Genomic DNA, 57,671 nt, shown 5'->3' with positions numbered 1-57,671 from the left:
TTGATGAAAATTTTTTAAAGGAAAAGATGTTTTATTGGTTGTCTCTTTGGCATCAAAGTCAATATAATGGCCTTGATAAACGCCATTATAATCGGTTGTTGATGCCTTTCGAAAGTAAGCCTCCTTAATTCTTGCAGCACTTCGTTTAGGATAATCGACCGAGACAATTTGAATTGGGGTCGGTTTCTTGTGAATCACTGCAATTTCTTGTTTTAAATAATAATTGTTGCTTTTGTTCAATTCAGCTTCGAGTGTCATCCCACGATTTGAAAAATTAACCGCATCATTATGGTGACTGACAAAGCCGGATTGACGATGAAATTGATGACCATCTGGGTATTTAATCGTCATATAAACAAATTCCCCCTAACATCAATATGTACATTGTACTGCAATTTTGTTTAAAATAGTTTTAATAATGATATTATAGCAAGTGAGTATGTGGATGAAAAATGTTTTATCAATTAGCTAAAGCTAAGTCAAAATGGGTTGATCATAGTTGATTGGCTGACAGTGACAAAGGGGAACTTTAGGAATGTTTAACTAATTTTAATCATTCTTAACACTAACCGATTGATCTTAAAACAAAACATAAGCCAATTAAGAAAGGGGCGATAATCACGTGAGTCGCTTATGGATAACTGGCTATCGGAGCTACGAACTTGGCGTGTTTAAAGATGACGATCCCAAACGGAAAGTGATTGATTATGTATTGACAAATGAACTCAGACAGGCGATCATTAACGGGACGGACTGGATCATTTCAGGCGGCCAACTTGGCGTTGAACAGTGGTCATTGACGGTTGCAAATCATTTGAAGACTGAGTATCCTGGTGAGTTTGAAACGGCCATGATGCTACCGTTTGCCGAATTTGGTGATAATTGGAATGACTCAAATCAGATAAAATTGGCAAAGCTGAAGCAAGCGGTTGATTTTTACGCTTCAGTTAGTCAGCAGCCATATCAATCACCGCAACAATTAAGAAATTATCAAGAATTCATGCTTTCGCATACGGATCAGGTAATCATGATATATGATTTAGATAATCCGGGAAAATCACAATATGATTTTGATAAAATTAAAAAATTTGCCGATAATCATCCGTACCCATACCGCTTAATTACGTTTGACGATCTTCAGAATGCGGCGGATGAATATCAGGAAAACCTAAATAACAGTTTTCAAGATGATTAATATATGGTATCATCTTAATGGTTTGTTGCAAATTAAGACGAGGTGTAACCAATAAAATGGAAAATATTAACTATACGCCAAAAGATATCCTCCAAAAAGAGTTTCGACAAAAGATGCGTGGGTATGATCCAAACGACGTTGACAGCTTTTTAGATAACATTATTAAGGATTATGAAACCTTTAATAAACAGTTCCAAGAGCTGAGTGACGAAAACGAGCGATTAAAAGTTCAGGTTGACGAACTCAATAAACAGTTAGCCGTTGCTGGCAATCAACAAATGCCATCTGCTGGTACGGGAAATTCAACGGTTAGTCGCCCGACTGCCAGTCAACCAATGTCCAGTGCAACGAATATGGATATTCTCAAGCGGCTATCAAACTTGGAAAGAAGAGTATTTGGGTCGCAATTGGATAGTGGTTCAAATGAATCACATCGATTGTAAGTAGTTAACTTTTGCATATTTTCCGTGCAAATCTCAGGTAATCGCGGTCGCCTTTATGGTGGCTGAGGAAAGTCCATTCTCGCACAGACTGAGATGTCTGTAGTGTTCGTGCTCGGTGAAAAAATAAGCCGGGGAACTCTGAATAAGAGTGACGGCGGACTCGATGCTAAGGCGTTGCTATGCGGATGAGTCCTTAAGGTGCCACAGTGACGAATGTTGTGAGAAATCATGACAGTGGAACGCGGTAAACCCCTCGAGCGGGAAACCCAAACTTTGGTAGGGGAGCTTCACAGACGGTAAATGAACCAACTGTGGGGGAGAGACAGCATTGGCTGTTTCCCAGATAGATGATTACTACCTGCTGGTTCGTTCCTGGGAACAAGCAGGCACAAAACATGGCTTATCGGGATTTGCACGAAACAGGGAAAAGATGGGAGCTTGCTCCCATCTTTTTTAATATTCTGTATAAAATTAAATTTGGCAAAGGATTCAGATTGAAAATAAGGTATGATAAGATTGTATCTTATAAAGATTAATCACCAGTATCGTCTATTGAATTAATTTAGAAATATCAATAATAAGTGAGTGTGAGAGTAGTTGGAATTTCATTTAATTGCAACGTGTGCTGCGGGAATCGAAGCACTTGTTGGCAAAGAACTAAGAGCGTTGGGTTATAAAACCCAAGTTGAAAATGGTCGGGTTCGGTTTTCCGGTAATGAACAAGATATTATCAAAACCAATCTTTGGCTGAGAACAGCTGATCGAATCAAAATTATCATTGATGAATTTGATACCAAAACGTTTGACGATTTGTTTGAAAAAACAGCGGCCAACCAGTGGGACCAGCTATTACCGATGGATGCAGAATTTCCAGTGGAAGGTCGTTCCAGAAATTCCCAACTCCATAGCGTCCCCGATGTTCAAGCAATTGTTAAAAAAGCGATCGTCAAATCTTTAAGTGCAGCTTACCATCGGCGCACAAGATTACCCGAAACCGGCGCCAAGTTTCCATTAGAAATTGCATTGAATAAGAATCATGCAATGTTAACGCTGGATACAACCGGTGCCAGCCTGTTTAAGCGCGGGTATCGAATTGAAAAGGGCCCGGCACCATTAAAGGAAAATATGGCAGCTGCCCTTATTCTACTTACCAGTTGGCATCCGAATATGCCATTTGTTGACCCAATGTGTGGGTCAGGCACCCTGCCGATTGAGGCAGCGTTAATTGGTAGAAATATTGCACCCGGTTTTAACCGAGATTTTCTTTGCGAACAGTGGCCTTGGATAGATGATCAAATGGTTCAACAAGTTCGAGACCACGCAGATGCTCAAGCAGATTATGATCGACCATTGGATATTTCGGCTAGTGATATTGATGGCAACATGGTTGAAATTTCCAAGCGAAATGCTGAAGAAGTTGGCCTTTTAGACGACATTCAGTTCAAACAGTTGGCAGTGGCTGATTTTAAAACCGACAAGGTTAACGGCGTCCTCGTTGCCAATCCGCCCTATGGTGAACGTATGAGTGATAAACAGCGTGTCCATGACTTATATCGACAGATGGGTCGGGCTTTTCAACCTCTAACTAGTTGGTCAAAATATTTCTTGACAGCTGATTTGGAATTTGAAAAATTTTATGGTCAGAAAGCAACTAAACGACGTAAATTATATAACGGCGCTCTAAGAACGGACTATTTCCAATACTGGGGTAAGAAAGTTCGTGATATGAGTAGTTTATCGAATTATTAACGGTTTTTTAATCGCTTTTTATGTTAAAATGTGAATTATCAGTAAAAGGGGAGTGAATCAATGCGGAAACGGGTTGCAGTGATTGGTGGTGGCATCATTGGTGCAACGGCGGCGTTTTACTTAAGCTATCTGGATCGATCGCAGTCACTGACCATTAAATTATTTGATGATGATCTGGGCCAGGCAACAAAGGCGGCTTCTGGAATTATTTCTCCTTGGTTGTCAAAAAGGCGCAATAAGCGTTGGTATGCATTAGCTAAATTAGGAGCGGCTTTTTATCCCAAATTAGTGATGGATGCACAGTTAAATCAGCGAGTGTATCAACAAACCGGAACGATTGTAACGCGCCGAAACCCTGATGATCTAAAACAGCTTTTCCAAGAAGCAACGATTAAGCTTGAACGAACACCTGCGATGAAAAGTGTTCAACTTTTGTCTGCCAGTGAAGTGGGGCAACGCCTGCCATTCTTAACAAACCCGCCAGCCGGAGTCTTTGTGACAGGGGGCGCCAAGGTCGATGGCCGTCAACTGATTCAAACATTGCTGAAGCAGGCAAAACGACGGCGGGTGATTGTTAATCATCAACGAGTTTTTTTTGATAACAGCGGTCAAATCAGAACTGCCAATGGCTTGGAACAATTCGATGTTGTCATTGTAGCAACAGGAGCTTGGATGAAAGATACGCTGAGACCACTTGATTATTTGGTAAAAATTCGACCACAAAAGGGGCAGTTGATTGATTTAGCCGTTAACAGCTGGCATTATGGTCGCCAGTTACCAGTTTTAATGCCAGAAAGTCGTTCTGACATCATCCCATTTGATCAACATAAATTAGTAGTAGGCGCAACTCACGAAAATGAAGGTGGATTTGATCTGAGCCCTACCAATGAAGCTCGGCTAATGCTTTTAAAAAATGCCCAACTTTTTGATCATCGTTTGAAAGAAAATCAGATTAAGCGGGTGCGGGTAGGTACTCGTGGTTATACTGAAGATTTTGCTCCGTTTTTTGGGCATCTACCTGATCATCCAAATATTTTGCTGGGTGGTGGACTGGGGTCTTCAGGGTTAACCACTGGGCCCATTATCGGCTATTTGCTAGCCAAGGCAATTGCTGAGCAACGGTTTGAAAATTGGGATACTTATACCAAACCGGTTAGTCACTACATCATTTAGCGTGAAGTGCCTGATTGGCCAAATTGTGAGCACCGTGATTTTGGGCATCCGGAATCCAGGTGTTAATAACCGTTGTAAAATGTGATTGAAGGGACAATAGCTGGTTTGTTAATTCTTCAAAGTGTTTCGCGTAAGCTTTATTGATACTGTCAATCACGATTTGGCTGTCAGTGTAGTAAAAAACAAATTCTGTCGTCGCAACTTTTAAATTAATTAAAGTTTGAAAACCAATGATTGCCGCAGTAAATTCCGCCCGATGATTGTTCATGGATGGAATTCGTTGCTTAATTTGTGTTTGATGACCATTTTGAATTATTAAGATGCCAATTGCTGCTTGGCCAGTTCGCTGGTTAACGGCCGCATCCGTGTACAATTTAATCATGCTTACGCACCACTTTCTATTTGATGAAGGAGCCTTTTTAATGATAACGCAAAAGCGACATTTTTTTTACCAACCTAGTCCATTGAGCAGTATTATTTGCTGGAGTTGGACATTGGTTATTTTCTTTATTGGTGTCATTATCTGGTTGGAGATTACTCATTTTCAGTGGATAACTTTGTTTTTCTTTGTGCTGTTTGCCTTTTTGACATGGGCAGAGATTCATTTTCGGAGTATTAAAGTTTATGATGATCAATTGATTGTTAGTCGGATTACTAATCCCCACTGGTTGGTTGTTAGACTTGACCAGATCACGCATGTCACCACTGCAAAGTATCAGCTGGGCTTTGTCGCCAACACTAAAATTTATAGTTTTATTTTGCCGGCAAATTCGGTAATCGAAATTAATGAACTGATTTCAAAAAAATAAGTTAACTTGAAATAGTCAGTTACGTACGATTGAGGAGGATTTTAAATAATGAAAAGCGATGTTGAAATTTCTCAAGAAGCCAAAATGGCACCAATTACGACCATCACTGAGCGGCTTGGAATCAGCGATGATGATCTCGAACAATATGGTAAATATAAAGCCAAAGTTAATTTTAAATCAGAGAATGCTCACAACAAAGGTAAATTAATTTTAGTCACTTCAATTAATCCAACCGCTGCTGGCGAAGGGAAAACGACTGTGACAATTGGCTTAGGTGATGCTTTAACAGCACTACATAAAAAAGTTGCACTTGCATTAAGGGAACCTTCACTTGGACCTGTCATGGGAATGAAGGGTGGCGCGACGGGGGGCGGCTATGCTCAAGTAGTCCCGATGGAGGACATTAACCTTCACTTTACCGGGGATTTTGACGCATTGACCGAGGCGCACAACACCCTTTCAGCACTTATTGATAACCATATTCAGCATGGTAATCAATTAAACATTGATCCCCGCCAAATTACATGGAAGCGAGTTTTGGATGTCAATGACCGAGAACTACGGCAAGTTGTCGTTGGCTTAGGCGGCCGAACTTCCGGTGTACCCCGTCAAGACGGCTTTGACATTACAGTTGCCAGTGAATTGATGGCGATTCTTTGTCTTTCAACCAGTCTTCAAGATCTTAAAAAACGGATTAGTAAAATTTTAATTGGCTATACTTACGATCGAAAACCCGTTTATGTTTCAGACCTTCACGTTGAGGGCGCGTTGACATTGTTGTTGAAAGATGCCATTAAGCCTAATCTGGTTCAGACCTTAGAACAAACCCCCGCCTTTATTCACGGCGGGCCATTTGCCAACATTGCCCATGGTTGTAATAGTATTTTGGCCACTCAGGCAGCCTTAACATACGGTGACTATGCAATTACAGAAGCGGGATTTGGTTCAGATCTTGGGGCGGAAAAATTTATGGATATCGTCACACCGCGATTGGATAAAGTTCCCGATTGTGTGGTAGTAGTTGCCACAGTCCGGGCGCTTAAACTAAATGGTGGTGCTGATAAACATCACCTGGATACTGAAGATTTAACAGCCCTTAAAAAGGGTGTGGTGAACCTGAAACGGCACGTCGAGGGTATGCAACAGTACGGGAAACCGGTAATTGTTGCCATTAACAAGTTTGCCAGTGATTCAGAATCTGAGTTGAGTTATTTATCGAATTATGTGTCGACTCAATTAGGTGTTACCGGTGAAATGATTAATAGTTGGGCAGAAGGCGGCAAAGGTGGGATTGAACTTGCCAAAAAAGTAATTGCTGCCAGCGAAAATACTGATGAGTTTCATGAACTTTACGATCATCAGAATTCGACTATTATGGAAAAAATGCACGCTATTGTTACCAAGATTTATGGGGGCGCCAATGTTGAACTGTCAACGAAAGCTAAGAACCAATTGAAACGTATCGAAAAACTTGGCTACGGAAATTTGCCAGTTTGCATGGCTAAGACACAATATTCATTTACTGATAATGTTAAAGAATTAGGCGCACCAGAAAACTTTACCATTCACGTTTCGGATCTTCAGCTCAAATTGGGGGCTGGCTTTGTGGTCGCACTTACTGGTAAAATATTAACGATGCCTGGATTGCCAAGCCATCCAGCAGCTTTGAATATGGATATTGATGAGAACGGTCGAATTACCGGCTTGTTTTAAAAGGAGAATTTTAGTTGCCAGTTGTATATATTATCGGCATTTTATTGCTGATCGGGCTTGATCAATTTGTTAAACATTGGGTTGTCAATGCATTAACGCTTGGTCAATCATTTACGTTGATTCCGAGTTTTTTATCGATAACCCGAATTAATAATACGGGTGCTGCGTGGAGCATCTTATCAGGGCACCAATTTGTGTTTGTATTAATTGCAATTGTTGCCACTGTTTTAATTAGTTATTTTTTGATTCATTATTGGCCAAATCATTGGTATCGAGTTGGCTTGTGCTTATTATTGGCCGGAACGGTTGGCAATGTTCTTGACCGGATTTTTAGCAATCACGTTGTAGATATGTTTCAACTTGATTTTATTAATTTCCCGATTTTTAACTGTGCGGATATTTATTTGACGGTTGGAATTTTGATTATTGGTTTCGCAATCATCCGCGAAAAATAAGGTGGGGACAACAAATCAATGAAAAAAATTAGAATTACAACTGTTTTGGGCCGTCTAGACAAGGTGGTCAGTCAATTAGACCCTCAAATCAGCCGATCAATGGCAAAAAAGATGATTGAGGACGGCCATATTACCGTTAACGGTGAAAATAAGAAGCCAAAGTATGAGACCAAGCCGGCCGATATAGTCACAATTATGGAGGTAAAACCCCAACCGACGGAAATCATCCCTGAAAAAATACCACTCGATATTGTGTATGAAGATCAAGACGTAATTGTGGTTAATAAGCCACAGGGAATGGTTGTGCATCCGTCAGTGGGGCATCCAGACCACACCTTGGTGAATGCTTTATTAGACCATAGTCCACTTTCGTCAATTAACGGAGAATATCGACCGGGAATTGTTCATCGAATTGATAAAGATACTTCCGGTTTACTGATGGTTGCTAAAAATGATGCTGCCCATCAGGCGCTATCTGAACAATTAAAGGCCAAAAAAAATCTGCGAAAATACATTGCATTGGTTCATGGTCGAATTAAAGAAGAAGCTGGCACCATTAACGCTCCGATCGGTCGCTGTCCAAAGGATCGAAAGAAACAAGCTGTCGTTGTGGGTGGTCGACCGGCCATCACTCACTTTAAGGTGTTGGAACGGTTTCAAAATTATACATTAATTGAGTGCCGATTGGAAACAGGGCGAACTCACCAGATTCGAGTCCACTTACAGTACATTGGTCATCCGCTGGTTGGTGATCCCCTATATGGCCCTAAGAAAACAATTCGTGGGCATGGTCAATTTCTACATGCCCAGGAATTGGGCTTTGAGCATCCCCGGACACACGAATTAATGCTCTTTTCAGCGCCATTACCGGAAATCTTCAAGAAAACTTTGAGGACCTTACGAACCGATACCAAATAAAATCTTGACAATGGCGGATGACTTCCATATTCTGGAGTGGATAAGCTATCTTCCGATTTTTCTGTATTAAATCAACAACCAAATCATTTATGAGGAGATTTAGTGATGGGCAAAATAATTTTAGACAAAATGGCAATGCAACGGGCATTAACCCGAATTACTTATGAAATTGTCGAAAAAAACAAAGGTGTTGAAGATCTGGTTTTGATTGGCATTAAAACCAGAGGAATTTTCTTAGCAAATCGAATTGCTGATCGGCTTCAGCAACTGGAAAACGTTACCATTCCGGTTGGTGAGCTTGATATTACGAATTATCGTGACGATATTGAACACGATTCACTTAGTACCGACGTTAAAATGTCCAATAACAAAATTGATTTTTCCGTTGAAGGTAAACGAGTCATTCTGGTAGACGATGTTTTGTACACAGGTCGAACTGTGAGAGCTGCTTTATCAGCTGTAATGGATTTAGGTCGCCCAAAAAGCATTAATTTGGCTGTATTAGTTGATCGCGGCCACCGTGAATTGCCAATCCGAGCAGATTTTGTTGGCAAAAATATTCCAAGTTCTCAAAAAGAAAAAATTAAGGTTTATGTTTCAGAAATTGATGATAAAGATGCAGTCGAATTGATTAAGTAATCTTTATCATGGTAGTAAGGAGTCATTATGACGCAAAGATATTTGATATTAGAAGATGGTTCCGCTTATGCAGGTAAGGCTTTTGGGTCTCTTGCAACAACGACGGGTGAATTGGTTGCCAACTCCACCATGAATGGGTATCAGGAAATCATTTCCAATCAAATTTATCACAACCAAATTATTGTTTTTACCCAAACTTCAATCGGCAATACAGGACTCGCGCAGAATGCGTACGAGTCCGTTTTGCCGTCTGCAAAGGGTGTCATTGTCCGGGAATACGAAAATTTGGCAACTGACCATTTCAAACGCATTTCCCTGGATCGATATTTAAAGCGGCATAGGATTCCCGGAATTTACGATGTGGATACTCGGCAAATTAGACGGCATCTTCAACAAAAGGGTAATATGATGGCAAGTATCGTTGACGTTGCCGATGAACATGCTTTTGATCAGTTGCATGCTACCGTGTTAACCAATCAACAAGTTGCTCAAGTAGCCACTCCTAAGCCGTACCCTAATCCAGACGAAGGTGCTAATGTGATTGTTGTTGATTTTGGTCTGAAAAGCGGGATTCTTCGAGAACTTTCCAAGCGGGATTGTAATGTCACGGTAGTCCCGTGGAATTCGACAAGTGAAACAATTCTGGATTTAGATCCGGATGGCGTTGTTTTATCTACCGGTCCCGGGGCACCAGGAAATTTACCGGAGTCTGTTTTGCAAATGATTCGTGAAGTTCAAACTCAGGTCCCATTACTGGGAATTGGGTTGGGACACGAATTATTTGCAATGGCCAATGGGGCTAAAGTCAGCCAATTACGAGTTGAACATCATGGCAGCAATCACCCGATTCGTGAAATCATTACAAATGAAATCTTCTTTTCTGGTCAGGAACAGGGTTACGCTGTGGATTCAAAGTCAATTGACCATGCTAAGATGTTTATCACCCATATTGATTTAGTTAATGGAACGGTTCAAGGACTTCGCCATCGAGATTATCCGGCATTCTCAGTTCAATTTTCTCCGGATGGGGCTCCCGGCCCTAAAGATAGTGTCGGTTTGTTTGATGACTTTACAGAATTTATGGCAAGAAGAAGGGATTATAATGACGATGACTATTAAAAAACTTCTTTTGCTCGGCGGTGGCCCAACGAACATCGGTCATGAAAATGAATTGGATGCGGCCGCCTATGAACGATTGATGGCAATTAAAAAAACCGGTACACGTGTGATATATGTCGATAATAATCCGTTCTCTTTTGCTAGTGAAGAGGTCCAACCAGCTGACGTTTATGTTCAAGAAGTTAATTTTCAAAACGTTGTTAATATCATTGAAAAAGAAAAACCTGATGCAATTATGCCTAAAATTGGCGGGTTAAATGCCATGCAAGTGGCTTGGCAATTAGAAGAAAGTGACGTCTTAACCAATAACCACATTAAACTATTGGGAATTCGCCCGATTGATCTGAGAAAAGTGCTGGATAATCAAAAATTAAGAGAACTTTTGCTCGAAACTGATGAACCGATTATTGCATCCAAAATTGTCGCTGATGAGGATGAAGCCATGGATTTCGTGCGAGATGTCGGCTTTCCAGTAATCGTTAAACCACTATCAGCTAGCCACGATACCAGTCGGTTTATCTGCAATAATACGGATGAGCTGGAAGATGCTCTGGAGATTAGTTTTAAGCGAACTTATATTAAACGGGTGTCAATTGAACAAAGTATCGTTGGTTATAAAGAAATTGAAATGGTGGCTGTTCGAGATGAAAATGGTAATAAATTATTGATATCCGGTTTAGAAGACATGGATCCAATCGGTATTCACTCTGGAGATTCAATTATTTTTGCACCTACCCAAACATTAATTAATCAAGAATATCAAACGTTGAGAACAGCTACTTTTCGAATTATGGATGCTATTAATATAACGGGAACTTGTCATATACAATTTGCACAAAGTCGAACTGATTCCAGTTATTTTATTACTAAAGTCAGCCCATTTTTCACAAGAAATTCTCTTTTAGCTGCAAAATCAACGGGGTATCCTCTATCATATGTCTCGACTCTGCTCGAAATGGGCTACGCATTGCCAGAGGTCAGATTACCCGAAAAGTACAGTAAGTATTTACCATTTATGGAACCAACGATGGATCACGTTGTCGTGAGAATCCCATTGTGGCCATTCAGAGATATTCCGGATGTTGATCAGCATCTCAATACATTGATGAAATCGGTTGGTTCTACAATTGGTGTTGGCAGAACTGTTGAGGAAGCCATTATGAAAGCCATGCACAGTTCGCAGTTTTCGCCTCGCGATATTTTACCCAGCGTTTCAAAGGTGAATGACGATGATGTCATCAACCAGCTGATTCATCCTTTAGCAAGTCGAATTCTTATTTTAATGGAAGCACTACGTCGAGGATTTTCCATTGATGAACTTTCTGAGTTAACTAAAATTGATCGCTTTTATTTTTATAAAATGAATCAGTTGTTAAGGGCACAGGATTTTGTTATTAACAACCCACTCTCGCCGACTGCCGTTGAGGTTGGCCATAAGTACGGCTTTGGTGACGGCATGCTGGCTGAACTTTGGAATGTCAACATCTCAACGATTGAACGAATGAACAGGAATGCGAAACAAAGGGTGACCTTTAAGGAAATCGAGCCAAGCGCTGGTGAATTCATTGAAGCAACCAACGTTTTCTATAGCAGTTATGAGTTAGAAAACGAGAGTCAACCGTGTTCTGGGAAAACAGCGTTGGTGATTGGCCGAGGGGGTAATCAACTTGGGCCGAATGCCGCTGCAGATTACTATACGGCTCAAATTCTTAACACAACTAAAAAAGCCGGTTACCAAACCATTATTATGAATACCAATCCAAATGCGATTTCATTGGCACCGGCATTAAGCGATAAGCAATACATCGAGCCGATTCAGTTGGGAAATATTTTAAACATTATTAATTTGGAAAATCCGGATATTATTTTTCTGCCTGGAAATCGACATTATCTTTCAAAAAAATTAAAAGAATTTGCGGATTTAAATATCGTGGTATTGCCGCCAGATCAAAAAGTTGCTGAATACAAGCAACGGGAAGCCACAGAAGCTGTTGATTTGTTTATTGATAACGATCGGATCTTGCCTATTACAACTATTTCATTTTATACCCGAAGTCATCGGACTGATTTGCGTTATATTAATGACTATCAGCAACCAATGTCGAATTGGGAAAAGTATGAAGATGGGTTAATTCAAACGGCTATCCAACAAATCGACACGCGTTATTGGCAGGGCTTGGTTCAAGTTTTATTTAAAAAGACCGATCATAATGGTTATCAGTTTGCCGGTATTCGACCAATTCGAATTACTGAATCGGCTTTCTTGAATAAAACGACAGGCGTTAATTGGATTGATGCTTTAGTCAAGAAATACTTGGGTGTGCTGGATGTTGATCAGCTTTCTGAATACTACCAACTAGGGCAGCATCAGCGATACGCTGTTATGGAGGCAGTCTTTCCATTTAGAGAACTTCAGTCCAATCGAAAGGATGGGACATCTACTCAAGAGGTAGGTGCGTCACTTTCTTTTAAAAATGTTGAAAACGCCCTTGATTTAGCTGAAAAGAATAATGTTTAAACTAAAAACCAACTTTGCCTTATTACGAGTAAAGTTGGTTTTTAATTTTATTTAGTTTTAGTGGCTTCTGATAATTGGTTAATTAATTTTGGATCCGGTGTTACCAACAAAGTTTGTTGACTATCATAAATCACATAACCAGGTTTGGTCCCGTTAGGTTTACGAATGTTTTTAACCTTTGTATAATCAACCGGTACTTTAGTGGCGTGCTGAGCCTTCGAAAAGTAAGCGGCAAGGTTGGCAGCTTCTTCGATCGTTGTTTGTGATGGATCAAAGCTTCGGATGATAACATGAGAGCCGGGAATGTTTTTTGTGTGAAGCCACGTTTCTCGTTTATCCGCAGTATGCATTGTTAACCGTTCATTTTGCAGATTGTTTTTACCGACCAAGATTTCAGTACCGTCAGTTGATGTGAATTTTTCTGGTCGATTAATTTTTCGACGTTTATGCTTTTTCTTTTTATGCTGTTCATGATCTTTTAAATAGTGTCCTTGCTCCAATTCATACCGAATATCAACCAAGTCTTCGGGCTTAGCCAACTCAATTTGAGATTGAATATTTTCAAAATAATCAATCTCCTGGGCTGTCAGTTGAATTTGTTCATTCAAAAATTTAACCGCACTCTTTAACTTCTGATAGCGTTTGAAGTATTTTTGAGCATTTTCAGAGGGAGATTGTTGATTGGAAAGCTTGATTTTAATTGGCGCATTGTTTTCATAATAGTTTGGCAGCTCAATGGACGTCATTCCTCTGTTAACCCGATTAAGGTAAGTTGTTAAGATTTCACCCTTAATACGATATTCATCCGCGTTCTCGGTTGCTTGGAGATCTTTTTTCAGCCGTTTGAGCTTGGTACGATTTTTCTTTAACTGTTTTTTAACCACTTGGATTAAAACGGCACCTTGCTCACGAACTCGATCACGTTGGGCTCGATTGGCAAAGTAGGCGTCCAAAAGATCACTTAAGCTCGAATATTCCTCATTTTTATCTGTATCTGGATACGGAAATGCGGTAAAATTAATCTTGTTAGTACCAATATGGCTCAACGTTGGCTTTGGTGCATTAAATTGTTGAAAGAAAGTTTTGAAGTTTTTTTCAACATTTGAATCCTTGTGAAGGGTCTTTGCCAAAGCCATTGCAGTGTCTTTGCCAAGTCCTTGAATAGTTTTTTGAAGTGCACCTGCTAACACATCGACATTCGGGTAATCAATCAATAATTGACTAATGTCGTCGAATGAGCTTTTGGTAAATGGATTTTGCAATGTTTGTTTAGGCGGATTAATATAAATGGCACCGGGCAATAGTAATCGATAACGATTAACATCTGAGCCAACGTGTTTGATCGCGTCAATAATTTTATTGTCGGCCTGGTTAACTAATGTAATGTTACTGTGTCGTGCCATAATTTCGACAATTAGTAGTAACTTTGTCTGGTCACCCAATTCATTGCGTCCCGTAAAGCCAAAATGTAAAACCCGGTCATTTTCCAGTTGCTTGATTTCGGTTAGGATCGCCCCATTAAGATGCTTTCTCATAATCATTGCGAAATTAGTTGGAACCGCAGGATTTACATAGGGAATTTGGGTGATTTGCACTCTGGCGTAAGTTGGATTAGCCGATAAGAGCAATTGATGATTTTTCCCGTGAGCTCTGATGGTTAAAATCAGTTCATTTGGATAAGGTTGATTAATCCGGCTAACCCGTCCGGTTTGAAGCAAGGCCGCCAGTTCTTGTCTCATTGAATGGATAAAAGATCCGTCGAATGACATTGTATCACTCTCTTTCGTATATATAGCAGTTACTAGTATACCGCACTTTAAGACTTGATGCTAAGGGTAGAGGCAAGCAATAGGTGCTGAGAAGAAATGATGCTTTTTGTATCTCATTACCAAATAGCGTATACTATTTTTTCGGAGGTCTTTTCAGAATGAAAGATATTCTTGTTGCTTTAAGCTCTGCCGCAAAAAATCATCGCGCAAAGCTGATGAAGATTACCAAAGCACAAAATTTAACAATTTCAGAATGGAAACTTCTTAACTACGTGATTAATGGTCAGACAACTCAAGAAGCGTTGTCTGAAGTTACTAAATTAGACATTTCAACATTATCAAGACAGTTAAAACGGTTACTTGTTAAAGAAATGTTGGCTAAAACTGCTGTTGGCAAAGATAAACGTCAGTTAATTTACAGCGTAACGGATAAGGGAACCGAATCAAGCCAACGAGTCCAACAGGAAGTTGAAGGCTTTCAGGAACAAGTATTTAGTCACTGGACTAATGAAGAAAAGAATTTATTAAAAATTTTGATTAATCGGTTGGAACAAAGTCTTGATAGAATTTAATTGAGCAGGTGAAATTAATGAAAATTGCGATAGTCACTGACAGTACAGCTTATCTGACTAAAGATGAAGTTGAAAAATATCACATAACGGTCGTTCCAATGCCAGTGATAATCGATGGCCATGAATATCGAGAGGGCGTCGATCTTAATACGGAAGAGTTTTATGACAAATTAAAAAATTCGAATTCATTTCCAAGTACCTCCCAAGCACCCATTGGCGAAATGGTTGACCTATACAACTCGCTTGCTGACAAGGGATATGATACTGTTATCAGCATTCATTTAGCAAGTACAATTTCCGGTTTTTATCAATCCATTGCTAATTTGGCTCCTCAAATTGATCGAATTAAAGTAATTCCCTATGACTCGAAAATTACCGTCAAACTCATGGGTTATTTGGCAATTCAGGCCAGTAAAATGGCTCGACTGGGTCGGGATCCTGAAACAATTATTCAATACTTAGATGGGCTAAGGGCAACAATTGACGAACTTTTTGTTGTAGATGATTTACAAAATTTGGTTCGTGGCGGCCGCTTATCCAATGCTTCAGCGTTTATTGGTGGCATCCTTAAGATTAAGCCGTTACTTACTTTTGATGATAAAAGTAATGAAATTGTTGCTTTTGATAAGGTTCGTTCAAGAAAAAAGGCGCTGAAGCGGGTAGAAGAACTATTTGCAGCAGCCCAGCAAAAAGCAACTTACCCATTACGGGCATTAGTCATTAATGGTCATGATCCTAAAGCAGGAGCTGAATGGACCGAAAAGATTCATGGGCTGTATCCTCAAATGCCTATTGAGCAAAGTTATTTCGGGCCGGTCATTGGCACTCACTTAGGCGATAAGGCTTTGGCATTAGCCTGGCTTCGGGATTTTGAGCAGGATCAACTTTAAAGTAAAACGTAAAACTTAACGATTTCAAAAATAATCACTAAATTGTTCGGAAAAAGTCGGACGAAGTGATTGTTTTTTTTACTTAATATGATACACTTTAATAGTTATCAAAAATTATGGGGTAGGAAGCAATGCGTTAAGTGTCGAAGGGACGGAATGTGAACTTCGAACGAAAGCCAATCAACTTCGACTTGTCGATTGGTTGCGGTATTGTTTTCGCATTCGCCATTTTATTTAGTTCGTTTTTCTCTAAATATTGGTGAGCTCCTTCTAGGAGATGTCATGATCATGAAGTCATTATCTTTAGGCTTTCATAAGCTTCGGACGTTAGATGTTGCGGTGCTTTCGTTACTGCTAGCACTGGGTTTAATTGTTGATCGATTTACTGTTGGGACAAAGTCAATTCAAATCGGCTTTGGATTCATCATTATCGCAGCCGCCAGCTATTTGTATGGGCCACTGTGGTCATCGGTGATTGCGGCATTATCAGATATTATCGGCACATTAACTTCCGGCGGCGTTTATAATCCCGGCTTTACGATTTCAGCCATTTTGGGAGCCACCATTTACGGTCTCTTCTTTTATCGTCAGGAATTTACCTTGACAAAAGTTATTTTTTCGCAACTAATTATCGCAATTTTTGTGAATACAATTTTGAATACCCTTTGGTTAAGTATGATGTGGCATACACCATTTATGGGTTATTTACCGATTCGTCTGTTAAAAGAAATTGTCATCACGCCGATCCAAATTGCGATTATTTATCTTGCCTTCATTTCGCCTCAATTTGAGCGAATTAAAGATAAATTATTAGGCTAATTTGAGAAACGGCACGTCAGACAATCAATTATTGTGGCGAGCCGTTTTGTTGTCTTTTAAAAGGTGAGCTGTCCCAACAACTAGAAGAGGTTAATATGAGTTATAAAATTAGAATCCAAAATATGCAGTTCCATGGACATATTGGTGTTTATTCGGAAGAAAAGAAAATTGGTCAAACAATTCAAATCGATTTGGAAGTAGCTGTAGATGCAACACCAATGGATGACCAACTATCAAGTACAGTGAGTTATGGTGAATTTTATCCAATGATTCAAAAAATTATTGAACAAAATCACGTTAATTTAATCGAAACACTAGCCCAAAAAATTATTAACGCGATTAAGCAATTAGATCAACGAATTCAAACAGTCACAGTGCGTGTTCGTAAACTTAATTTGCCGGTTGACGGTGTTTTTGACAATGTAGAAATCGAGATGAAACAATCATAATGGAAAATATCATTTTAAGTTTAGGAAGTAATATTGGTAATCGAGAAGCCTATATCAACCGAGCAGTTGAACTCTTAGGAAATGACGCGCACATTTTAATTAATAAGCGATCAAGCTTTTATGAAACTTCGCCGGTTGGTAACGTCAAGCAACGTCAATTTATTAATATCGCACTGAAAATCACAACGACTCATTCACCTGAAGCCTTGCTGACAGTCATTCATCAAATTGAGTTAACGCTTCATCGAACAAGAGATATTCATTGGGGGCCCAGAACCCTTGACATTGATATAATCTTTTGGGGAGATCAAAAAATTTCAACAAGCGATTTAAAAGTACCTCATCCTGAAGCCTTTAATCGGCTGTTTGTCTTAGTCCCAACGCTTGAAATTATTGATGATGGTTTCCCTAACTATGCAAAGATTAAATCTCAAATTAAATCACTCCAAGAAAAGGACCAAACTATTAAATTAGTAAAGAAAGAATCGCAATCTGATCAATCAATTGAAAATTCAGTTAGAGCGATTCTAACAGGAATTGGTGAAGATCCCGATCGGCCGGGATTAGTTGAAACCCCTAATCGAGTTTCACGGATGTACCATGAAATCTTCTCATCGGAAGGCTTGGAAAATTTTGAAGATTATAAGCTGTTCAAAAATCAAACGTCAAATGATCCAAAAATGGTCTTAATGCGGGATATCCCATTTTATTCCATGTGTGAACATCACATGATGCCTTTTTGGGGTAAAGTGCATATTGCTTATATTCCAGATCATGAAACAATCATTGGCTTAAGCAAACTTCCCCGATTAGTAGATTTTGTATCACGCAAATTAAGCCTTCAGGAAAAGCTGACTGACGACATTGTGGCGCAACTAACTCGAATTCTAGCGCCTAAAGGAATTGCCGTCGTCGTCGATGCCCGTCATATGTGTGTTGAAATGCGTGGCGTTAAGAAAGCCGATTCATCTACTCGAACCATTCGTTTTTCAGGAGTCTTTGATACAAATCATAACTTGCAAACAGCATTTTTGAACTCAATAGGTGACATTAATGATAAAAAACTCTGAAACTAAAATAAGCGAATTCCCATCATTTCTTTACGATCAAGGTGATCGAATTAGCTTATTGAAAGAAATTCTCAAGGTATTAGGAAATCCAGATAAGCAATTTAAAATCATTCATGTGTGTGGGACAAATGGCAAGGGATCAACAGCTACAATGATCGCATCGATTTTACGCAGTTTGGGAGAGCGGGTTGGTCTGTTTACCAGCCCATACATTGGAACAATTTTAAACGGGATCCAAGTTGATTTTAAAGATATTTCGCAAGATGAGTTTGATGCTCAACTTACTTTGATCGAGCAAACCTTAACAAGACAACAATTTAGGAATAATCAAGTTTCAGAGTTTGAAGCCCAGTTTTTAGCAGCGATGCTTTATTTTGCCAATCAAAAGGTCACATACGTTGTTTTAGAATGTGGCTTAGGTGGGGAATTAGATGCAACCAACGCAGTTTTTACCACCATGTATTCTATCTTTACAAAGATTGGCTTGGATCATGTGGGGATTCTGGGTCGTAATCTTACTGAAATTGCAACTACCAAGTCAAAAATCATTCGTCCTCATAACACAACGATCGTTGCACCTAATCAGCCGACACCAGCATTTAATGTGTTGCAGTCAGAAGCTCATTTAAAGCAGGCAACGTTTTTAACGACTAAGCATGTTAGATTAAATGCCAATCGAAAGAAAAATGTTATACAAATCAACTATAAATTGCCGAATTTAAACAAAAGCGATCATTTTAATTTTAACCTGGTCGGTGTTTACCAACTTGAAAATTTAGCAACTGTCTTAACTTGGTTTTTCGATTTTATTACGAAAGTAGCGAATCAAAAATCGCCTGACCAAATTCTTAATCAAGCTTTGTCAACGCTAACAATTCCAGGCCGCTTTGAAACTGTTCAACAGAAACCACAAATTATTTTAGATGGTGCGCATAATCCGGATGGGATTCAAGCATTTACAAAAACGGTTAATCAACTGTATAGCGAAACGCCAAAGATCATTGTTAACGGTTTTTTAAAAGATAAGTCATATGAAGCTGCTGTTAAACACTTGATTTCTTTAAAAAACACATCATTCATCATTACTGAACCAGTTAATCAAAAGCGTGAACTATCACCAGATAAATTATCTGATGTATACTTTCGCTTGACAGGTAAACACTATCCAAACTTTCTTTCACCGATTGATGCGCTAAATGCAGCTATTGAACGTGCCGGCAGCAATACCATTATTTTTATCGTTGGGTCATTTTATTTACTTAATCCCATTCGAACTTATTTATTGACTAGGAGTGAGCCCGTTGAAAATTAAAAAGATTGTTAATCCAAGCGAAACTTTATCAAATAAATTAACATTGTTATTTGAAGTTACCAGTACTTCTGAACGGACCAAACTGATTCAATTGTTAACCAAAAAGACGCGTCATCTGGTAATCGAGCCAACTTTCGTTATGACGACATTAACCATCAATGAAATTAACCAGGTGATTAAAGCTTGGCCAACTATTTTTGAAGCTAATGATGGTCAACACCAATTAGAACAAATCATCGCGACAGCCGGGATTCATTTCAAAGGTCCAGGATTTGATTTTGATATTACAACCAATCCGTTGATTTATTCGATCTTAAATCTAACACCAGATTCATTTTATGATGGTGGGCGAAATGCGTCGATTGACGGTGTTCTTGCAAGAATTGAAACTGAAATGGCCGCTGGTGCTTCGATTTTTGAAGTTGGCGGTAAGTCTTCGAAACCACATTTTGACGATATTAGTGCAAAAGAAGAGTGGGGCCGAATTAAACCATTCCTTGACGCAATTCATCAACGATTTCCAAACATTATTTTAGCAATTGACTCTAATACCGATGAGGTTGTGGAAGAGGCCCTTAAGAACGGCATTCAAATTATCAATGATATCGATGGTTTTAAATCGAAAACTAAATTAGACTTAATTGCAAAATACAAGCCGGCGGTAGTTAGCATGTTCAATGGCCGACTCTTTAATGAGCAACCGGAAACTTTACCAGAAACAATGGCCAATTTCTTTACACATACAATAAGTAATCTAACGGCTTCGGGACTTGAAAAGGAAAATATTGTTCTGGATCCAGGTGTTGGCTTTTCAAACCACAGTACTTTAACTTTGGATGTGATCAAAATGCAATTCACAAAGTTCATGGCAAAGTATCAAGTTCCAATCATGATTGCCATTTCACGTAAAAGCTTCTCGAAGCAGCTATTTGATTTAGATTCGGCAGATGATCGATTGATTCCGACGTTACTTTTTGAATCATTGATGACCGTTTTAGGCGGTCGGATCATCCGTGTTCATGATGTTAAGGAAACCGAATGGCTCATTAAAACGTTTAATTTGTTAAAGGCATCGTTGTTAGCTTAATTTGAACTTGAGTCTTTAGTTAAAGAGGTGTTGGTATGGCGCCATCAGAAATTTTTCTTAATGTCATCCTATCAGAACTGACAAGATTAAATCATTCAAATTTTCCTTGGATTAGAACTAACAAAATAACAGAATTGAAGCGCCTTATTCAACTGAACAAAACTGGGTTGCGAAATCGACGATCGCCTTTACATTTATCCGCTAGTGCGGTCGTCTTTTTAAGGCAGTCAATCTTTTTTATTCGCCATCCATATTTAAAGGCCACGCTTTTACCTGCTGGACATGTGGAACCGGGCGAAATGCCATTGGCTTGTGCAGTGAGAGAATTTCGTGAAGAAACTGGCTATCAGGTACAAGATCAAAGCGGTCAATTAATTGACATTAATCTAATTTCCATTCCTGCCAACCCAATTAAGGATGAAGCGGCCCATCAACATATCGATTTTCGGTTTACTTTCAGATTAGCTAGCGGGTCAAAAAGTGATGCTGAATTACCGGTGCCATTACTGACTTTGTCCCAGGCACCGGCTGAATTCACCAAGTACTTTTCCTTAATAACGGCAGGTGGTTAAATGGCTAATTTTCGAGTTTATAATGCAAATCTGAATCGATTTCCTGTAGTGGTTGACTTGCCTCACAGTGGCACTAAAATCACAAGTTCAATGGCACAACAGCTTTTACCGACCGCCATTTTAGCAAACACAGACTGGTTTTTAAGAGAATTATATGACTTTTTGCCCAAATTAGGTTTTACAGTTTTGGAAAACAATCTCAATCGATACCTAATTGATCCAAACCGTGATCCAAAAGAAAAACTTAGTGGCACCTATTACCATTTAATCTATGCCCAAAATACTTTTGGTCATCCGTTATATAAATGGCCATTAAGCCCGTTAGAGATTGATTCGCGAATTAATCAATATTATAAGCCTTATCATCAGCAACTTGATGCGTTGTTAAAAAACAAACTAGCTGTTTTTGGTAAAGTGCTACTGCTCGACTTGCATAGTTTTGCCGAATACACTCATTCAACTACTAAGCCAACCGCTGATGTTGTTTTGGGAAATGATTTTAACCAAACAGCGTCACAAGCCACTTTAGCGGAATTCAAACAGCTTTTTAAAGCCCAAAACTATACAGTCGAAGAGAATTTCCCATTTCGTGGCGGGTACATTACACGACATTATGGTAGTCAAACTGGTGTTCAAGCACTTCAAATTGAATTACGATATAATCAATATATTGGAAAACGATTTTTTGACGAAGAAGTATTGAATGGTTGGGATCCGAGTACTTTTAATTGTACAAAACAACGACTTCAAAAGATCTTTGAAACATTAACAATTGGTTTAAATGAATCAAACTGAAAGGGGCGGGAAGTATGGCAGAATCTCCTGATGAATTGGTTGGCATTCGTAAAATGGCGGTAGAAGATTACCCGGATGCATATGCTTTGTGGGAAAAAACGCCTGGTATGAATTTACGTGATTTTGATGATAGTTTTGAAGAAATCAGTCGTTTAATTCAATTCAACCCAGATTTTTGTTTTGTAGCTGAAAAAGAACATCAATTGGTAGGAACTATTTTAGGTGCTACGGATGGTCGACGAGGGCGAATTTACCATTTGGCAGTTGATAAGGACTTTCGGCGTGAAGGCATTGCAACCAAACTGGTTAATTTAGTTATCAAACAACTTCATGATGTCGGAATTCGCAAAATTTCGGTGGTTGTGATGAAGCACAATCAGGTTGGCGAACGTTTTTGGCAAAAATTAAAGTTCAGTAAACGCTTGGAAATTGAAACATTTGATAAAATTATTTGAGAAAATGAACAATCGTTTGCTTTTAGTTGAGTCATCACGTAATTTAGTTGATGACTTTTTTAATTCAACAACAACATAGAGGGAAGTGCCTTGAAATTGAGAAGTGTTTTTAATATAAACTCTACTTTACATAATATACATTATCAGAAGTAAGTGCTTAAATGAAAAGAAACGTCAAATTAGTCATTAAACTAGTTGGCGTTTCTTAATCACAGATAAACAGATAAATTGATTTTATTTATTTTTTAAAGATTGTTCTTAACCAGCTTCAGCCTCAAATTGATTTGGTCGAATTTGTCTTTGGTTGTCCGGATCGTCTTCGGACAAAACTTGTGGATTATCAACCGATGCTTTTAAAATATGACGCTGAATGCGTTTCTCAACCGGCGGTAGTTTCATATAATCGCCATACAATCTTGTCAAGTATGAATCATATGCAGCCAAGACCGGTACCGACATGTCTTCAAATGGCATCTTAATGAATCGATTCATTTCATTTGGCAAAATTCGTTCTTTACCATATTCATACGGCGATGATAAGTTGATATACGGTAAACGAGCATGATGATCATATTTTGTCATCATTCTGAATCGTAAGTCATAAAGTTGTTCTAATGTCATTGACGTATATTGGGCATCCAACGGTAAATTTGGGAACAGATCTGGATAAAACCGTCGCCGAATCTCTGTCAAGATTGCTTGAAGAACGTGTTTTTGCTGACGCTGTTGACGCTTATTAATTGGCATTTTGTCAAACGGAAAAACATCAATAAAAATACCATTTTTTGACTTGGCTTCTTCACGACCACGTTCCAAAATTCTGGTTCCTTTAAACATCACTTTGGCAAAATCGTATTCATAAGCCGGATTTAGCCGATTTTCTTCAACAAAATAGTCTGTAGACTCAAATTCCGTTGGTGCTACTTGAAGAAACTTTTCAAAATCATGTCGAGTTAATCCAATATCAATATCATCATCCCATGGAATGAATCCGTGGTGACGCACAGCACCGATTGCGGAGCCTCCAGTCATAAAATATTTGATATGGTGTTTGGCACTCAGCCTCGCTACTTTCCGTAGAATGTCCAACTGAATACCATGAATTTGCTTCATATCAACCATCATATGAAAGCCCCCCTTTATTTACTTATTAATCCAGTTTCATCTGAAAACCTCTTTTGACTAATTTTGTTCGTCTATTTCATACTAATGAATTTTTAATTTTTGGTCAAATATTTACACCGAAAATCACCTAATTTTATGATATAATATAACTTAATAAAACCAGTATTTTATTAAGTTATATCTGTGAAAAGTCCGAAAGCCCCCGTAAATTCAATTTTACCATACAATTATTTAAAATAAATTTGGTGATTTTAATGAAAAAAGAAGCTTACATTGCTAATAATGATGCACTAGTTCAACAAATGCCCGATTATGTCCAAGATTACTATTTGGAAAAATCAACGGTGCCCCTGTCACCAGCAACCCTTTATCAATATCTGAGTGAGTTTCACCGCTTTTTCAACTGGCTGATTGCAACTAACATCACTTCTGCCAGTGATATTAAAGACATTCCACTTGCTGAGCTGGAACATTTAAAAAAACAGGACATGGAATTGTATAAGGCGTTTCTTCTAAATCGCGGTAAAGAATCTGCCAGCCGACCACAAGGAACACTATCACACAGAACAGTTAATCGATCATTGAACGCTTTATCTGCACTATTTCGCTTTTTAACTGAGGAATCTGAAAACGATGACGGTGAACCGTATTTTTATCGAAATGTCATGAAAAAGATCAGCTTGGTTCCAGAAAGTGAAACCTATCAAACTCGGGCTCACAACATTAAAGATAAGTTAATGCTCGGCGATGCTGATGTTCGTTACCTAGATTTTATTCAAAATGAATACGGTCAAAAGGTCACTGGCAAACGCTTGGCTAAATTATATGAGCGGGATCGTGAACGCGACGTCGCTATTAATGCGCTGATGTTAGGAACCGGCATTCGAGTTTCTGAATTAGCCAATGCAAATTTACGAGATTTAAGCTTAAGAAAAGCCACTGTTTCTGTTCAACGTAAAGGCGGCAAGCGTGATGCGGTACCGATTGCCAGCTGGGTCATTCCCTACATTAAACCATATTTAGAGATTCGAACTACCCGCTATCAAGCTATCAAGGCCACCCCTGCCCTCTTTTTGACAAAAGGGGCCACCCAACCACGACGAATTTCGACAGCCACCGTTGAATTACTGGTGGCTAAATACTCACAGGCGTTTAACCACGTTCGAATTACCCCTCATAAGTTGCGACATACGCTAGCTTCCAAATTATATTTAGAAACTAACAATGAGCATTTGGTGGCAACCCAACTTGGACAAACTTCTACTAAAGCCACTGGTTTGTATACCCATATTGTGGATACTAAGCAACGACAGGCGCTCAATCAGTTGCACAAAAATCAGAAGGATCAATAAGCTAATTGTTTTGCCAAAGCTATAACCCGATTTTTAATTTGATCACGGACCGTTCGAAAGACTACTAGCCTTTCATCCAGTGTGCCGGTTGCGTTAGCAGGATCTGGTAGTGGCCAATGAATTTTATGAGTTGTTAATGGCGTTGTTGGGCAGCGGTCACGAGCGTCACCACAAAGTGTCACTACCACATTGCATTGCTTCAGATAAGTTGGGTCGATTAATGTTGATTGATTATTAGAAATATCGATATTTAATTCTTGCATCACTTGAATTGCTAAAGGGTTAACACCATGAGCTTCAAGCCCAGCACTTTTGACTTGCCATTCTGAACTCAATTCTTGTTTAGCAAAACCTTCCGCCATTTGACTTCGACATGAGTTACCGGTACAAATGAAATAAATACGCTTCATGATGGTCGCCGATCCTTTCTCTGCTAAAATGAATTAACTAAAATTTTTTAAAGCAGCATCAAGGTTATTAATTTTTATAAAGGATTATACCATATTCCGAATAGTATCAGTAAAGCTCACTTCACTAGTGAACATTTAAATCTTGGTTAAACAGACTACCATAGTGTTTCATCAAAATGGCCCAGATTCTTTTAACCTCTAACTGATTAAATTCAGACTTAGTATACGTCAACCAACTGCCCAAATAACATTGGGGATTCCCCCATTCTGTAAGTTGGAAATTTAAAAGTGTCATTACTTGCCTATTGTACAGTAAGCGTTTACATTTTAACTGTAGTTTGATTATGGATAAATGACTGGAGGTCTTATTGATGACAACTGCTTTTGCTAGTCCTTCGACTTATGTTCAAGGAAAAGATTTATTAAAAACTGCTTCTAAGTATATTCGTCCCTTTGGTGACCACGGAATTCTTCTAACGGATGACATTGTTTGGAACCTGGTTGGCCAAAAATTTTATGACTATTTGACTAAGGACGGCCTAACGATTGAACACGTCGTCTTTGGCGGCGAAAGTTCGCCTGAAGAAATTGATCGGATTAAGGAAATTGGCCAAAAAGCCGATGCCAAATTTATCATTTCATTGGGCGGCGGTAAAACCAACGACACGACTAAAGCTGTCGGTGATCAATTAAAGATTCCAGTTGTGATCACCCCAACGTTAGCTTCCAACGACTCACCATGTACACGACTGAGTGTCATTTATACGGCATCCGGTGAATTTTTAAAGTATCTTTTTTATGACAAGAATCCTGATTTGGTCCTTGTTGATACAGCAGTGATTGCTGGGGCACCCGTTAAGTTTCTAATCGATGGCATTGCGGATGCATTATCCACCAATATTGAAGCGCAAACCGTAGCTCGTGCTCACGAAGTCACTTTACTACCTTTAAACACCCAACAAACGGCTGCTGGATTGGCACTGGCTGAAAAATGCGAGCAATTATTATTCCAATACACTGATCAAGCGGTTGCTGCAGCAGCTAACCATACGGTAACTCCGGCATTAGATCACATTATTGAAGCCAACACGCTATTGAGTGGTGTGGGTGCTGAAAGTTCCGGTTTGGCAGCCGCCCACAGCTTCCAGAATGGCTTAACAGCACTCTCAGGTGATGTGCATAAATTATCTCACGGCCAAAAAGTGGCTTATGGCTCATTGGTTAATTTAGTTTTAGAAGGTGCTGGTGATGATCAGCTAGCCCACTACCTAGCCTTCGAAAAGAAATTGGGATTACCAACCACTTTAAAGGAGCTGCATCTTGAAGACGCTTCCGACGAAGATTTGATGAAAGTTGCCACCCTGACCACGCAAAAGGGCGAAACGATTCACAATATGGGCTTTCCAGTATCCGCTGAAGATGTCTTTGAAGCTATTAAAGCAGTTGACACTTTTTCGACTCAATTCTCTTAATTTGCCTAGCAGTCTCAAAAGAGAGACTCACTCATTTCTGAAATAAACTAGTTATCCCCCGCCTGCTTGAATCAACTTGCAAAAAACATTTAGCTTTCAGATTTTAAACTGAAAGTTACTTTGAAGCAATTTTGATGAAAACATTTGGGGGACTTTTTTTACTCGTTTCAAAATAAACACTCATTTGATTATGTTCACAATTTAGGATTCCTATAATGAAGCTTGTTTCGAAATGACGCTAACTTTAATGCGTGATTGATAAGCAGCTTAATACCTTGTTTCAGCTTGGTAACGGGCCCACATTTTCGATTGTACCTTTGTAAAAGCCACGTCGCTAAATTCAGCTTCTGGGATCCACTTCCCTGGGAAAAAGCTGAGGTCGACTTGACTTGATAAAGTTGTTTCAAGAAGGATAATTTGCCATTTTTGGTGCGTAAATGTGTGACTAACAGGCTGTCCAGCCAACTTTTTAACGTGAATGGGCAATTGATAGGTTTCCAAAAATTGTTTTTCCAAGGTGGCTAACACAGTTTTCTCTGAGGCAGCCGGTTTAACTGGAAGTTCATCGGCTTTGATCAATGGAAACATCCAAAAGCCACTTAAAATGCCATTACTTGGACGCTTTTCAAATAGAAAGCCTTTTTCAGAGCGACTTATGAGGCCGAAGTACTTAACAGGTACCGGCCTTTTTTTCTTGGTCTTAACCGGATAGTGATCTTCCACTCCATCCAAGTAAGCTTGGTTAAAGGCCTTAACAGGTGAATGCTCAGAATCATAGTTAGTCGCACTCATATAGCTGGTGCCCAAATCCATAATTGCTTGATTGAAGTCTCCTGGACGATCTTTAGGCATGAGAGGTTGAATGGCCTTTTCAAAGATTCGTCGCGATTGGGGCTTGGCAATATCAGCATCAATTTCCAAAAGTCGCGAGAAAACCCGAAAAGCATTTCCATCAACCGCCGGCACCGGTTGATTAAATGCAATGCTGGCAATCGCGCCAGCTGTATAAGGCCCAATGCCGCTTAAGTTTTGCAGTTCCTTGGCCGTAGTTGGCCACTGACCGTCATAATCTTCAACCAGTTGCCTAGCTGCTTTTTGAAGATTACGTGCTCGTGAGTAGTACCCCAAACCCTCCCAAGCTTTCATTAAGTCCGATTCATCTGCCACTGCTAAAGCTTGAACCGTTGGAAATTTTTTCATAAATCGTTGGTAATATGGGATAACGGTTTGCACTTGGGTTTGCTGAAGCATAATTTCTGAAATCCAAACGTGGTATGGGTCATGGCCATGTCGCCATGGTAAATCCCGCTTGTTGTGATCGTACCAATTTAATAATGTCTTCTGAAATGCAGCAATCTTTGTCGGCGACCATTCAATCATTAGAAATCACTCTTTTCAACTTTAATTTGGTTAACTTTTAAATCATTACGATGACTGTAGAGATAATTATTGAATCTTTTGAATGCTTCAAACCGGTTTAAATTATATTGACGTTACTGATTAATTATCTTACAATTTTAAGGACTGATCAATTATAGAATTTCGAGGGGGCAGTTAATTTGGGGCTGAAACGTGTTTTTAAGCGGCGAGAATATAAGTATTTATTGTCAGCCGCTGACTATCTTAATATTCGTAAATTGTTAATGGGGTATATGACCGAGGACCAATATGGCTTAACAACGATCCTGTCACTATATTTTGACACACCACAGTTTGATTTTGTTAATCAAAGTATTCAGAAGACTACTTATAAATCAAAATTTCGAATTCGAAGTTATGGGCAACCGTTGCCTGATCAACCAGTCTTTTTGGAAATCAAGAAAAAGATTCAGGGGGTCGTTTATAAGCGACGCCTACAAATTCCCTATTTTAAATTGGCAGCAACACTGGCAACCCATACTGCTAATTTGGATCAACAACCATTAGTTGCTAACGAACGCCAAATCAAAAATGAAATTGCGTGGTTGTTTAATCGATACCAAATCGAGCCGAAAGTTTTAATTGCAAATGATCGGGTGGCTCTTTTCACAACCGAAGATCCTGATTTTCGAGTGACGTTTGACTTTAATCTCCGCTTTCGCGATCATGATCTCAGTTTAGCCAATGGCGGTGACGGACAACGGTTGAAGACAAATTTTGAGACCATCATGGAAGTTAAGGCAACCGGGGCCTACCCAATTTGGTTTACCAATATTGTAACTAATCTTCACTTGGTTAAAGGGCAGTTTTCAAAATACGGTTACGTTTATCAACATTATTTAAGACAAATGGGGGCAAAAAATGTTACAGCAACTGTTTAAAGCACATAGTTTAACTTACTCATTACCGTCGATTATCGGCAGTGTCATGGCCTCTATTATTTTAGGGCTGTTAGTTGCTTTAGTTTACATGTACCGCAATACTTATTCAAAGAATTTTGTCATTACGTTGGCAACTTTACCACTGCTGGTTCAATTGATCATTATGTTAGTTAATATGAACGGTAATTTAGGAACCGGAATGGCTGTTTTGGGAGCGTTCAGTTTAATTCGCTTCCGCTCAGTGGCTGGTAATTCCCGTGATATTGCAACCATCTTCTGGGCAATGGGTGTTGGTTTGGCTGCCGGAATGGGTTACATTTTTTATGCGATTTTCTTCTCAGTGATTGTGACCATCTACCTGTTAATCTTGAATTCATCTTCATTTGGCAACCGTGGTCACACAGCCGAACGTGAATTAAAAATCACCATCCCCGAAGATCTGGATTTTCCAGGATTATTCGATGATTTACTTAAGAAATACGGTTATGATTTTTCATATGATTCCGTTAAAACCACGACAATGGGTTCCGTTTATGAACTTTCTTACTACATCAAATTGAAAGATGTCAAGGATGAGAAACACTTAATCGATGAAATTAGGGTCAGAAACGGAAATCTACCAGTTGTATCAAGTAAGCTTTCCTCGCAAACCAATGTCTTATAGTGATAGATTGAAAGAACTGGCCTAATGTGAGGTCGGTTCTTTTTATGCACTTTGCGGCTAATTATTTTCAGAGTAGCCAAAATGCTGATCCAAAATTTGAATACGTTTTGTGACAACATTTTCTAGTGCCGGCAAGCCCTGCGTATACTGATTGATCTCTAACGGATTAATATCTTGATCATACGTATAGTTATCGTAACCAACTTTTGACATGAAATCAACGTACTTTTGATTGATAGTTTGAGCGCTAATAACATTTTCTTTTCGCAACCAATCGTAACGATCTATCACCTGTGGTCCAAATAATTGGCCAACTCGTTTTAGTAACGTATTATGCGCTGGGAAAAGGCCACCTCGACTAGCATCATAGTACATTGCGTATGGTTCATGGATACCAAGGCCAAAAAGGTAATTGCCGAGTGTTAAATCATTATCATAAGCTGTCATCCGCCAAGTCCTGCCACCATCATAGGAAAGGTAAGTGGCATTTTTAGCAATTTGGTCGTAAGCCCCTAAGACGTTAATAAACAAGTAATAATCAATCACATTGTTCAAATCAATATAGCGGCTCAATTTATCTTTGAACTCTTGATCAGATGATTGACTGACAAAACTAATAAAATCGTTTAAATTATTTTTAGCAGTGTCCGTAATGGTATCAGCACTTTCGGAGCTAAAATCCGTGTCATCAACCTTGGCATTCCCCTTATCAAACATTTCGGCAGGCGTGCTATTCACATTCCCTTGAACAGCTACTTGGTCAGGATTATCTTTATCCATCCCCCAGAGTTTACCACTCTTATCGGTCGTTAACGTGTAGAGTCCCCGTCCCTTACCATTAACGAAGACTAAAAGTGGGTAGCCTTCAACCGAACCTAAATGAGGCGTCTCTTTTAATTGTTGAGGAAGATTTGATTCTGAAGAAACCATCGACTGCCAAATATTGGCATTAACTAAATTTCGGGCCATTGTCGGGTCAGTTTCATTAGCCTTTAGTTGATAAGTATTGTCCTTTTTAGCATCTGGGAAAAGTTTCAACTTTAATTTATCGGTTAATTGCTGATCCTTGTAAAGCTTCACTTTATAGCTTTTCTTTGGTAACAGTTGAGTGGAGCTGCCTGACCAGTTGACCTCAGCATAACCAGTCTGTTTCTCACCAGTTTTAGGATTCTGATAGTCAAAAGTCATCGTTGAGTGGTTTGATTTATCAGCTAAAAATTCATTACCGTCCAACTTCATAATTGGTAACTGAGTTGAATTTTCGGGCATCTTGTCTTCTATTTTTGATTGCAAACCGGTTAAATTAACTTTACCGCCATTTTGGCTAATAGAACCGGTAATCCCTGAAAGCACATTGCCAACTACTGATAGGCCGTCTGAAATAATTCCTAGTGGAAATTGTGTATTAAACTGATCAATAATGCTCTTTAACCCCCGGCTAAAATCACCTAAAACATCACTTGAACTGGTTGGATTACCCAACATGTTCAAAACGGTTTGTGGTAAGCCAATTGTTAAAGCACTAATCACGTTTGGCCGCCCTTGAACCAGTTTGTCCAACGATCCGTTAATCACGTCACTAACCGAATCTAATAATGATTGTGCAGAATTATTGTTTCCTGGATAAATTTGATCAAGATTAACCGTTTTCGTAATGGTTTTGCCATTTAGACTTGGATCATTACTTGAGATCGTTACCGTGACCTGATTTCCCTTTATCGATTGCGTTTTAACTGGTAAATTATCAATCGTCGTTTGCTTCGCATAATCTCCAGTTGGCACCACCGTTGTTTTACCAATCTCAGCAGAACTAACTGTTTGATCAACGGTGGGCGTAAAAAGAATTGAGCCGCCCATCCCAACTGAATTCGATGATGACGATGCATGACTAGTAGACGAACCAAAGGCGAACATCCCTAAAGCCACGGTAGTTGTCGCCATCGTAATTATTAATTGTTTTCTCAAAAATACCCCTCCAGAATTGTTAAATACCAATGTTTATAGCTTACCACAACGAATTAATGTAGCGGGATCAATTTCTAATTTGATAGGTTGATAGTTTGCTTGAATCTAATGACCAACCAAGTTGACTACCTAATCTCGAAAAGGAGGTATACGTTCTAGAACGTTGAGTTTCTGCTTTTTCTAACTTATAATTAAGATATTAGTAGATAGTAAACAGGTCTAAAATTTTTAGCTAGCAGTTATTGTGGAGGCAGTTTATGACAACCAAACTTGTTTCAATTCTTTTTAATTTTTTTGATGACCTAGATCTCGAACATGTGACATTTAACGATGGCCTAGAATATATCCACGTCAAATTCCTAGTAGACAGTTCTAATGTCGAAACAAATGATGAGGGAGAGCCTATTTTCAATTCTCGATATCGAAAGTTATTGACGAAGATTCTTTCCAGTTTTATTAGGCGCCACATAGGTTACTTTGATAAGGGCTTTTATAATGATGAAGGATTCGACGCTTTACATTACGCAACTAAACTTAATCAGGATCTTCAAGAGAGTTTAACAAACCATTTTGTGATCCCTGGTAAAATTGAATTGTTTCAAATTCAATTTTATGGCAATTGGGAGGCCTACATTGGTGATAAGAAATCGGCTTTGCGTCAACAGAGACTCAAATAAATACGTGAAAACGATGGTTTTTAAAAATGCTGTATGTAATTTTTAACCTTTTGGAGGAATAGTATGACAACTACAAAGACTGTTCAAGAAACGTTTAATTTATATAATGATCCCAAGTTACCAAATAACCCAGGATTTCCAGCTCAAGCACCTTATTTACAGGTCTATTTTTTAGTCGCCGCCCCTTATTATGCTGAAAAGGAAAATAAACCCCCGATGTTGGCACGTCAATATCGCCGTCAATTTCGAGACTTCAGACAAAATTTTTCTAAAGCCCATTTGGAAAAATTAAAAGGTGCTGCATCTTTAGCTGGGGATGGTCCCATGGAAGAACTAACCGAAGTGGTAACCGATTTTAAAAAAGAAATTGAAGAGCATTTCCTAATTCCGGGCAAAATTGAATTAGATGCCATTAATCTGCGGGGCAGCTGGCTAACCTTTAATGGCCCGCTAGACTCACCAATGCGCCAAAACTTAGTAGACTAAAATTTTATGACCAATAAAGCATCCGCCTCAGTCATAGCAATCGATTTTTCTAGCTGATGAGGCGTTTTTTAATACCCAAAAACAAACTATCAACATGTCTATTAAATGACTGCCAAGCTTTTTTATGCTAAATTCTAAAGATAAGTACATATGTTCTAAAAATCATTGTGTTCGCCGACGAATTCGCCTATAATTAGAAAAGTAATAACCATAACCGCAACGAAACTTTCAAATGGAGGCTAATCCATGGCAACGAACACAATTAAGCCCGTTTCAATTCTTTTTAACTTTTTTGGTGACCTAGACCTAAAGCACAAAATTCTAGATGATGACGGGGTCGAATTTATCCGCGTCAGATTTCTGGTTGACGCTCCCTATTATACCGTTAACGATGAGGGTGACCTCATTTTAATTTCTCAGTACCGCACTCAGTTGGCTGAAATTTTAACCGATTTTATCGATCGTCACGTCGATCATTTTGACACCGGCTTTTATACAGAGAGTGGCTTTGATCCACTGCATTACGCAACAAAAGTCAATCAAGACCTCCAGCAGACTCTGACAAAGCAATTCACCATTCCAAATAAGATTGAACTCTTTCAAATTCAATTTTTAGGTAATTGGGAAATCTATGTGGGTGATACCAGTGCCGAATTACGTCAAAAGACACTTAGAGAAATCCGTAAAAATGGCGGCTTTAAAGATGACGATTCTGATTTTTGATTTTTGGGAGGTTCCACATAGCAATGAAAGAAATCATTCAAGAAACTTTCGATTTATATAACGACCCTGATTTAACTTATGATCCAGTTGTACCTGCTGAAATTCCTTATTTGCAAATCCTTTTTCGGGTCAGTGAGCCTTACTTTGTAAAGGAAACAAATGGTGTCCCGACATTAACCCCTGAGGTCCACCGGCGATTTCTCAATTTTAGACGGCAATTTACAAAGACTCACGCTGATATATTGAAATATGGTGTCTCGTTAACCGGCTTTGCGCCTATGGATAAAGTTACCAAGATTGTCACCGCTTTTAAAACTGACGTTGAAAAACAATTTACAATTCCCGGGGAAATTGAACTTGATTCAATTAATTTAAAAGGTGATTGGGTGACCTTTAACAGCCCTTTAAATCCGCCAATGCGCCAAAAAATGGCTGAATAAAAAAGCAGTGATCCTTCTAATTTGGAAGTTGATCACTGCCTTTTTACTTAGTCTGATGAAAGCTTTGCTAAAGCAGTATCTAGTTCACTTATCATAGCCCACCTTCGTGGGTAGGCCTGCTGTAATTTTTTAATCCAAGCTTTGGCAATTACTGGATCACCAAATTTGGCATAGGCCAGAATCTTCTTTGCAATTCGTCGATAAGCTGGTCGGCTGACTGACCTTTCATTTAAAATGACGTCATGATAATAAAGATCGTTAATTCTTTCAGGATATTGTTGATAGAGTGTCTCGGCAATCTCTGCGTTTAAATGCTTGGGCTTTTGTTCGATTAAATCCATCAACTTAAGTTTCTTTTTGGCAAAACAGCATTCTGCCTGGCAATAGTTAAGCATTTTCCCCACTTGACCTCTAACTAACTATTTCAAGATCGCGGTTTAAATTTAAAAATTGGGATAATTAAAAGCGATAGGAACGCAAGCCAAAGCATATCACCATAGATATCTAAGAATGCATGATTTAATTTAGCTTTTAAGTACCATTTAATCTGGGAGACTAAAATTTTTATTTTAGTTGCTAACTCAATGACCCGGTGCTTAATTGACTGCTGTACTTGATAGTAAACAAGATGTTTTAATTTCTGACTAATTGCTACAATATGATTACTCGATAGTCGTCCTTCTCGCTGCATTTGTCGAAGTCGTTTTTGATAAAGCTTTTTTGATAATTGAGCAACTCGTTTATTCGATACGTGGATTGGTTGAAAAGTTACCCGGGCTTTTTGATTTTCGCTAACGTCATTGTTCTGAGGATTTAGTTTATACTGCAGTTTATGACGTAATCTTGCCTGTTGAGCGGTGGATAGACTTAAAGCATTTATCTGCTGATCACTAAACCCTAGTGTTTTTTGCTTAGCTGTTCCAACATTATTTGCAAGGATGGTCATAAAAATTGCAATCGATAGCACCATTCCAACCTGTCTTAAAACATTTGCGACACTTTGAGAATCAGTCAACCGACTACCATGGAAATCAGCCACTGCTAAAATATTAGCCGTTGCGGCAACTAATCCATAACCAACTCCCAGTAAAATTGCGGCAACAATTAATTCATTATAATTGTGACGAAGGTTCATTTGAGAAAGTAACAGATAGCTAATGCCAATTAAAATAAATCCGGCACTGATTAACAGTTTATTATTAATTCTTTTAACAAATAGTGAGGTTAGAATGGCGGAAAACATAACCGCTATTGAATACGGTGTAATCAATAACGCGGCACGCAATTCGCTTTCACCCTGAACTTGAGTTAAAAATGTTGGAATTAAAATTGCCATCCCACCTAAGAAGAAATTACACAAGATCAGTGCGCTGCCAGCACCGACAAAATTTCGACTTTTGAATAGGGTCATATCAATCATTGGCGATTTCAAATAAGTTTCCAATAAAACAAAGATGACTAGCGACCCTAAGGCAATTGCAAACAATACCCAAATAACGGTGGAGTGCCAACCCCAAGTATTTCCTTTAATTAAGCCAAGAGAAAGCGAAAATAACATGGCGGTGCTTAATAAGGCGCCCAACCAATCAATTTTTACAGAAAATTTTGATTCCCGTTTCAACGGCAGAACAAATGGGTAGAGAATTAAATCTAATATAACTAAAGGAACATTAATGAAAAATACCCATCGCCAACCAAAATATTGAGAAACAAAGCCACCGATACTTGGTCCAAGTGCAACTGCCAAGCCTTGGACTCCAGCTAATGCCGCCACAATTTTGTGCCGATTTTGACGATTACTAATTTCTAAACCAATCACCATGCTGGTTGGGATGATAATTGCGGCACCAATACTTTGAATTACACGGGATCCAATCATGAACGAAAGATTATCTGAAATTCCCGTCATAAACGAACCGCCTCCAAAGATTAGTAACCCAATAAAGACGAATTTATTGCGGCCAATTTTCTGAGCAAATCGACCAAATGGGATAATCAGCGACGCAAAAACAATCGTATAGACGTTCAGTGTCCAAGATAAGTCCGTTAAGTTAACTTTAAAAGCCGTTTGAATTTCCGGTAAAACAATTGTCATGATAGAAACATCCATCATGCAAAGCAAGTTTCCCAATAATAAAATTGGTAAAACGTATTTAGTTTTATTCATTTGTAAATTGCCTCCCTAATTGCAATCACTTAATGACAGTAATTTATAGGCAATTACATTTGCGCAAATATAATTTGTCACATTAGTAGCAATTTGCTACACGTGTGACATATCACCTGTTTTTTAGTATACTGGGTTGGAGGGAAAATACCAGTCTTTTCAGACAAGTGCTACATCCTTTAATAAAGTGTGACAGGGGTAACAAAAATGAATGGAAAAAAACGAATGATCGAACAATCCCAATCTTGGCTGGTTGACGCGTTTTTTGACCTACTCAAAGAGAAGGCCTATGATTCAATCACTGTTAAAGAAATTTCTGAAAAAGCGCAATTATCCAGACGAACCTTTTATCGACTTTTTCAAGATAAACGTGCGCTTTTAGACTTCTGCGGTGAACAATTAATCCACGACTATCTTCAGCAATTGCAAGTAATACCGAAAGATGAATTGACTTTTGAAAAAGTTTTGATTATTTTCTTTAATTTTTGGTGGTCGAAAAGAAAACCAGTCCGGCTACTAATTAAACAAAACTTATTCATGAACTTATTAAATCAAATAAATCCACAAGCTTTTCGGCTTTACGATTTATTCAATGCACCTTGGCATATCGACGGTAGCCAACAGGAAGTTTCTTACATTATGAGTTTTTCAGTAGGTGGCTTTTGGAACTTACTAAACAATTGGTTAAGTCAATCAGATCAAGTGGCCCCCTCTCCGGAACACGTTGCTGAAACTTTAGGACAAGCCCTAAATAAAATTAAGCATCAGTCATAAATGATGATTTCAAACTACTTAGCTCCATGAAACAATGAAAATAAGGTGTCAGATGGCTAATTTAGAGAATCAAAAAAGAGTCATTCAAATTATTAAAGCCTCTCCGGATCCCATAACAATTTTAAAAATTATCGATCAACTTAACCCTATCTCTAAAATCCGATTCAGTTGACAATCAAGTAAATCCCATGCCATCAAAGTTTTAATACATTGATGACAAGGGATTTTTTTTGAAACTTGTTTATAGGAATTCTAAAGACAGCCTAACAACTCATTTTTAAACATTATGAAACTACTACAATATTTGAAATTCAGTGATTGATTATCGTTTATCGATGATATATACTTGAAATACAAATAAGAAGAGGAGATGTGATGCATGCCAAAAATTCTCAATCATGCGTTAACCGTCGTTTTAGTATTTGCCCAAATTTCGTTTGTGTTGATTTATTTTGATTTTTTACTACCAGTATTTCGTATTTACGAGGCTTTTAAGGGAACCGTTGTTACTGATATTTTAAATAATGATCAATTTCTGGCAATTGCCGGCCATTACCATGTCAGCCAAGCTGAAATCGCTAAGTTTCCGGTCTATCCATTTACCGCCCTACAATCAATTGGAATCATTCTCGCGATTATTAGTATCCTGTATTGGCTAAAAGCATTGATTAAGTTAATTACCAACCTAAAGCGGCAGCAATACTTCACATCTGAAAATGTCCACTTGATTTGGCTGATTATTATTTCTCAAATTTATTCAATCGCTGCTGATCCATTTCTTGCCGGAGCTGATCAACTGGTTAGAACACACTTGGGTCGAGTTGACATTGGGATCGGGGCAACTGATTGGTCAGATATTTTTGAAGACACCGTTACACTAGTCATTATCAGTGTGATCTATATCTTATTTAAAATCGCTGAACAAATGAAACAGGAAAATGATCTGACCGTTTAAACTAATCGTAAGGATGTGATTAATCTTGATCAAAATCACTTTAAATGTCGTTATGGCGAAACGCAATATTTCGACTGGTGAATTGGCTAAATTGGTTGGGATTACGCCAACTAACATTTCCATTTTAAAAACTGGTAAGGCCAAAGCGATTCGATTCACCACCCTTGAAAAAATTTGCAAAGCACTAAAATGCCAACCCGGTGATATTTTAACCTACATTGATGATGGCCATGATAAGCAGTCACTGAGCGAGTTTTGAATAAAATTATTTATTGACTAATCAAAAAAGCAATCACTGAACTTTAACCAGCGATTGCTTTTTTGATTAGTCAATTATTTTTGGGACTCTGCATTTATCCAATTTTTCCTACGACCTAACCCCGGTATCAAAAGTACTTAGCAACACTCAACTATTTGAAACTGCATGAGGAACTGAAATATTTAACTGATCGCCAATTTGATGCAATTCCTTAGCCGTTTGTTCATCAACCACCACGCCATTTTGCTGGTTTTCGGCATATCGGCGGTATTCTCGGTCACCCGGAATCTTAATTTCAGTATGTGGCAAGTGTTTTAAGTGACGGATTCGTTGAAACATTGCCGATGCATCGTGTTGAAGCTGCTTCAGGTCCCCAAAGAAGCCTGGATCAATCACCATCAGGAATTGGCTGAAGTCGTGTTTACCAACGCTGGTATCCGCTGAAATTGAGCCTTGGGCTAAAATCCCCGTCAATAGTTCAACTACCAGTGAATTACCAAATCCTTTGTAGTTGGAATTTTGTTCCTGATTACCGCCTAATGTTAAGACGCCACCGCCTTTTTGATGAGGGGTAAAAGCCGCGGTGGCCAATAAATCTTCGGCTTCATCAGCATTCTTGACGACCTGACGATCCGCATCCACCGCCCATTGACCAGGAATCGGTTGCTTATTCTTAGCTAAAACTTGAATTTTGCCACTTGAGACGACCGAAGTAGCGCCGTCAAAGACAAAGGGATGTGGATCTGCCGGAAAAGTAAAAGCAAACGCATTAGATCCAAGAAAGGCTTCCGTGGCATTGGTTGGTACCACTAAAGGTCTGGTGTTAGTTGTCGCAATGCCAATCAGTCCCTTTTTAACGGCCATTCGTGCCCAATAACCAGCAGTTCCAAAATGATTGGAGTTTTTGATTACCGCCATGGCAATTGACGATTTTTGAGCCTTTTGAATCAAACTGGTCATGGCTTGAAAGCAAGCAATTTGGCCCATATTTTGATTGGCATCCAAAAACAAACTGGTTGGCGATTCTTTTAAAGTCTTGACTGAATTTTGAGGTTGAATGGTGCCATCATCAACCATTCGAAGATACCATGCCAATCGTTGAATTCCGTGCGAAGAAATTCCGCGAAGATCCGCATCAACCAGCGTTTCCGCTAATAATTGACTATTAACGGTCGAAAACCCACGTTTAACAAATACCTGTTCGAGAAATTGCTGCTCATCATTTGCTTTAATTCTCAATTTAATCATCCCTTCACCATTTTCATATAAATAAAAACCGTCCCCGTTAACTATTTGAAGTCAACAGGGACGGTTAAAACCGCGGTACCACCCTTAAGTTATTACCCCTTCACAAAGGCAATCTTAATTACTCACCATTTAGTAAGTTTTGGAAAGTAACGCTTCCTCACGTCAATCACGCTTGCACGAGTTTGAATGCTCCGAGTTCATCTTCAGTTGTTATTTAATTGCGCCTTCTCACCAACCGACGCTCTCTTTAAAATTTAATTAACAACTTACTCTTCTCATCATCGTTATCTAAATATTAAAATCTTATGGCACAAAATTAATCTACACCCGAAAGTCATCCCTTGTCAATAGTCTTTAGTGACTTTAGCGTTATGGTCGATTAACGATTATTATCGTCACTAATCTTTCAAGATCCCAATCATTTTTTACATGCTAATCACTAGAAGATGTTATTTGTGAATAAATTTTCACACTTTGTTTTTGCATTTTAATTTCAATCGCCTACAATTGAATTAAATGCTACTTTGATACATTTTGTGACATGATTTTTGAAAGGGAGAGATAAGATGGCTGAAAAAGCTTCTGAACAATTAGTCGACGTCCTTATTGACTGGCAAGTCAAACACGTTTATGGGCTACCCGGTGATTCAATCGATACCACTGTCGATGCCCTTCGAAAAAAGCAGGATCAAATCGGATTTATTCAAGTCCGACACGAAGAAGTGGCTGCTTTAGCCGCAGCTGCCGAAGCCAAATTAACGGATAAACTGGGCGTCTGTTTATCAATTGGCGGCCCGGGAGCCATTCACATGCTAAATGGCCTTTACGATGCCAAAATGGATCATGTTCCGGTTTTGGCACTACTAGGTCAGGTTGATACGCAGTTTCTAAACGAAAACTACTTTCAAGAAGTCAATACGCCACAGCTCTTTTCAGACGTGGCTGTTTACGATAAATTGATTACGGCTTCTGACAATTTAGCCGAAGTTGTCGATGAAGCGATTCGAACCGCTTATCAAAAACATGGTGTGGCTGTATTAACGATTCCGGATAATTTACCGGAACAGAAAGTCACTGGTTCTTATACCAGTTCCGCAGCTACTTTTCAATTAACTTCACCGCAAATTGACAGTGACCGGCTTAAGACGGCAGCTAAATTAATTCGAGAAGCTAAAAAGCCGTTGGCACTGGTCGGCTTGGGTGCTAAGCATGCCGGCAGCCAAGTGGCCAGTTTTCTTGAGCGAAATCATATTCCATTTATCTCAACCTTGCCGGCGAAGGGCCTTGTCGGCGACAGCCATCCCAATTCACTGGGCAATGTTGGTAAATTAGGGACCAAGCCGGCTTATGAAGCCATGCAAAACACTGATTTACTCCTAATGCTTGGGACTAATTACCCTTACACCGCCTATTTGCCGAAACCCGGTAGTGCCAAAAGCATTCAGGTTAACACCAATCCATCAGCGATTGGCAAACGTTATCCGGCCGATGTCGGTTTGGTCGCCGACCTCAAGGAAGTCCTTTTCCGTTTGGATCCAACCGAAACAACGGTGCTTCATCCAGATGACAGTTTCCTGAAGGCTTGCCAGGAAAACGTTGCTAATTGGAATCGCTGGATGAAAGATAAGCGACGACTCGATACAACGCCGGTAGCCCCAGAAGCTTTGTTCAATGACATCAACGAAACAGCTGCTAAAGATGCCATTTACTCAATTGATGTTGGTACCGCCACTTCATGGAGTGCCCGCTTTCTTGATGTTAAACCAACCCAAAAATTTGTCCTATCGTCTTATTTAGGGACAATGGGGTGCGCTTTACCCGCTGCAATTGCCGCTAAGCTTAATTACCCAAATCGCCAAGTCATTTCCATTAATGGTGATGGCGCATTTGCGATGGTGATGCAGGATTTCATCACAGCCGTTAAATACAAACTACCGTTAATTAACATCGTTTTAAATAACTCAAAGCTGGCTTTCATTGAATACGAACAACAAGCAGCCGGTCAATTAAATTATCAAATTGATCTGCAGGACATGGACTATGCTAAATTTGCGGATGCGGCCGGCGGTGTCGGTATCACAGCCAAAACACCAGAGGAATTCGAACGAGCTTTAAATCGCGCCTACCGAGTCACTAAAATGCCGGTTCTAATTAATGCCTACGTCAGAGATGATGCACCGTTACCGGGCAAAATTGTTGGCGAAGAGGCCAAGGGCTATATGAAATTCGGTAGCCAATATCTCAAAGAAGAAAAGAAGATTCCAGAATTACCACCATTGAAAGACATTATGCGTCAATTCTTCTAAATTAACGCCGCCCCCTCCTACCTGTGTTAGTTATCAGGTAGACAGAGGGGCTTTTTTAGTTAATTTTTTCAAACAATAATCGTCATTTTTGACAGGGTTATTGGCAACGTGATAATCTTTAATTATTATATAATATTGGCTTTTCTAAAAACAATGATTGTCAATTTATATATTTAAGTAGCACATGTTGCTTTTACAAGTTCTGGTTTTGCTACGACGCTAATAAAGTATTTATTCATAAAGTGAAGGAACGCTTTATTGTCAAGTTAGGAGGAAATCATCATGGGAATTATTTGGGCAATTATTGTCGGTGCAGTAATTGGTGCAATTGCGGGAGCTGTCACCAATAATGGCGGGTCAATGGGTTGGATCGCCAATATCGTTGCCGGGTTAGTCGGTTCAGCGATTGGCCAGGCCCTATTAGGTTCTTGGGGTCCCAGTCTTGCCGGCATGGCACTGATTCCATCAATTATTGGGGCAATTATTTTAGTCTTGGTGGTTTCATTGGTGGTCAAACGAACCTGAGCTATTAATAAATGACCCCCGTAAAGATCATCTAAAAAGTCAATCGAAAGTAGGTGACAATTCATGCAAGTTTTAAAATCGATTTTTAAATTCATGATTGCCAGTACCTTAATTGTTAGCGGTTTGTTACTGGGAGGTACGATTTTTGCAACCAAAAAAGTCAATGTTTTTGGCGATAAATTACAGCATAAGTTATATGGTCGAAAATCAAATGACTAATTTCATCAAAATAGTCAAAGCGATACTAGTTGAGGAGATTAGAGCACATCCTCAAAGCTAACCTTCTCTGCCAAATTTTAAAAGGACGTCTGAGTCATCAACGTTAAATTAGTTGATAGCCCAGGCGTCCTTTAACCTATTCTAAATTAGCATGATGTTTCGCTAGATCTGTTTCGTCGAGATGCCAAGCCGACATTAAGTCCAAGACAACCGCTTCTAAATATAGAAACACCAATTGTTCAAATGCGGCCCCTAATGGCTGTTGACTCGATTTTTGGTCAGCATATTTAGCCTTACCGCCCAAGACAATGGTTTGATCGGTCAAGTCAGCAATTGGGCTATCAGCTTTAGTGCTCAGTAAAATGGTCTTAGCCCCAACTGCTTTAGCCGTTTCAACGAAGTGTTTAGTTTGCATCGTTTGACCCGATCCGGACGCTACCAGTAATAAGTCCTCTTCATGGATTGGCGGCGCCGTAATTTGGCCGACCACAATTGCTGGCTTGTCCATTTGCGCTAATCGCATCGCAAACATTTGAAGAGCCAAGCCGGATCGACCGGCACCATACACAAATACGTGCTTAGTCGTCGTTAATTCAGAAATTAAGTGCGCATCAATGGTTAGGTGATTTGTCAAACCCGTTAACTCTGAAGTGACTTGCTTGATTGGTTCCATTATTATGACCTCTTTTTAAGCATTAACTGTTTTAGCTTATTTCGGCATCATTGCTTTAATTTGGCGGGCGGCTTCGCTTGGATTGTCGACCGTTGAAATGCCGCCACCAACGATCAATAAGTCTGGCCCAGCATCGATAATTTGCTTAGCCGTCGAAACTTTGATCCCACCAGCCACTGCCGTTTTAGCTTTAGTAACTGCCTGTTTAATCGTATTAAATGTTTCAAAAGGCGTCTCACCAAGCGCTTGCAAATCATACCCCGTATGCGTCCCGATATAATCCGGACCCATCGCGTCAATTTCGGCAGCCCGCTTAGCAACGTCATGAACTCCGATCATGTCTACTAATAGTTGTTTACCAGCAGCCCGGGCAGCCTTAACAGCATCCTCAATTGATTGATCTTCGGCCACTGCCAAAATTGTCGTAATATCAGCACCATACTTATAGGCCTGGTTCACTTCATATTCGGCAACGTCCATAATTTTAAGATCAGCTAATAGCGTAATGTCCGGAAATGCCTGACGAATCTTTTGAAGACCTTCCAAGCCAAAATTAATGACTAACGGCGTGCCATATTCAAAGATATCAACGCTATCTTTTGTTTGGTTAATCAAGTTAATGGCGCCATCGATATCCTCTAAATCAATTGCTAGTTGTAATTTCATTGCAAAATCTTCCTTTCTTTGTCAGTGACGGGTATAATTATGATACCTGTTGTTAATTCTGACAATAGGGCACTTTAAAGTAACCTGCTTGACGAAAGGAAGTTCATAATGACAGACGTTGTTCGCAAAGGTGTTTTGGAAAAATTAGCCAATGGTGATTACAATTGTGAAAAGGAATTTACACTGTCAATGTTTAGCGGTAAATATAAATTGGTCATTCTTTGGGAACTCGGGCATGTTAGTGAGATGCATTTCAATGAACTCTACCGGGTAATTGACAAGGTGACTAAAAAGGTTTTATCAAATCAGCTGCACGAGTTAATTAACGATCAATTAATTGAACGCCGCACTTATCGGCAAAATAATCAAACTTTTGTGGTATATAAAATGACATCAGTCGGCCGTTCCCTCTTGCCAATTATTGATAGTATGTACGAATGGGGTAAGAAGCGAATTAATGCTTATCAAATTCCGGCTTCATTTAAATTGGATGTTTCCAAGGACCTTAAAGACTAACCCAAAAACGCTGGCAATACAAAAAAGCAGCCATTAATCAAGACTTCCACTCGTTGTGAACATCTTGGTTAATAGTTGCTTTATTTTTGTTAAATTAACTTCTCGTTTGACGAAAAATCAAATTAGCTTATTTAAGATCAACTAATTTTCGATCAGCTAAAATGTACTCACCGTTGGTTAAAACAAAGCAGGTCTTGCCATGTTCGCGAACAAGTCGCTTAACGTGAAGTACTTTACCATAACGGTAATGGGCTGCTTTACTAGTTAACTCTCGGTTATGATAAGCAGTGATGCCGGTAAGTCGAACTACTTTTACCTTAGCATGTTTCTTGTCATAGAAGACTGGTCGAACAAATTTCCGATCTGCCGTAATATAACCCCTTTTACCATAAGTTTTATGGTGTCGGTTAATGTCTTTGACTTGATAACGAAGCTCACCTGAAGCGGACCGAGCGTAACCTGTTACAAGGAACTTTGGCCAATTACGACGTGACTTTTTAGTGTAGTGAGCAATCCGTTGCGATTTCTTAAAATCAGCATGGCGATATAAAGAGATTCCCTTCACCGCATAAACTTCGGTGTTTTCACGAACGGTTCCTTCTGGCAAGCCATCCCGAGTTGATTGAACGCTTCCTGAATCAACTGCAGGTGTTTTAACTGAACTACTTGAGCTGGAATTGGTTGAAGAAGTGGTCTTTTGGGTTGGTGCCGTAGTTTTGATAGACGTTTTAGCAGGTTTAGCCGGAAGACTAACCCCAGTGCTTGGATGGGTTACTTGGCCGCTCTTAACCGTCGAAGCTGACTTAGTAATAGGTTTAACGGCTGTCGGCTTTTTAACCTGTTGTTTAGCTGGAGTCGCTGCGGTCGGCTTTTCAGATTTCGGTTCTGATTTTTTAGCATCTTTTTTCGAATGGTCTGTCTGATCGCCGTTTGCCGTTAGCTTAGCAGGTGATTGCTTATCAGCCAGCTTTCCTTTGTCAGTCCTGTCAGCATCGGATTTCTTTTGGCCCGCTAACTTATCTTTATCGCCCTTACTTAAAGATTTTGCTTGTGGCGATTCTTGTTGTTTAAGACCCTTTACTTTTGATTGAGTCGGATCAGCTTTTTTATCAGCTGAACTAGCTGTTCCAGTCGATTGAGATTTACCTGATTTAGTTGCTGGAGTGGTTGAATCAGCTGTTTTGTCTCGATCGTTGGATGAAACTTTAGCACTTGATGAACCTGTCAAGGTAGCCGCAGAATCAGACTTAGCACCTGAACCAGTCGTCTTCGATGAGGCTGAATCAGCGATTGGTGCTGTCAGGCTGGTTGCCGGAGCTGGAGTAGTTGCTGTCTTTTTACCAGAAGACGGTTGGGTATTTGGTTTAGATGTTTGCTGTGCAGTATGATGATATTTAATGGTAATTTCTGAAACTTGCTTGCCATCTGGGCCAAGTGTTCCATATCGGAAGCTTTGGGATGGCTTATCAGCTTCATAACCATCAATCTTCGCAATTAGTTTATTAGTTGTGTCACCAAATTTGCCGCTAAGGTCAAGATCCTTACCAATTGACTTACCGGCTTCATCTACGCGTTTAACCTTAATTCCGATTGGCTTTTGAAAGTCTTCAGGAGTGACCTTTTGATAATGTAGTGTAAATTCTTGCCCAGTGTCTTTAAACGGTAGCTTGACAGGTTGACTGTCGGCAAATGGCAATGCTTGCATTTTCTTATCTAATTGAACCCCGGCAGGTGCTTCAATCCGGACTAGTCGGTAAGTTTGACTATCAATTCCAGACTTTTGGTAAGCTGAAATGATCGCCTTTTCCGTTGAGTCACCACGTTGAATATTTGCTGGCTTGAGATAAGTAGTGGAACCATCAGACTTATCCAAAACGTAGTTGGTTCCGATCACGTTGACTGCATTATAGTTCATTTTTTGAATTTGAATCTGATCAGTAGCTTGTGTTCCACCATTCGAACCCGCAATGGCAAAACTGGCAAATTGGCCACCCTGTTGTTTTAGATAGTCCGCATAATTTTCCTCATCACTGACCATTTTTTGCCCTGCTTCATCTTTAATCTCGTAACTCAGAGTTTTACTGTCTGCTTTCCAGTCAATTTTTACTGACAAGTTCTTACCAACGTATTCATTAGTGCTTAAAGACTTCGGAGCCCCCAGAAATTTAATGTTTTCTGTATCATTATAAATATGACCATCCAAATCATGATTGGTTCCGTTGGATTTAAACAGTTGGATAGTTGGTACTTTCCCAGTTTTTGTAACTGGCGCACCCACACGAGAATTATCGATAACTAATCCAAAGACACCCTTTAAATCGCCAATACCTAATCCGGCACCACCAATTCCCATCACTCTTGGATCATTTAATCTAAATGAAAGTGACAGACCATCCCCCAATTGACCATATGGGCTGTTTACATCACTTGGAGTCACTTTAAGTTTCATTTGCAATGAAAAGTCTTTTCGCAAGTCAATGTTATCTCTCATGTAAGACTGACCAACGGCATTAATCCAATTAAATTTGAGTTTGGAATTTGCTGGATTCACACGGCCCCAATACCCGTTCAGATCAACATAATAAGAACCATCTGAATGCTTTACTGTCGAATAAGGGTGACCATCAATATAAATTGTGCCACTGGCTGGATCCCCTGTATAAACCGATTCGGGAAAAGTCAACGTACCATTTGTTGAATCATATTTCGCTAACCCTTTTGTCGCAAAATATTTCTGGTAACTGTCCTTCTTAATCGTGACCTCAGTTCCAGTTGCATCCCCATGAACTTGGGCTGGAATTGTCAAAACCATCAAACCGGCGGTTGCCACTCCGGCAAACACACCTAAGTATTTATTGAAACTTTTATGCATCAAATCCCTCCATATAGTTATTTCTCGATAAACATGATTGTCACCTTTCGATAAAAATCTGAAATCGAGAAAATTATTTTCAGTACATTAAATACTATATCATATTATTAGCATATTAGTTAGCTTTTTATTTATTTTTATGTAACCAAATTTTATATTATTTAATTATTAGTTATCATTTTATTACAATAAGTGATTACTTTTTTACATAACGTTCAAATAACGTCAAAAAAGGACGTCTGCAATTTGCAAACGTCCCTTTAAAGAATCAAATTAAATTATGAATTGATTTCGATGGTCCGGGTCAATGAATTATAGCCGGACTTGCTGACGGTGACAGTAAACTGAGTGCCACTGGCGTATTTAGTATCCAAATTTGTCCACCAAACGCCTAAAACTGAACTGGCATACGCTGTCCCAGCAACGTGTCCACTGGCTGTTTTAATTGTAATGATCGAGCCAGGTGTTGCCGTACCACTGGCAAAGTTACTTTTGACGGTGCAGGCACTTAGTGTTGTTGACTGCAGATCAGAATCTTGCAAAGAAGATGACTGAGCTGACTTATTTTGGCTACGTTGCTGGGTCGATTTAAAAGTTTGCCCATGTCGTTGCGCCGGGGTAACCGTCTCTGCGCTTGCCGTCAAAGAAGTGCCACCGATTGCTAATGCTCCTAATAACGCCGTTGAAACTGAAATTAATTTTCTCATATTACTTACTCACATTCCTTTCGTATCCCCAAAATAGGTATCAAATCTGCTAAGTAAGCTGATATAAATCTCACTTAACGATTTAAATAATACTGTGAGAAGCTTAATCCAAGCTTAAAGTAATCATCACTTAATGAGTCGGCTTAATAAAAGTCGCTTTAATCTTTTGAATCACAATCCCAAGGACCACTGGTACCATGACCCCAATCGTTAAGCGAACGAAGACGCTCTTGATTCCATTTATCAAGCACAAGTCCAAAAAAAGTTTATGGCCATACATAATGGCTAATGTATGACGGCCAATTAAAGGCAAGCCAAATTTAACCGAACTTTTAGCTGTCACACAAGCACCGGCCATCACTGCCAATGAAAAAATAATTGGAATCACAATGATGGCAATACCCATTGGAAGCGAACTTTGCATTAAATGGGATTTTAATGATAGTCGAAAACTAAAACCACTAATTTGATGCACAAAGATTAACCCAATTGCTGCCAACCAAATCAGTAGAATCATTTTAAATCTTTCAAGCCATATCCGATTATGGTGAAACAAAGCGTAACCGGCATAAGCATAAAAGGCTGTCACCATCACGGTATCCATGTTCCATGGCATCATCGCAAATCCATTGAGATGCATCCAAGTGATCTGCTTAAAACTGGTTTCAATCATCAGACCGCTGATTGTCAGTAAAAGATGAATCGACCAATTTTTAGTCATCGAAATCATGACAGTCACAACAATGATTGTCAGTATGTAAACATTGATGAACCAAAAAGTACTGGTGTAAAAGTTTAATGTTCGACCTCCTAGGACCAGGTCAAACCAATGATTTAACAAAAAACGTTGGCTTTTATGATGAATCACCGTATAAAGGTAAATCAGCAATCCACCCATTGCGACATACAAGAGTAATTCATTTCTAATCCTCTTCATAAAGAAACGTTTCCAATCGTTCGGGTTAGTCAACGGTTTTAAAAAAATGCCGGTAATCATAAAGAAGATTGGAATGTGCCACCAATATAGAAATCGTGCCAGCGGCCCATTAATTAAGATATGTCCTAAGACAATCGCAATCATCCCGTAGGCTTTAGCGATGTCGATCCACTGAACTCGAGTGGTGGTTGGTTGACAAGGTGACGAACTGATTTTTAAATGCTCATTCATAACAAATCTCAAAATCCTTTTAATTATTTTTAAAGCAAAATGAATTAATCAACCTGACGTAGCATTAGTGACGACTATGAATTTAGTCAATGCTTGCATGAATCCTTTCTTGAGATTTTTAAAGCGACTTTTTAGTATCCTAAATAATGATTTTACGATTGATCAATGAAGCCATTATTACATTATCGAATCTCTTCAGCCCTGTCAAACGGCACTTTAACACTTAGAATCCTTGATTTGACGGGCTTTAATAGGGATTCAGAATTAACTGAAAGCATTAAAAAAGGCTCAAAAACGAATTCAATTCAACGTTTTTAAACCCTTTTACTTAATTTATTGTTATAAACTAAGTATTAATAGAATCTTAAATATATTAACACTTCATTTAGTTTAAGGAGAGTATCTCACACTTCATAAAGCTTTCAGCCACCGTTGCATCCCTAACATTTCAAGTAAGCCACTGGCACACTCTGCCCCCTTATTGCCGCCCTTACCACCAGCCCGATTAATTGCCTGATCAAGATTATCAGTTGTTAAAACGCCAAACATGACTGGCACTGGTCCGGATAATGATAGCGAACTTAAGCCACTTGCAGTTTCCGAACAAACATACTGATAATGATCCGTTTGTCCCTTAATTACTGCTCCCAAGGCAATAATGCCGTCAACCTGACCAGAGGTACCAAGTAACTTAGCAGCCCTGGAAAGCTCCATTGCGCCAGGTACCCAAATAACTGTCAGTTGGTCATCTGTCACCCCATATTTTTTCAATTCATCCAAGGCGCCTTTCAACAGGCACTCCGTGACCAACTGATTAAAATGAGCTACCACAATGCCAATCCGATCCTTTTGATTAATTGTTTTCCCGGTATAAGTCTGCATGTTAATCCACTCCCTTTAATAGATGGTGAAATCGGTCTTTCTTGGTTTGTAAGTAACTTTGATCATCTGCTGTGGCTGCAATTTCAATTGGAATTCGCTTTCTAACACTGATTCCTAAATCACTAAGCTGCTGAATTTTGTCAGGATTATTAGTCATTAAATCAACTGTCCGAACGCCCTTTTCGTGCAAAATAGCGGCTGCCACACCATAATGACGTTGATCCGGTTCAAAGCCAAGGTGAAGATTGGCATCAAAAGTGTCGTATCCCTGTTCCTGTAATTTATAAGCCTTAAGCTTATTGGCCAGTCCAATGCCGCGGCCTTCCTGACGCAGGTATAAAACAGCACCGTGACCCTTTAATTGAATTAACCGCAATGCTTTTGCCAACTGCTCGCCACAATCGCAACGCTTTGATCCGAAAATATCTCCAGTCAAACATTCCGAGTGAAGCCTCAGTAGCAAAGGTTCATCTGGCTGAACTCGACCTTTTGAAATTAAAAGTGTCGGTTCCTGTGCCCGATCGGTCTGAAACGCTTCAAGGGTAAAATCACCAAATCGGGTTGGCAGTTTGACAGTTGTAATGGATTCGACAACCTCAAAGTTTTTAATATATCGGTAAGTAAGAATGTCAGCAATTGTTAGAAATGGAACACCGATGCCTTCCGCAAACGATTTTAAATAGGGACGCCTAGCCATTTTACCGTCTTTTCGCAAGATTTCGCAGATATACGCCACTGGCGAAGCGCCTGCCAGTCTAGCCAGATCAACTGCCGCTTCAGTATGTCCCTGTCGTTGTACAGTACCTCGATCAGCTGCAATCAATGGGAAGATATGGCCTGGATGGTAAAAGTCATCCCACGTTTTGGCTAGATTCGTTAATTGTTTGATCGTTTCCGCCCGATCAAAAGCTGAAATGCCCGTTGAAGTGGTTTTGGCATCCGTGCTAACGGTGAAAGCGGTGCCGTACGCATCAGTGGCATTGGCTATCATTGGGTGAAGCCCTAACCGCTCAGCATTTTGACGGCTCATTGGCACACAAAGCAGGCCTCTAGCTCGCGAAACCATTGTATTAACCGTTTCCGGTGACACTAAATCCGCCAAACCAATCATGTCGCCCTCTGCTTCACGGCTTTGTGAATCAGCAACAATTACCAATCCACCTTTTTTCAATGCTGTTAATGCCGTTTCGACTCGTTTAATAACTGTCTGTGAGTGTGTCATTTACCCCATTCCTTTCGTTGTGAAATTACGTATTTTCCTAAGATATCAGTTTCCAAGTTAACTAGATCACCAGTTTTTAGCATTGACAAGGTCGTCTCCTTTAATGTATGGGGAATCAAACTGACCGAAAATTTATGATGGCTAACTTGTGTCACCGTTAAACTGACGCCATTAACAGCAATCGACCCCTTTTCAACAATCTGATGATCATAGCTTGGTGGAAAATCAACGGTGACAACTATGGCATTCCCATCGACTCGCTGATCAACCACCGTTCCAGTTGTATCAACGTGACCAAGTACAAAATGGCCATCCAACCGTTGAGAAGCTTTCAATGCTGGTTCAAGGTTGAGCTTAGTTCCCACTTTAACCATTCTTAAATTCGTTCTGCGAAAAGTTTCCGGCATTACATCAACTGAAAAACAGTCCTCTTGTAAATCGGTAATAGTCAAACAAGCACCATTAACTGCGAGACTATCACCGATTTGGCTATGGATTTCTTGAATGAGCGGCTCGCTCACCGTCAGTCGCTGACTTTCCTGGCGGGTCGTCACTGACGTTACCGTTCCCAAGCCACGAATAATTCCTGTAAACATGTCAATTCCTCCTCGCCGTAATCAGCAAATCCTTGCCAAGCCGTTGGACCTGAGTCAGATGAAATTGTTGAATCGTTGAATTAGCGAGCCCTAAGACGGCCGGCAAGCCACCACCACCCAATACCAAGGGCGCTAAATAGAGCCAAATTTGATCAATTAAATTTGCGGCGGCAAAGGCTGCTTGAACCCGACTGCCACCCTCAACCATTAATGATTGAATGCCCTTTTCTCCAAGTAGTTTCATAATTTGGTGGGGTGTCCATTCCGCTGATTGAAAAACTTGAACAAATTCTGGCCACTGCCGGGTCGATTTCTTTCTGGTCAATAACCAAACCGGAGTTGCTGACTGAAATATTTTTTCTGAAAGTGATAGTGAATCAGCCTGGTTAACCAAAATAATTTTAATTGGGGGATAATCTGGTGTCACTGTGCGGACTGTTAACTCCGGATCATCAATCATTAAGGTGTGTTCACCAATCAAAATTGCTTGTTGGGAATACCGAAGCTGTTGACTACTCTGAAAAGCTTGGGTTCCCGTCAACATTGTTCGTTGATTGGGTTGACCATTTAATTTGCCGTCTAAGCTCATCGCATATTTCAAGGTTACTAACGGCCGATGATACTGAAAAAAAAATTATAGGCCCGGTTCAGTTCGCCGGTGGTTCCCAGAACGGTTACCTGAATCCCGTGAGCTTCAAGAATTCGAATCCCTTTTCCAGAAACAATCGGGTTTGGATCTCGTTGGCCAATCACAACCCGTTTAATCCCGACCTCCACCAATTTTTTAGCACATGGTGGTGTCTTACCAAAATGACTACAAGGTTCCAGTGTGACGTACATCGTAGCGCCCCGAGCATCGTTTGGATTTTTCAAATGACTGAGGGCGTTAATTTCCGCATGCATTTGACCAAAAGCGTGATGATAACCAGTGGCTAACAGCTGGTGATGCTTACAAATGACTGCTCCAACCAATGGATTTTGCCAAGTGTGGCCCAGTCCCTTTGCCGCCTCTTTAAACGCCAACGCCATCATTTCCTGATCATTCAATTTGTTTCACTCCAATCAAAAAGGCCGCCGCAGCAATATTGCGCGGGGCCTTTGTTAAGATCACTTTAAAAGCTTGGTTGCCTTAGGCCGACTCAAATAAGCCGACTTTTGGTTATCCCAAACATGTCGTGTTTTTCTTCTCCCATCCAGACTTTACTGTCGGTCCCAGACTTGCACTGGGTCCACCGCTATACGCGGGTCACGGACTTCAACCACCAAAGATTGTTACCGTCGGTCGGGAATTGCACCCTGCCCCGAAGAATTATTTAATTGTTAAAAATAAGTTAACACACAGCCGTCAAAAATTCAACGGTTAATTTAAATCACCACAAAAATAGGAAGTCCCTAAGCTGACTATCTGACAATTTTCTCATCAATTTCACGGTTTCTTAATTAGAAAATGACATGGATATGGTAAAATTACATAGTTATGAAAACCCAAAATTTTACCTTAACAGTTTCAACAATTATACTTGGCGGATTAGTTGGCATCAGTTCGCTTTTATTAAGCTTATTCTTAAATTTAATCGAAAAACTTTTTTTGCATTTTAATGAAACCACCCTTCACCCAATCGCAACGGGCGGATCCGGTGTAGCCAGGTTAATATCCGTTGTTATTGGCGGGTTACTGGCAAGCATCATTTGGTGGTTTTTACGAACCAAAGTGACGCCACCCGCAACAATTGAACAGGGTTTAGGTGGCCGAAATATGCCGGCTATTCAAACCTTCTTTCACGTAGTTACCCAAATCTTTTACGTGGGCACCGGCGGCTCAGTTGGCCGTGAATTAGCCCCCAGGGAAGCCGGTGCCATGATTGCTCAAAAGTGGCAGCAATTACTGACCAAAAGTCGGCTAACACAATTGTCGGAAGCTGACACCCGGTTATTAATGGCTGCTGCAGCTGGGGCAGGCTTTGCCGGCGTTTACAATGCACCGCTGACCGGGATGTTTTTTTGTGTCGAGGTGCTTTACCGAAAAGTGTCCATTCGAACGGTGAGTGTTAGTTTGGCAATGTCAATTCTATCAACGCTTGTAAGTACAAGTTTCAGGGGAACCGCTCCCTATTATTTGGTGCCCCATTCCGGTTTTTCGGCAGCCTTTTTGCCAATTACCGTTTTGATTGCTGTGCTAAGCGGTTTATTGGGCGCCCTGTTTCGGAAAGCGTTTAAATGGGCTGGGCGGTCAAAACCGCAAAATTGGCAGATGCTTTGGCAACTACCAGTAGCTTCCTTGGCAACCGGATTAATTTCAATGAATTTTCCTCAAATTATGGGAAATGGTCGTGCTTTGGCTCAATTCTCGCTTAATGCGACTAACCGGCAGTTACTAATCATTCTGTTGCTGGGGGGTGCCGCCAAATATTTGATAACGGTTTTTGTCATTCGGGCCGGTGCTTTCGGGGGAACGTTAACCCCATCAGTTGCGATTGGTGCGTCTTTGGGTGCACTAATCGGCATTTTACTGCTGCCAATCAGTCACCTACCAGTTTGGCAGTCAGCCCTGGTTGGTGGTTGTAGTTTATTGGCAGCGTCACAACAGGCCCCCCTGATGGCCCTGTTCATGATTTTTGAAGTCTGCCATTTAAATTCAATGGCCCTAATCCCCTTAGGAATTGGCGTCGCTATTTCAATTACTGTATCAAAAGCGATTTTAAACCATTTGTAATCATTAATTTAATCGTCACTGAAAATCTCCAGACCTTTTCAAGTTAGTTGAAAGGATCTGGAGATTTTTTCAAAAGTTAATTAGTAATGACTGATTGCTTTGAAAGTTGATGTTCACCAGCAATTTTAGTTTTATTAAGCAATAAAGAAGAGGTAACGACTGACACTGATGAAAAGGCCATCGCTAATCCTGCCAATTCGGGGCTTAGCTGAAGCCCAATTCCAACAAGGATTCCCGCCGAAATTGGAATGCCGATTAAGTTGTAAATGAATGCCCAGAACAAATTAAGCTTAATTCGATTAAAGGTCTTTTTGGCAATGTCCAGCGCCCGAACAACACCCAACAAATCGTTTTGAATTAGAACAATTTCACCGGATTCAATTGCAATATCAGTTCCAGATCCCATTGCAATGCCAACATCAGCAACCGTCAAAGCTGGTGCATCGTTCACACCATCGCCGACAAAGGCGACTTTACCGGTTTGCTGGAAGGCTTTAACGTGGTCAGCTTTTTCATTGGGAAGAACACCGGCAATGACTTGATCAATGCCGACCTGCTGGCCAATTGCCTGCGCAACACGCTGGTTATCACCCGTTAACATAACGGTCGTCAATCCTCTGGCCTTTAAGTCAGCAATTGCTTGGGCTGCCATAGGTTTTGGCGTATCCTGAATGGCAATTAACCCAATAATTTGACCAGCCAAGCCAACCAGGACGACGGTCTTAGCTGCTTCCTGCAGAGTGGTCATTTTCTTTTTTAACTTATCAGAAATTTGGTAATCTGCCAACAATCGATCGCTACCGACAATAGCTGGTTGATCATTAACCAACGCAGTAACACCCTTACCTTCGATGTTTCGGAAGTTTTCAGCTTTCGGATATGCAATTTTTCCAGCCTTTACTTTTGAAACAATCGCTGTCGCTAAGGGATGTTCAGAACTTTCTTCCAAACTGGCCGCAATGGCAAGAACCTGCGTTTGATTAGTTCCGACCACATCAGTAACAACCGGTTTGCCGGCAGTAATTGTTCCGGTTTTATCAAAGATAACCGTTTTTACATGATTAACTTCTTCAAGTGCCTGTCCATTTTTAATTAGTACCCCCATCTTAGCCGATCGGCCGGTGCCAACCATTAAAGCGGTTGGAGTTGCCAACCCAAGGGCACAGGGACAAGCAATGACAATGACAGAAACTGCAAACAGCATCGCTGACACAGCAGAAGCGCCAAGAAACACATTCCAAATGACAAACGTTAGAATGGCAGCGATTAAAACGGCTGGCACAAAAATTCTTGAAATTTTGTCAGTTAGATTCTGAATGGGTGCGTGACTAGTTTGAGCCTTTTTAACCAAATCAACAATTTGGGCTAAAGCAGTATCTTTACCGATCTTGGTTGCCCGAAAGGTGATGGTTCCATCAGTATTGATCGTTGAGCCAATCACTTGGTCACCGGTTTTTTTACCAACCGGCATGCTTTCACCCGTGATCATCGATTCATTGACCGAAGTGGTGCCAGAGGTGACAACCCCGTCAACCGGCACTTTTTCACCTGGACGGACTCGAATTAAATCATTAACTTGAACTTCTTCTAGGGGGATCTTACGATACTGTCCCTGACGAAGGACCTCGGCTTCCTTAACCTGTAAATTCAACAATTTTCCCAAAGCATTGGAAGCCCGGTGATGCATTCGCTCCTCTAACGCATCCCCCAACAGAACAAAGACCGTTACCAACGCCGCACTTTCAAAATAAACTTCCCGACCAGTTGCCATCGCAAACAATGAATAGAAATAGGCCACCGAAGTACCAACTGCTACCAATGTGTTCATATTAGCATTGTGATGCTTAAAGGCTGCCCAAGCACTTTTCCAATAGGGTAATGCTGAAATCAGCATAATCAACGTGGTTGTAATTAGTGCAATCCAATTATAAGCCGGCAGTTGCCAATGAAAGGGCATTAAAACCATTTGAAGTAACATCGGACTTGCTAAAATCAATGAAAGCCAAAACTTTTTCATGTTTGATAACGTCATTACTGAACGACGACCTTCCCATGGAACATATTCATCCCGCAAGCATAATCAAATTCACCACTGCGATTAGTATCAACTGAAATTTCAACATCTTGATTCAGCGGTAATGCTTGATTAAAAGCCAGTTTCTTTGATTGAACTCGTGACAGACAATCAGATTCGTTAATTCGGTGAAAAACCAATTTAGCCGGCACACCCTTTTTAAGCGTGACTGTTTCCGGTTCATAACCGTGATCCACCTTAATTTTAGCAATTTGTGACCCATCGCTTTGAATCTCAGCTGCATTCAAATTATCTTGACGACCAAAAAGTTTTTTAAAATTCATATTAAATTCCCGCTTTCTTTAAATTAATCCTTAACAATAATTTTTCCATGGAACATATTCATGCCGCATGCGTAGTCAAATTCCGTTGCCTGATCCGTGGGAATTTCGATTTGAGTCATTTTTTGTTTCGTTAAATCTTTATCAATTCCCAATTTTTCAAATACAACGTGTGACAAGCAAGCAGTTGAGTCGTTCATCTTAAAATTGACCTTGGCAGGCACGCCCTTTTTTAAAATCAAGGTACTCGGTGAATAACCGCCATCAACGATAACAGTTGGTGCCTGCTCATCATTTTTTATTTGAGCATCCGCAACCCGCTCTTGGTGCTGACCAAAGAACCACCAAAGAATAAACCCGATTAAAAGTACTGCAATGCTAACAGTGATGAGTTGTGTCAATGTGCATCCCCCATTTCTTTTATTAAATCTACATCTGTAGCTTCAACTAACAGCATACCACCTTTAGTCTACATTTGTAAACATAAAGTTAAAAATCTACCAAGTTTTTTCATTTAACGTAGTTTTCTCTGGGCTAATTCGGCATTATAAAAAGATATTCCTAACTTATTCGATAAGTTAAACAACTGAAACTTGAAAGCTAAAAATTAACCGAACACCTTAGTCGTCCTGGAATAATCCGTCAGAAAATGGAAATTCAAGCTGACACTAATTCCCTGGTCAAAACGGCCGGTAGATGCGTGAGAAAATGGC

Annotated in this window: 60 protein-coding genes, 1 other RNA gene, 2 riboswitches and 1 other annotated feature (1 of these 64 running past the window's edge); of the genes, 38 read left to right on the top strand and 23 right to left on the bottom strand. The window is 39.7% G+C overall.

Annotated elements, in window-relative coordinates:
* Positions 1-351, bottom strand: the 5' portion of a protein-coding gene (gene recU, locus ED605_RS14115; protein WP_121979530.1) for a Holliday junction resolvase RecU. It extends 249 nt beyond the left edge of the window; the window shows 351 of its 600 coding nt (coding positions 1-351); its start codon is at positions 349-351; the stop codon falls past the left edge of the window.
* 271 nt (positions 352-622) lie between these two features.
* Between recU and ED605_RS14110 the strand changes: the two genes are divergently transcribed.
* The 5 genes from ED605_RS14110 to ED605_RS14090 all read left to right on the top strand — a co-directional run bounded on the left by ED605_RS14110 (position 623) and on the right by ED605_RS14090 (position 4,560).
* On the top strand, positions 623-1,195 hold the full coding sequence (locus tag ED605_RS14110; protein ID WP_121979529.1) for an SLOG family protein: 573 nt from the start codon (positions 623-625) through the stop codon (positions 1,193-1,195).
* A 56-nt stretch (positions 1,196-1,251) separates the two neighbouring features.
* Positions 1,252-1,638, top strand: a complete 387-nt coding sequence (gpsB, locus tag ED605_RS14105; protein WP_121979528.1) for a cell division regulator GpsB — start codon at positions 1,252-1,254, stop codon at positions 1,636-1,638.
* 29 nt (positions 1,639-1,667) lie between these two features.
* Positions 1,668-2,046, top strand: an RNA gene (rnpB, locus tag ED605_RS14100) — RNase P RNA component class B.
* Positions 2,047-2,235: 189 nt separating this feature from the next.
* Positions 2,236-3,387 carry a THUMP domain-containing class I SAM-dependent RNA methyltransferase gene (locus tag ED605_RS14095; RefSeq protein ID WP_121979527.1) on the top strand — a complete coding sequence of 384 codons (1,152 nt, stop codon included), beginning with the start codon at positions 2,236-2,238 and terminating at the stop codon, positions 3,385-3,387.
* 60 nt (positions 3,388-3,447) lie between these two features.
* Positions 3,448-4,560: an NAD(P)/FAD-dependent oxidoreductase gene (locus tag ED605_RS14090; protein ID WP_121979526.1), complete on the top strand. Its 1,113-nt coding sequence runs from the start codon at positions 3,448-3,450 to the stop codon at positions 4,558-4,560.
* On the opposite strand, the gene ED605_RS14085 is transcribed toward ED605_RS14090, so the two are convergent.
* Positions 4,553-4,942, bottom strand: a complete 390-nt coding sequence (locus ED605_RS14085; protein ID WP_121979525.1) for a ribonuclease HI family protein — start codon at positions 4,940-4,942, stop codon at positions 4,553-4,555. The genes ED605_RS14090 and ED605_RS14085 overlap by 8 nt on opposite strands.
* A 40-nt stretch (positions 4,943-4,982) precedes the next feature.
* On the opposite strand from ED605_RS14085, the gene ED605_RS14080 reads away from it, so the two are divergent.
* The 7 genes from ED605_RS14080 to ED605_RS14050 all read left to right on the top strand — a co-directional run bounded on the left by ED605_RS14080 (position 4,983) and on the right by ED605_RS14050 (position 12,731).
* Positions 4,983-5,369, top strand: a complete 387-nt coding sequence (locus ED605_RS14080) for an EbsA family protein (protein ID WP_121979524.1) — start codon at positions 4,983-4,985, stop codon at positions 5,367-5,369.
* Between the two features lie 48 nt (positions 5,370-5,417).
* Positions 5,418-7,082, top strand: coding sequence for a formate--tetrahydrofolate ligase (locus tag ED605_RS14075; protein ID WP_121979523.1), 1,665 nt, complete (start codon positions 5,418-5,420; stop codon positions 7,080-7,082).
* A 14-nt stretch (positions 7,083-7,096) separates the two neighbouring features.
* Positions 7,097-7,537, top strand: coding sequence for a signal peptidase II (lspA, locus tag ED605_RS14070; RefSeq protein ID WP_121979522.1), 441 nt, complete (start codon positions 7,097-7,099; stop codon positions 7,535-7,537).
* A gap of 18 nt (positions 7,538-7,555) precedes the next feature.
* Positions 7,556-8,455 carry an RluA family pseudouridine synthase gene (locus ED605_RS14065; protein WP_121979521.1) on the top strand — a complete coding sequence of 300 codons (900 nt, stop codon included), beginning with the start codon at positions 7,556-7,558 and terminating at the stop codon, positions 8,453-8,455.
* Positions 8,456-8,560: 105 nt separating this feature from the next.
* Positions 8,561-9,094 carry a bifunctional pyr operon transcriptional regulator/uracil phosphoribosyltransferase PyrR gene (gene pyrR / locus ED605_RS14060; RefSeq protein WP_035177702.1) on the top strand — a complete coding sequence of 178 codons (534 nt, stop codon included), beginning with the start codon at positions 8,561-8,563 and terminating at the stop codon, positions 9,092-9,094.
* Between the two features lie 27 nt (positions 9,095-9,121).
* On the top strand, positions 9,122-10,213 hold the full coding sequence (locus ED605_RS14055; RefSeq protein ID WP_121979520.1) for a carbamoyl phosphate synthase small subunit: 1,092 nt from the start codon (positions 9,122-9,124) through the stop codon (positions 10,211-10,213).
* A complete protein-coding gene (locus ED605_RS14050) occupies positions 10,197-12,731 on the top strand; it encodes a carbamoyl phosphate synthase preATP-grasp domain-containing protein (protein ID WP_121979519.1) in 2,535 nt (844 codons plus the stop codon). Before ED605_RS14055 ends, ED605_RS14050 begins: the two co-directional genes overlap by 17 nt.
* 47 nt (positions 12,732-12,778) lie before the next feature.
* Here the strand turns inward: ED605_RS14050 and ED605_RS14045 are convergent, their stop codons facing one another.
* Positions 12,779-14,500 carry an Rqc2 family fibronectin-binding protein gene (locus tag ED605_RS14045; protein WP_121979518.1) on the bottom strand — a complete coding sequence of 574 codons (1,722 nt, stop codon included), beginning with the start codon at positions 14,498-14,500 and terminating at the stop codon, positions 12,779-12,781.
* A gap of 158 nt (positions 14,501-14,658) precedes the next feature.
* On the opposite strand from ED605_RS14045, the gene ED605_RS14040 reads away from it, so the two are divergent.
* From ED605_RS14040 to ED605_RS13995, 10 genes are all read left to right on the top strand, one after another.
* Entirely contained in the window at positions 14,659-15,072 is a 414-nt protein-coding gene (locus ED605_RS14040; RefSeq protein ID WP_121979517.1) for a MarR family winged helix-turn-helix transcriptional regulator, read from the top strand.
* Positions 15,073-15,089: 17 nt separating this feature from the next.
* Complete coding sequence (locus ED605_RS14035) at positions 15,090-15,962, top strand: DegV family protein (RefSeq protein WP_121979516.1); 873 nt, start codon at positions 15,090-15,092, stop codon at positions 15,960-15,962.
* Between the two features lie 115 nt (positions 15,963-16,077).
* Positions 16,078-16,192: riboswitch (THF riboswitch) on the top strand.
* 58 nt (positions 16,193-16,250) lie between these two features.
* The gene (locus tag ED605_RS14030) at positions 16,251-16,781 is read left to right on the top strand and encodes a folate family ECF transporter S component (protein ID WP_121979515.1); all 531 of its coding nucleotides are present in this window, start codon (positions 16,251-16,253) and stop codon (positions 16,779-16,781) included.
* Between the two features lie 95 nt (positions 16,782-16,876).
* Positions 16,877-17,230, top strand: a complete 354-nt coding sequence (folB, locus tag ED605_RS14025; RefSeq protein ID WP_121979514.1) for a dihydroneopterin aldolase — start codon at positions 16,877-16,879, stop codon at positions 17,228-17,230.
* A complete protein-coding gene (gene folE, locus ED605_RS14020; RefSeq protein WP_121979513.1) occupies positions 17,227-18,300 on the top strand; it encodes a GTP cyclohydrolase I FolE in 1,074 nt (357 codons plus the stop codon). Before folB ends, folE begins: the two co-directional genes overlap by 4 nt.
* Positions 18,284-19,612: a bifunctional folylpolyglutamate synthase/dihydrofolate synthase gene (locus tag ED605_RS14015; protein WP_121979512.1), complete on the top strand. Its 1,329-nt coding sequence runs from the start codon at positions 18,284-18,286 to the stop codon at positions 19,610-19,612. Before folE ends, ED605_RS14015 begins: the two co-directional genes overlap by 17 nt.
* On the top strand, positions 19,602-20,699 hold the full coding sequence (gene folP, locus ED605_RS14010) for a dihydropteroate synthase (protein WP_121979511.1): 1,098 nt from the start codon (positions 19,602-19,604) through the stop codon (positions 20,697-20,699). Before ED605_RS14015 ends, folP begins: the two co-directional genes overlap by 11 nt.
* Positions 20,700-20,734: 35 nt before the next feature.
* A complete protein-coding gene (locus ED605_RS14005) occupies positions 20,735-21,271 on the top strand; it encodes an NUDIX hydrolase (protein ID WP_121979510.1) in 537 nt (178 codons plus the stop codon).
* Positions 21,272-22,066 (top strand): N-formylglutamate amidohydrolase, encoded by a 795-nt coding sequence (locus tag ED605_RS14000; protein WP_121979509.1) that lies wholly within the window; start codon positions 21,272-21,274, stop codon positions 22,064-22,066.
* A gap of 14 nt (positions 22,067-22,080) precedes the next feature.
* Positions 22,081-22,521, top strand: a complete 441-nt coding sequence (locus ED605_RS13995) for a GNAT family N-acetyltransferase (protein ID WP_121979508.1) — start codon at positions 22,081-22,083, stop codon at positions 22,519-22,521.
* Positions 22,522-22,779: 258 nt separating this feature from the next.
* Here the strand turns inward: ED605_RS13995 and ED605_RS13990 are convergent, their stop codons facing one another.
* A complete protein-coding gene (locus ED605_RS13990) occupies positions 22,780-23,646 on the bottom strand; it encodes a LicD family protein (protein ID WP_121979507.1) in 867 nt (288 codons plus the stop codon).
* 254 nt (positions 23,647-23,900) lie between these two features.
* Between ED605_RS13990 and xerS the strand changes: the two genes are divergently transcribed.
* Positions 23,901-24,998 carry a tyrosine recombinase XerS gene (gene xerS, locus ED605_RS13985; protein WP_121979506.1) on the top strand — a complete coding sequence of 366 codons (1,098 nt, stop codon included), beginning with the start codon at positions 23,901-23,903 and terminating at the stop codon, positions 24,996-24,998.
* Here xerS and arsC read toward each other — a convergent pair.
* Positions 24,992-25,408, bottom strand: a complete 417-nt coding sequence (arsC, locus tag ED605_RS13980; RefSeq protein WP_121979505.1) for an arsenate reductase (thioredoxin) — start codon at positions 25,406-25,408, stop codon at positions 24,992-24,994. The genes xerS and arsC overlap by 7 nt on opposite strands.
* Before the next feature lie 371 nt (positions 25,409-25,779).
* Between arsC and ED605_RS13975 the strand changes: the two genes are divergently transcribed.
* Positions 25,780-26,880 (top strand): glycerol dehydrogenase, encoded by a 1,101-nt coding sequence (locus tag ED605_RS13975; protein ID WP_121979504.1) that lies wholly within the window; start codon positions 25,780-25,782, stop codon positions 26,878-26,880.
* A gap of 267 nt (positions 26,881-27,147) precedes the next feature.
* Here the strand turns inward: ED605_RS13975 and mutY are convergent, their stop codons facing one another.
* Entirely contained in the window at positions 27,148-28,260 is a 1,113-nt protein-coding gene (mutY, locus tag ED605_RS13970) for an A/G-specific adenine glycosylase (RefSeq protein WP_121979503.1), read from the bottom strand.
* A 179-nt stretch (positions 28,261-28,439) separates the two neighbouring features.
* Here mutY and ED605_RS13965 point away from each other — a divergent pair, with 179 nt between their 5' ends.
* Both ED605_RS13965 and ED605_RS13960 read left to right on the top strand, forming a co-directional pair.
* On the top strand, positions 28,440-29,180 hold the full coding sequence (locus ED605_RS13965; protein WP_225419167.1) for a polyphosphate polymerase domain-containing protein: 741 nt from the start codon (positions 28,440-28,442) through the stop codon (positions 29,178-29,180).
* Complete coding sequence (locus ED605_RS13960; protein WP_121979502.1) at positions 29,161-29,844, top strand: DUF4956 domain-containing protein; 684 nt, start codon at positions 29,161-29,163, stop codon at positions 29,842-29,844. The genes ED605_RS13965 and ED605_RS13960 overlap by 20 nt, the downstream gene beginning before the upstream one ends.
* 57 nt (positions 29,845-29,901) lie before the next feature.
* Here the strand turns inward: ED605_RS13960 and ED605_RS13955 are convergent, their stop codons facing one another.
* Positions 29,902-31,809 carry a CotH kinase family protein gene (locus ED605_RS13955; protein ID WP_225419166.1) on the bottom strand — a complete coding sequence of 636 codons (1,908 nt, stop codon included), beginning with the start codon at positions 31,807-31,809 and terminating at the stop codon, positions 29,902-29,904.
* Between the two features lie 257 nt (positions 31,810-32,066).
* Here ED605_RS13955 and ED605_RS13950 point away from each other — a divergent pair, with 257 nt between their 5' ends.
* The 4 genes from ED605_RS13950 to ED605_RS13935 all read left to right on the top strand — a co-directional run bounded on the left by ED605_RS13950 (position 32,067) and on the right by ED605_RS13935 (position 34,135).
* Positions 32,067-32,486: a hypothetical protein gene (locus ED605_RS13950; protein ID WP_121979501.1), complete on the top strand. Its 420-nt coding sequence runs from the start codon at positions 32,067-32,069 to the stop codon at positions 32,484-32,486.
* A gap of 63 nt (positions 32,487-32,549) precedes the next feature.
* Positions 32,550-32,972 carry a hypothetical protein gene (locus tag ED605_RS13945; RefSeq protein WP_121979500.1) on the top strand — a complete coding sequence of 141 codons (423 nt, stop codon included), beginning with the start codon at positions 32,550-32,552 and terminating at the stop codon, positions 32,970-32,972.
* A gap of 246 nt (positions 32,973-33,218) precedes the next feature.
* A complete protein-coding gene (locus tag ED605_RS13940) occupies positions 33,219-33,695 on the top strand; it encodes a hypothetical protein (protein ID WP_121979499.1) in 477 nt (158 codons plus the stop codon).
* A gap of 23 nt (positions 33,696-33,718) precedes the next feature.
* Positions 33,719-34,135 (top strand): hypothetical protein, encoded by a 417-nt coding sequence (locus ED605_RS13935; RefSeq protein ID WP_121979498.1) that lies wholly within the window; start codon positions 33,719-33,721, stop codon positions 34,133-34,135.
* A 47-nt stretch (positions 34,136-34,182) separates the two neighbouring features.
* Here ED605_RS13935 and ED605_RS13930 read toward each other — a convergent pair whose 3' ends face one another.
* Positions 34,183-34,476, bottom strand: a complete 294-nt coding sequence (locus tag ED605_RS13930; protein ID WP_162919820.1) for a hypothetical protein — start codon at positions 34,474-34,476, stop codon at positions 34,183-34,185.
* A gap of 83 nt (positions 34,477-34,559) precedes the next feature.
* Positions 34,560-36,302: an MFS transporter gene (locus tag ED605_RS13925; protein ID WP_121979496.1), complete on the bottom strand. Its 1,743-nt coding sequence runs from the start codon at positions 36,300-36,302 to the stop codon at positions 34,560-34,562.
* 207 nt (positions 36,303-36,509) lie between these two features.
* Between ED605_RS13925 and ED605_RS13920 the strand changes: the two genes are divergently transcribed.
* From ED605_RS13920 to ED605_RS13910, 3 genes are all read left to right on the top strand, one after another.
* Positions 36,510-37,076 carry a TetR/AcrR family transcriptional regulator gene (locus tag ED605_RS13920; RefSeq protein ID WP_121979495.1) on the top strand — a complete coding sequence of 189 codons (567 nt, stop codon included), beginning with the start codon at positions 36,510-36,512 and terminating at the stop codon, positions 37,074-37,076.
* Positions 37,077-37,455: 379 nt separating this feature from the next.
* Entirely contained in the window at positions 37,456-38,031 is a 576-nt protein-coding gene (locus ED605_RS13915; RefSeq protein WP_225419165.1) for a DUF2975 domain-containing protein, read from the top strand.
* A 25-nt stretch (positions 38,032-38,056) separates the two neighbouring features.
* A complete protein-coding gene (locus tag ED605_RS13910; protein ID WP_121979494.1) occupies positions 38,057-38,290 on the top strand; it encodes a helix-turn-helix domain-containing protein in 234 nt (77 codons plus the stop codon).
* 147 nt (positions 38,291-38,437) lie between these two features.
* Here the strand turns inward: ED605_RS13910 and ED605_RS13905 are convergent, their stop codons facing one another.
* Positions 38,438-39,529, bottom strand: coding sequence for an Ldh family oxidoreductase (locus ED605_RS13905; RefSeq protein ID WP_121979493.1), 1,092 nt, complete (start codon positions 39,527-39,529; stop codon positions 38,438-38,440).
* Positions 39,530-39,591: 62 nt separating this feature from the next.
* Positions 39,592-39,829: a binding site (T-box leader), on the bottom strand.
* Positions 39,830-40,104: 275 nt separating this feature from the next.
* Between ED605_RS13905 and ED605_RS13900 the strand changes: the two genes are divergently transcribed.
* The 3 genes from ED605_RS13900 (at position 40,105) to ED605_RS14670 (ending at position 42,588) form a co-directional block, all read left to right on the top strand.
* Positions 40,105-41,844 carry a pyruvate oxidase gene (locus tag ED605_RS13900; protein WP_121979492.1) on the top strand — a complete coding sequence of 580 codons (1,740 nt, stop codon included), beginning with the start codon at positions 40,105-40,107 and terminating at the stop codon, positions 41,842-41,844.
* A gap of 282 nt (positions 41,845-42,126) precedes the next feature.
* A complete protein-coding gene (locus tag ED605_RS13895) occupies positions 42,127-42,369 on the top strand; it encodes a GlsB/YeaQ/YmgE family stress response membrane protein (RefSeq protein WP_121979491.1) in 243 nt (80 codons plus the stop codon).
* 63 nt (positions 42,370-42,432) lie between these two features.
* Complete coding sequence (locus tag ED605_RS14670) at positions 42,433-42,588, top strand: hypothetical protein (protein ID WP_162919819.1); 156 nt, start codon at positions 42,433-42,435, stop codon at positions 42,586-42,588.
* Between the two features lie 136 nt (positions 42,589-42,724).
* Here the strand turns inward: ED605_RS14670 and hxlB are convergent, their stop codons facing one another.
* Entirely contained in the window at positions 42,725-43,261 is a 537-nt protein-coding gene (gene hxlB / locus ED605_RS13890; protein ID WP_121979490.1) for a 6-phospho-3-hexuloisomerase, read from the bottom strand.
* Positions 43,262-43,297: 36 nt separating this feature from the next.
* The gene (gene hxlA, locus ED605_RS13885) at positions 43,298-43,927 is read right to left on the bottom strand and encodes a 3-hexulose-6-phosphate synthase (RefSeq protein ID WP_121979489.1); all 630 of its coding nucleotides are present in this window, start codon (positions 43,925-43,927) and stop codon (positions 43,298-43,300) included.
* A gap of 108 nt (positions 43,928-44,035) precedes the next feature.
* On the opposite strand from hxlA, the gene ED605_RS13880 reads away from it, so the two are divergent.
* Entirely contained in the window at positions 44,036-44,443 is a 408-nt protein-coding gene (locus ED605_RS13880; protein WP_121979488.1) for a winged helix-turn-helix transcriptional regulator, read from the top strand.
* A 127-nt stretch (positions 44,444-44,570) separates the two neighbouring features.
* Here the strand turns inward: ED605_RS13880 and ED605_RS13875 are convergent, their stop codons facing one another.
* From ED605_RS13875 to ribD, 8 genes are all read right to left on the bottom strand, one after another.
* Complete coding sequence (locus tag ED605_RS13875; protein ID WP_121979487.1) at positions 44,571-47,315, bottom strand: DUF5776 domain-containing protein; 2,745 nt, start codon at positions 47,313-47,315, stop codon at positions 44,571-44,573.
* 278 nt (positions 47,316-47,593) lie between these two features.
* Positions 47,594-48,022 (bottom strand): hypothetical protein, encoded by a 429-nt coding sequence (locus ED605_RS13870; RefSeq protein ID WP_121979486.1) that lies wholly within the window; start codon positions 48,020-48,022, stop codon positions 47,594-47,596.
* 130 nt (positions 48,023-48,152) lie between these two features.
* On the bottom strand, positions 48,153-49,190 hold the full coding sequence (locus ED605_RS13865; protein ID WP_191981389.1) for an acyltransferase family protein: 1,038 nt from the start codon (positions 49,188-49,190) through the stop codon (positions 48,153-48,155).
* A gap of 411 nt (positions 49,191-49,601) precedes the next feature.
* The gene (gene ribH, locus ED605_RS13860; protein ID WP_121979484.1) at positions 49,602-50,072 is read right to left on the bottom strand and encodes a 6,7-dimethyl-8-ribityllumazine synthase; all 471 of its coding nucleotides are present in this window, start codon (positions 50,070-50,072) and stop codon (positions 49,602-49,604) included.
* Between the two features lies 1 nt (position 50,073).
* The gene (gene ribA / locus ED605_RS13855) at positions 50,074-51,294 is read right to left on the bottom strand and encodes a GTP cyclohydrolase II (protein ID WP_121979483.1); all 1,221 of its coding nucleotides are present in this window, start codon (positions 51,292-51,294) and stop codon (positions 50,074-50,076) included.
* Entirely contained in the window at positions 51,291-51,890 is a 600-nt protein-coding gene (locus ED605_RS13850) for a riboflavin synthase (protein ID WP_121979482.1), read from the bottom strand. Before ED605_RS13850 ends, ribA begins: the two co-directional genes overlap by 4 nt.
* A gap of 1 nt (position 51,891) precedes the next feature.
* Complete coding sequence (locus tag ED605_RS14820; RefSeq protein WP_263852965.1) at positions 51,892-52,479, bottom strand: RibD family protein; 588 nt, start codon at positions 52,477-52,479, stop codon at positions 51,892-51,894.
* A gap of 17 nt (positions 52,480-52,496) precedes the next feature.
* Positions 52,497-52,937 (bottom strand): bifunctional diaminohydroxyphosphoribosylaminopyrimidine deaminase/5-amino-6-(5-phosphoribosylamino)uracil reductase RibD, encoded by a 441-nt coding sequence (gene ribD, locus ED605_RS14815; protein WP_225419163.1) that lies wholly within the window; start codon positions 52,935-52,937, stop codon positions 52,497-52,499.
* Between the two features lie 130 nt (positions 52,938-53,067).
* A riboswitch (FMN riboswitch) is annotated at positions 53,068-53,203 on the bottom strand.
* Positions 53,204-53,367: 164 nt separating this feature from the next.
* On the opposite strand from ribD, the gene ED605_RS13840 reads away from it, so the two are divergent.
* Complete coding sequence (locus tag ED605_RS13840; RefSeq protein WP_121979481.1) at positions 53,368-54,603, top strand: chloride channel protein; 1,236 nt, start codon at positions 53,368-53,370, stop codon at positions 54,601-54,603.
* A 76-nt stretch (positions 54,604-54,679) separates the two neighbouring features.
* On the opposite strand, the gene ED605_RS13835 is transcribed toward ED605_RS13840, so the two are convergent.
* The 3 genes from ED605_RS13835 to ED605_RS13825 are packed head-to-tail and all read right to left on the bottom strand — an operon-like array spanning position 54,680 to position 57,359.
* Positions 54,680-56,635 (bottom strand): copper-translocating P-type ATPase, encoded by a 1,956-nt coding sequence (locus tag ED605_RS13835; protein ID WP_121979480.1) that lies wholly within the window; start codon positions 56,633-56,635, stop codon positions 54,680-54,682.
* On the bottom strand, positions 56,635-56,961 hold the full coding sequence (locus ED605_RS13830) for a cupredoxin domain-containing protein (protein WP_121979479.1): 327 nt from the start codon (positions 56,959-56,961) through the stop codon (positions 56,635-56,637). Before ED605_RS13830 ends, ED605_RS13835 begins: the two co-directional genes overlap by 1 nt.
* Positions 56,962-56,984: 23 nt before the next feature.
* Entirely contained in the window at positions 56,985-57,359 is a 375-nt protein-coding gene (locus tag ED605_RS13825) for a cupredoxin domain-containing protein (RefSeq protein WP_121979478.1), read from the bottom strand.
* Positions 57,360-57,671 lie beyond the last annotated feature (312 nt).

Source organism: Lentilactobacillus raoultii (assembly GCF_900411375.1).
Taxonomy (GTDB): Bacteria; Bacillota; Bacilli; order Lactobacillales; family Lactobacillaceae; genus Lentilactobacillus; species Lentilactobacillus raoultii.
The sequence above is the reverse complement of the archived record's forward strand: the minus strand, read 5'-3'. Positions and strand labels throughout refer to the sequence as shown.

Bases quoted from the DNA above. Each gene is read 5' to 3' on its own strand.
- gpsB (WP_121979528.1), top strand. From the start codon at position 1,252: ATGGAAAATATTAACTATACGCCAAAAGATATCCTCCAAAAAGAGTTT.
- ED605_RS14090 (WP_121979526.1), top strand. From the start codon at position 3,448: ATGCGGAAACGGGTTGCAGTGATTGGTGGTGGCATCATTGGTGCAACG.
- ED605_RS14085 (WP_121979525.1), bottom strand. From the start codon at position 4,942: ATGATTAAATTGTACACGGATGCGGCCGTTAACCAGCGAACTGGCCAA.
- ED605_RS14080 (WP_121979524.1), top strand. From the start codon at position 4,983: ATGATAACGCAAAAGCGACATTTTTTTTACCAACCTAGTCCATTGAGC.
- ED605_RS14075 (WP_121979523.1), top strand. From the start codon at position 5,418: ATGAAAAGCGATGTTGAAATTTCTCAAGAAGCCAAAATGGCACCAATT.
- ED605_RS14065 (WP_121979521.1), top strand. From the start codon at position 7,556: ATGAAAAAAATTAGAATTACAACTGTTTTGGGCCGTCTAGACAAGGTG.
- pyrR (WP_035177702.1), top strand. From the start codon at position 8,561: ATGGGCAAAATAATTTTAGACAAAATGGCAATGCAACGGGCATTAACC.
- ED605_RS14055 (WP_121979520.1), top strand. From the start codon at position 9,122: ATGACGCAAAGATATTTGATATTAGAAGATGGTTCCGCTTATGCAGGT.
- ED605_RS14050 (WP_121979519.1), top strand. From the start codon at position 10,197: ATGACGATGACTATTAAAAAACTTCTTTTGCTCGGCGGTGGCCCAACG.
- ED605_RS14045 (WP_121979518.1), bottom strand. From the start codon at position 14,500: ATGTCATTCGACGGATCTTTTATCCATTCAATGAGACAAGAACTGGCG.
- ED605_RS14040 (WP_121979517.1), top strand. From the start codon at position 14,659: ATGAAAGATATTCTTGTTGCTTTAAGCTCTGCCGCAAAAAATCATCGC.
- ED605_RS14035 (WP_121979516.1), top strand. From the start codon at position 15,090: ATGAAAATTGCGATAGTCACTGACAGTACAGCTTATCTGACTAAAGAT.
- ED605_RS14030 (WP_121979515.1), top strand. From the start codon at position 16,251: ATGAAGTCATTATCTTTAGGCTTTCATAAGCTTCGGACGTTAGATGTT.
- folB (WP_121979514.1), top strand. From the start codon at position 16,877: ATGAGTTATAAAATTAGAATCCAAAATATGCAGTTCCATGGACATATT.
- ED605_RS14015 (WP_121979512.1), top strand. From the start codon at position 18,284: ATGATAAAAAACTCTGAAACTAAAATAAGCGAATTCCCATCATTTCTT.
- ED605_RS14005 (WP_121979510.1), top strand. From the start codon at position 20,735: ATGGCGCCATCAGAAATTTTTCTTAATGTCATCCTATCAGAACTGACA.
- ED605_RS14000 (WP_121979509.1), top strand. From the start codon at position 21,272: ATGGCTAATTTTCGAGTTTATAATGCAAATCTGAATCGATTTCCTGTA.
- ED605_RS13995 (WP_121979508.1), top strand. From the start codon at position 22,081: ATGGCAGAATCTCCTGATGAATTGGTTGGCATTCGTAAAATGGCGGTA.
- ED605_RS13990 (WP_121979507.1), bottom strand. From the start codon at position 23,646: ATGATGGTTGATATGAAGCAAATTCATGGTATTCAGTTGGACATTCTA.
- xerS (WP_121979506.1), top strand. From the start codon at position 23,901: ATGAAAAAAGAAGCTTACATTGCTAATAATGATGCACTAGTTCAACAA.
- arsC (WP_121979505.1), bottom strand. From the start codon at position 25,408: ATGAAGCGTATTTATTTCATTTGTACCGGTAACTCATGTCGAAGTCAA.
- ED605_RS13975 (WP_121979504.1), top strand. From the start codon at position 25,780: ATGACAACTGCTTTTGCTAGTCCTTCGACTTATGTTCAAGGAAAAGAT.
- mutY (WP_121979503.1), bottom strand. From the start codon at position 28,260: ATGATTGAATGGTCGCCGACAAAGATTGCTGCATTTCAGAAGACATTA.
- ED605_RS13960 (WP_121979502.1), top strand. From the start codon at position 29,161: ATGTTACAGCAACTGTTTAAAGCACATAGTTTAACTTACTCATTACCG.
- ED605_RS13950 (WP_121979501.1), top strand. From the start codon at position 32,067: ATGACAACCAAACTTGTTTCAATTCTTTTTAATTTTTTTGATGACCTA.
- ED605_RS13945 (WP_121979500.1), top strand. From the start codon at position 32,550: ATGACAACTACAAAGACTGTTCAAGAAACGTTTAATTTATATAATGAT.
- ED605_RS13940 (WP_121979499.1), top strand. From the start codon at position 33,219: ATGGCAACGAACACAATTAAGCCCGTTTCAATTCTTTTTAACTTTTTT.
- ED605_RS13935 (WP_121979498.1), top strand. From the start codon at position 33,719: ATGAAAGAAATCATTCAAGAAACTTTCGATTTATATAACGACCCTGAT.
- ED605_RS13930 (WP_162919820.1), bottom strand. From the start codon at position 34,476: ATGGATTTAATCGAACAAAAGCCCAAGCATTTAAACGCAGAGATTGCC.
- ED605_RS13925 (WP_121979496.1), bottom strand. From the start codon at position 36,302: ATGAATAAAACTAAATACGTTTTACCAATTTTATTATTGGGAAACTTG.
- ED605_RS13920 (WP_121979495.1), top strand. From the start codon at position 36,510: ATGAATGGAAAAAAACGAATGATCGAACAATCCCAATCTTGGCTGGTT.
- ED605_RS13915 (WP_225419165.1), top strand. From the start codon at position 37,456: ATGCCAAAAATTCTCAATCATGCGTTAACCGTCGTTTTAGTATTTGCC.
- ED605_RS13900 (WP_121979492.1), top strand. From the start codon at position 40,105: ATGGCTGAAAAAGCTTCTGAACAATTAGTCGACGTCCTTATTGACTGG.
- ED605_RS13895 (WP_121979491.1), top strand. From the start codon at position 42,127: ATGGGAATTATTTGGGCAATTATTGTCGGTGCAGTAATTGGTGCAATT.
- ED605_RS14670 (WP_162919819.1), top strand. From the start codon at position 42,433: ATGCAAGTTTTAAAATCGATTTTTAAATTCATGATTGCCAGTACCTTA.
- hxlB (WP_121979490.1), bottom strand. From the start codon at position 43,261: ATGGAACCAATCAAGCAAGTCACTTCAGAGTTAACGGGTTTGACAAAT.
- hxlA (WP_121979489.1), bottom strand. From the start codon at position 43,927: ATGAAATTACAACTAGCAATTGATTTAGAGGATATCGATGGCGCCATT.
- ED605_RS13880 (WP_121979488.1), top strand. From the start codon at position 44,036: ATGACAGACGTTGTTCGCAAAGGTGTTTTGGAAAAATTAGCCAATGGT.
- ED605_RS13875 (WP_121979487.1), bottom strand. From the start codon at position 47,315: ATGCATAAAAGTTTCAATAAATACTTAGGTGTGTTTGCCGGAGTGGCA.
- ED605_RS13870 (WP_121979486.1), bottom strand. From the start codon at position 48,022: ATGAGAAAATTAATTTCAGTTTCAACGGCGTTATTAGGAGCATTAGCA.
- ED605_RS13865 (WP_191981389.1), bottom strand. From the start codon at position 49,190: ATGAATGAGCATTTAAAAATCAGTTCGTCACCTTGTCAACCAACCACC.
- ribH (WP_121979484.1), bottom strand. From the start codon at position 50,072: ATGCAGACTTATACCGGGAAAACAATTAATCAAAAGGATCGGATTGGC.
- ribA (WP_121979483.1), bottom strand. From the start codon at position 51,294: ATGACACACTCACAGACAGTTATTAAACGAGTCGAAACGGCATTAACA.
- ED605_RS13850 (WP_121979482.1), bottom strand. From the start codon at position 51,890: ATGTTTACAGGAATTATTCGTGGCTTGGGAACGGTAACGTCAGTGACG.
- ED605_RS14820 (WP_263852965.1), bottom strand. From the start codon at position 52,479: ATGAGCTTAGACGGCAAATTAAATGGTCAACCCAATCAACGAACAATG.
- ED605_RS13840 (WP_121979481.1), top strand. From the start codon at position 53,368: ATGAAAACCCAAAATTTTACCTTAACAGTTTCAACAATTATACTTGGC.
- ED605_RS13835 (WP_121979480.1), bottom strand. From the start codon at position 56,635: ATGACGTTATCAAACATGAAAAAGTTTTGGCTTTCATTGATTTTAGCA.
- ED605_RS13830 (WP_121979479.1), bottom strand. From the start codon at position 56,961: ATGAATTTTAAAAAACTTTTTGGTCGTCAAGATAATTTGAATGCAGCT.